This window comes from Mobilicoccus massiliensis (assembly GCF_000826525.2).
GTDB classification, from domain to species: Bacteria; Actinomycetota; Actinomycetes; order Actinomycetales; family Dermatophilaceae; genus Mobilicoccus; species Mobilicoccus massiliensis.
Genome location: NZ_LN651323.1, coordinates 1 through 57671 on the forward strand (window position 1 = coordinate 1; position 57671 = coordinate 57671).

At 69.6% G+C, this 57671-nt stretch carries 51 protein-coding genes, 1 tRNA gene and 1 pseudogene (1 of these 53 running past the window's edge); 35 read left to right on the forward strand and 18 right to left on the reverse strand.

Annotation, left to right across the window (positions count from 1 at the left end):
- Both BN1197_RS00530 and BN1197_RS00535 read left to right on the forward strand, forming a co-directional pair.
- The coding region (locus BN1197_RS00530) for a transposase (protein ID WP_040155189.1) at positions 1-625 on the forward strand (625 nt) is incomplete at its 5' end.
- Positions 626-831: 206 nt separating this feature from the next.
- A complete protein-coding gene (locus tag BN1197_RS00535; RefSeq protein WP_040155260.1) occupies positions 832-1734 on the forward strand; it encodes an SDR family oxidoreductase in 903 nt (300 codons plus the stop codon).
- Positions 1735-1817: 83 nt separating this feature from the next.
- On the opposite strand, the gene uriT is transcribed toward BN1197_RS00535, so the two are convergent.
- Positions 1818-3257, reverse strand: a complete 1440-nt coding sequence (uriT, locus tag BN1197_RS00540; protein ID WP_040155346.1) for a uridine transporter UriT — start codon at positions 3255-3257, stop codon at positions 1818-1820.
- 574 nt (positions 3258-3831) lie between these two features.
- Here uriT and BN1197_RS16935 point away from each other — a divergent pair.
- A complete protein-coding gene (locus tag BN1197_RS16935) occupies positions 3832-5052 on the forward strand; it encodes a glycosyltransferase (protein ID WP_052465806.1) in 1221 nt (406 codons plus the stop codon).
- A complete protein-coding gene (locus BN1197_RS00545; protein WP_040155261.1) occupies positions 5049-6473 on the forward strand; it encodes a glycosyltransferase family 39 protein in 1425 nt (474 codons plus the stop codon). Before BN1197_RS16935 ends, BN1197_RS00545 begins: the two co-directional genes overlap by 4 nt.
- 155 nt (positions 6474-6628) lie before the next feature.
- Here BN1197_RS00545 and BN1197_RS00550 read toward each other — a convergent pair whose 3' ends face one another.
- From BN1197_RS00550 to BN1197_RS00560, 4 genes are all read right to left on the reverse strand, one after another.
- The gene (locus BN1197_RS00550) at positions 6629-7300 is read right to left on the reverse strand and encodes a DUF998 domain-containing protein (protein ID WP_176489682.1); all 672 of its coding nucleotides are present in this window, start codon (positions 7298-7300) and stop codon (positions 6629-6631) included.
- Positions 7301-7359: 59 nt separating this feature from the next.
- Positions 7360-7863 carry a hypothetical protein gene (locus tag BN1197_RS16940; protein WP_141397153.1) on the reverse strand — a complete coding sequence of 168 codons (504 nt, stop codon included), beginning with the start codon at positions 7861-7863 and terminating at the stop codon, positions 7360-7362.
- Between the two features lie 547 nt (positions 7864-8410).
- Positions 8411-8791 carry a hypothetical protein gene (locus BN1197_RS16945; protein ID WP_141397154.1) on the reverse strand — a complete coding sequence of 127 codons (381 nt, stop codon included), beginning with the start codon at positions 8789-8791 and terminating at the stop codon, positions 8411-8413.
- Positions 8792-9129: 338 nt separating this feature from the next.
- Positions 9130-9216 (reverse strand) — tRNA-Leu (locus BN1197_RS00560).
- Between the two features lie 187 nt (positions 9217-9403).
- On the opposite strand from BN1197_RS00560, the gene BN1197_RS00565 reads away from it, so the two are divergent.
- The 9 genes and pseudogenes from BN1197_RS00565 (at position 9404) to pknB (ending at position 18839) form a co-directional block, all read left to right on the forward strand.
- On the forward strand, positions 9404-9874 hold the full coding sequence (locus tag BN1197_RS00565; RefSeq protein ID WP_040155264.1) for a hypothetical protein: 471 nt from the start codon (positions 9404-9406) through the stop codon (positions 9872-9874).
- Positions 9875-10028: 154 nt separating this feature from the next.
- A complete protein-coding gene (locus BN1197_RS00570) occupies positions 10029-10676 on the forward strand; it encodes a DUF3662 domain-containing protein (RefSeq protein WP_141397155.1) in 648 nt (215 codons plus the stop codon).
- Entirely contained in the window at positions 10652-10861 is a 210-nt protein-coding gene (locus tag BN1197_RS17595) for an FHA domain-containing protein (protein ID WP_245851773.1), read from the forward strand. The genes BN1197_RS00570 and BN1197_RS17595 overlap by 25 nt, the downstream gene beginning before the upstream one ends.
- Positions 10861-11340 (forward strand): FHA domain-containing protein FhaB/FipA, encoded by a 480-nt coding sequence (locus BN1197_RS00575; RefSeq protein ID WP_040155265.1) that lies wholly within the window; start codon positions 10861-10863, stop codon positions 11338-11340. The genes BN1197_RS17595 and BN1197_RS00575 overlap by 1 nt, the downstream gene beginning before the upstream one ends.
- Before the next feature lie 2 nt (positions 11341-11342).
- Positions 11343-12596: a PP2C family protein-serine/threonine phosphatase gene (locus tag BN1197_RS00580; protein WP_040155266.1), complete on the forward strand. Its 1254-nt coding sequence runs from the start codon at positions 11343-11345 to the stop codon at positions 12594-12596.
- The gene (locus BN1197_RS00585; protein WP_040155267.1) at positions 12596-13969 is read left to right on the forward strand and encodes an FtsW/RodA/SpoVE family cell cycle protein; all 1374 of its coding nucleotides are present in this window, start codon (positions 12596-12598) and stop codon (positions 13967-13969) included. Before BN1197_RS00580 ends, BN1197_RS00585 begins: the two co-directional genes overlap by 1 nt.
- On the forward strand, positions 13966-15420 hold the full coding sequence (locus BN1197_RS00590) for a peptidoglycan D,D-transpeptidase FtsI family protein (RefSeq protein WP_040155268.1): 1455 nt from the start codon (positions 13966-13968) through the stop codon (positions 15418-15420). Before BN1197_RS00585 ends, BN1197_RS00590 begins: the two co-directional genes overlap by 4 nt.
- Positions 15417-16757, forward strand: a pseudogene (locus tag BN1197_RS17600) (serine/threonine protein kinase); the annotation flags it as partial. The gene BN1197_RS00590 and the pseudogene BN1197_RS17600, both read left to right, overlap by 4 nt.
- A gap of 219 nt (positions 16758-16976) precedes the next feature.
- Entirely contained in the window at positions 16977-18839 is a 1863-nt protein-coding gene (gene pknB, locus BN1197_RS17605; protein WP_245851774.1) for a Stk1 family PASTA domain-containing Ser/Thr kinase, read from the forward strand.
- A gap of 80 nt (positions 18840-18919) precedes the next feature.
- On the opposite strand, the gene BN1197_RS00600 is transcribed toward pknB, so the two are convergent.
- Together BN1197_RS00600 and BN1197_RS00605 are read right to left on the reverse strand one after the other, a co-directional pair.
- Positions 18920-19564 carry an aminodeoxychorismate/anthranilate synthase component II gene (locus tag BN1197_RS00600; protein ID WP_040155269.1) on the reverse strand — a complete coding sequence of 215 codons (645 nt, stop codon included), beginning with the start codon at positions 19562-19564 and terminating at the stop codon, positions 18920-18922.
- A gap of 21 nt (positions 19565-19585) precedes the next feature.
- Positions 19586-20314 (reverse strand): DUF881 domain-containing protein, encoded by a 729-nt coding sequence (locus BN1197_RS00605; protein ID WP_040155270.1) that lies wholly within the window; start codon positions 20312-20314, stop codon positions 19586-19588.
- A 169-nt stretch (positions 20315-20483) separates the two neighbouring features.
- Between BN1197_RS00605 and BN1197_RS00610 the strand changes: the two genes are divergently transcribed.
- A complete protein-coding gene (locus tag BN1197_RS00610; protein ID WP_245851767.1) occupies positions 20484-20738 on the forward strand; it encodes a cell division protein CrgA in 255 nt (84 codons plus the stop codon).
- Between the two features lie 203 nt (positions 20739-20941).
- Here the strand turns inward: BN1197_RS00610 and BN1197_RS00615 are convergent, their stop codons facing one another.
- The gene (locus BN1197_RS00615; protein ID WP_082043492.1) at positions 20942-21871 is read right to left on the reverse strand and encodes a rhomboid family intramembrane serine protease; all 930 of its coding nucleotides are present in this window, start codon (positions 21869-21871) and stop codon (positions 20942-20944) included.
- 168 nt (positions 21872-22039) lie between these two features.
- Positions 22040-22558, reverse strand: a complete 519-nt coding sequence (locus BN1197_RS00620; protein ID WP_040155272.1) for a peptidylprolyl isomerase — start codon at positions 22556-22558, stop codon at positions 22040-22042.
- 183 nt (positions 22559-22741) lie between these two features.
- Here BN1197_RS00620 and BN1197_RS00625 point away from each other — a divergent pair, with 183 nt between their 5' ends.
- Positions 22742-23410 (forward strand): hypothetical protein, encoded by a 669-nt coding sequence (locus tag BN1197_RS00625; RefSeq protein WP_040155273.1) that lies wholly within the window; start codon positions 22742-22744, stop codon positions 23408-23410.
- A gap of 93 nt (positions 23411-23503) precedes the next feature.
- On the opposite strand, the gene BN1197_RS00630 is transcribed toward BN1197_RS00625, so the two are convergent.
- Complete coding sequence (locus BN1197_RS00630) at positions 23504-24244, reverse strand: GntR family transcriptional regulator (protein WP_040155275.1); 741 nt, start codon at positions 24242-24244, stop codon at positions 23504-23506.
- Between the two features lie 134 nt (positions 24245-24378).
- Between BN1197_RS00630 and iolC the strand changes: the two genes are divergently transcribed.
- From iolC to BN1197_RS00650, 4 genes are read left to right on the forward strand one after another with little or no spacing between them, the layout of a single operon-like run.
- Positions 24379-25326: a 5-dehydro-2-deoxygluconokinase gene (gene iolC / locus BN1197_RS00635; protein ID WP_040155276.1), complete on the forward strand. Its 948-nt coding sequence runs from the start codon at positions 24379-24381 to the stop codon at positions 25324-25326.
- Between the two features lie 14 nt (positions 25327-25340).
- Positions 25341-26261 (forward strand): Cgl0159 family (beta/alpha)8-fold protein, encoded by a 921-nt coding sequence (locus tag BN1197_RS00640; RefSeq protein ID WP_082043500.1) that lies wholly within the window; start codon positions 25341-25343, stop codon positions 26259-26261.
- Between the two features lie 8 nt (positions 26262-26269).
- Positions 26270-27166 carry a 5-deoxy-glucuronate isomerase gene (iolB, locus tag BN1197_RS00645; protein WP_040155278.1) on the forward strand — a complete coding sequence of 299 codons (897 nt, stop codon included), beginning with the start codon at positions 26270-26272 and terminating at the stop codon, positions 27164-27166.
- Between the two features lie 58 nt (positions 27167-27224).
- A complete protein-coding gene (locus BN1197_RS00650; RefSeq protein WP_040155279.1) occupies positions 27225-28727 on the forward strand; it encodes a CoA-acylating methylmalonate-semialdehyde dehydrogenase in 1503 nt (500 codons plus the stop codon).
- Between the two features lie 351 nt (positions 28728-29078).
- Here BN1197_RS00650 and BN1197_RS00655 read toward each other — a convergent pair whose 3' ends face one another.
- Complete coding sequence (locus BN1197_RS00655; protein WP_052465808.1) at positions 29079-30134, reverse strand: LacI family DNA-binding transcriptional regulator; 1056 nt, start codon at positions 30132-30134, stop codon at positions 29079-29081.
- Between the two features lie 149 nt (positions 30135-30283).
- Here BN1197_RS00655 and BN1197_RS00660 point away from each other — a divergent pair, with 149 nt between their 5' ends.
- From BN1197_RS00660 to BN1197_RS00720, 13 genes are all read left to right on the forward strand, one after another.
- Positions 30284-31465, forward strand: a complete 1182-nt coding sequence (locus BN1197_RS00660; RefSeq protein WP_040155281.1) for a Gfo/Idh/MocA family protein — start codon at positions 30284-30286, stop codon at positions 31463-31465.
- Between the two features lie 61 nt (positions 31466-31526).
- Positions 31527-32522 carry a sugar phosphate isomerase/epimerase family protein gene (locus BN1197_RS00665; RefSeq protein WP_040155282.1) on the forward strand — a complete coding sequence of 332 codons (996 nt, stop codon included), beginning with the start codon at positions 31527-31529 and terminating at the stop codon, positions 32520-32522.
- Between the two features lie 356 nt (positions 32523-32878).
- Positions 32879-34483 (forward strand): DNA glycosylase AlkZ-like family protein, encoded by a 1605-nt coding sequence (locus BN1197_RS00670; protein ID WP_245851775.1) that lies wholly within the window; start codon positions 32879-32881, stop codon positions 34481-34483.
- Between the two features lie 196 nt (positions 34484-34679).
- Positions 34680-35612 (forward strand): TIM barrel protein, encoded by a 933-nt coding sequence (locus BN1197_RS00675; RefSeq protein WP_040155285.1) that lies wholly within the window; start codon positions 34680-34682, stop codon positions 35610-35612.
- A gap of 38 nt (positions 35613-35650) precedes the next feature.
- A complete protein-coding gene (locus BN1197_RS00680; RefSeq protein ID WP_040155287.1) occupies positions 35651-36655 on the forward strand; it encodes a Gfo/Idh/MocA family protein in 1005 nt (334 codons plus the stop codon).
- Between the two features lie 13 nt (positions 36656-36668).
- Positions 36669-37856, forward strand: a complete 1188-nt coding sequence (locus BN1197_RS00685; protein ID WP_040155290.1) for a Gfo/Idh/MocA family protein — start codon at positions 36669-36671, stop codon at positions 37854-37856.
- A 46-nt stretch (positions 37857-37902) separates the two neighbouring features.
- Positions 37903-38772 carry a sugar phosphate isomerase/epimerase family protein gene (locus BN1197_RS00690; RefSeq protein ID WP_040155292.1) on the forward strand — a complete coding sequence of 290 codons (870 nt, stop codon included), beginning with the start codon at positions 37903-37905 and terminating at the stop codon, positions 38770-38772.
- Between the two features lie 415 nt (positions 38773-39187).
- Positions 39188-40183, forward strand: a complete 996-nt coding sequence (locus BN1197_RS00695; protein WP_040155294.1) for a substrate-binding domain-containing protein — start codon at positions 39188-39190, stop codon at positions 40181-40183.
- Between the two features lie 4 nt (positions 40184-40187).
- The gene (locus BN1197_RS00700; protein WP_082043494.1) at positions 40188-41360 is read left to right on the forward strand and encodes an ABC transporter permease; all 1173 of its coding nucleotides are present in this window, start codon (positions 40188-40190) and stop codon (positions 41358-41360) included.
- Positions 41357-42250, forward strand: a complete 894-nt coding sequence (locus tag BN1197_RS00705; protein WP_040155296.1) for an ATP-binding cassette domain-containing protein — start codon at positions 41357-41359, stop codon at positions 42248-42250. The genes BN1197_RS00700 and BN1197_RS00705 overlap by 4 nt, the downstream gene beginning before the upstream one ends.
- A gap of 156 nt (positions 42251-42406) precedes the next feature.
- A complete protein-coding gene (locus BN1197_RS00710) occupies positions 42407-43426 on the forward strand; it encodes a Gfo/Idh/MocA family protein (RefSeq protein ID WP_082043501.1) in 1020 nt (339 codons plus the stop codon).
- Complete coding sequence (locus tag BN1197_RS00715; protein ID WP_040155298.1) at positions 43423-44583, forward strand: Gfo/Idh/MocA family protein; 1161 nt, start codon at positions 43423-43425, stop codon at positions 44581-44583. The genes BN1197_RS00710 and BN1197_RS00715 overlap by 4 nt, the downstream gene beginning before the upstream one ends.
- A gap of 1 nt (position 44584) precedes the next feature.
- The gene (locus BN1197_RS00720; RefSeq protein ID WP_040155300.1) at positions 44585-45517 is read left to right on the forward strand and encodes a sugar phosphate isomerase/epimerase family protein; all 933 of its coding nucleotides are present in this window, start codon (positions 44585-44587) and stop codon (positions 45515-45517) included.
- Between the two features lie 151 nt (positions 45518-45668).
- Here the strand turns inward: BN1197_RS00720 and BN1197_RS00725 are convergent, their stop codons facing one another.
- Positions 45669-45890 (reverse strand): hypothetical protein, encoded by a 222-nt coding sequence (locus tag BN1197_RS00725; protein ID WP_040155301.1) that lies wholly within the window; start codon positions 45888-45890, stop codon positions 45669-45671.
- Positions 45891-46255: 365 nt separating this feature from the next.
- Between BN1197_RS00725 and BN1197_RS00730 the strand changes: the two genes are divergently transcribed.
- Complete coding sequence (locus BN1197_RS00730; protein ID WP_040155302.1) at positions 46256-47686, forward strand: sugar porter family MFS transporter; 1431 nt, start codon at positions 46256-46258, stop codon at positions 47684-47686.
- 79 nt (positions 47687-47765) lie between these two features.
- On the opposite strand, the gene BN1197_RS00735 is transcribed toward BN1197_RS00730, so the two are convergent.
- From BN1197_RS00735 to BN1197_RS00750, 4 genes are all read right to left on the reverse strand, one after another.
- Positions 47766-48635 (reverse strand): TIM barrel protein, encoded by an 870-nt coding sequence (locus BN1197_RS00735; protein WP_040155303.1) that lies wholly within the window; start codon positions 48633-48635, stop codon positions 47766-47768.
- Between the two features lie 33 nt (positions 48636-48668).
- On the reverse strand, positions 48669-49664 hold the full coding sequence (iolG, locus tag BN1197_RS00740; RefSeq protein WP_040155304.1) for an inositol 2-dehydrogenase: 996 nt from the start codon (positions 49662-49664) through the stop codon (positions 48669-48671).
- Between the two features lie 63 nt (positions 49665-49727).
- A complete protein-coding gene (locus tag BN1197_RS00745; protein ID WP_217991123.1) occupies positions 49728-50618 on the reverse strand; it encodes a sugar phosphate isomerase/epimerase family protein in 891 nt (296 codons plus the stop codon).
- Positions 50619-50859: 241 nt separating this feature from the next.
- Positions 50860-52083, reverse strand: a complete 1224-nt coding sequence (locus tag BN1197_RS00750; protein ID WP_082043495.1) for an NnrS family protein — start codon at positions 52081-52083, stop codon at positions 50860-50862.
- Positions 52084-53259: 1176 nt separating this feature from the next.
- On the opposite strand from BN1197_RS00750, the gene BN1197_RS00755 reads away from it, so the two are divergent.
- Positions 53260-54561 carry an ISL3 family transposase gene (locus BN1197_RS00755; protein WP_040155307.1) on the forward strand — a complete coding sequence of 434 codons (1302 nt, stop codon included), beginning with the start codon at positions 53260-53262 and terminating at the stop codon, positions 54559-54561.
- 206 nt (positions 54562-54767) lie between these two features.
- On the opposite strand, the gene BN1197_RS00760 is transcribed toward BN1197_RS00755, so the two are convergent.
- On the reverse strand, positions 54768-55952 hold the full coding sequence (locus tag BN1197_RS00760; protein WP_040155309.1) for a phytanoyl-CoA dioxygenase family protein: 1185 nt from the start codon (positions 55950-55952) through the stop codon (positions 54768-54770).
- A gap of 51 nt (positions 55953-56003) precedes the next feature.
- The gene (locus tag BN1197_RS00765) at positions 56004-56774 is read right to left on the reverse strand and encodes an SDR family oxidoreductase (protein ID WP_052465814.1); all 771 of its coding nucleotides are present in this window, start codon (positions 56772-56774) and stop codon (positions 56004-56006) included.
- A 142-nt stretch (positions 56775-56916) separates the two neighbouring features.
- On the opposite strand from BN1197_RS00765, the gene BN1197_RS00770 reads away from it, so the two are divergent.
- A protein-coding gene (locus BN1197_RS00770; protein WP_245851770.1) for a LacI family DNA-binding transcriptional regulator crosses the window boundary here: on the forward strand, positions 56917-57671 show its 5' portion. Its footprint extends 256 nt past the window's final position; the window shows 755 of its 1011 coding nt (coding positions 1-755); its start codon is at positions 56917-56919; its stop codon lies beyond the right edge, outside the window.

Consider the following 57671-nt stretch of genomic DNA (forward strand, 5'->3'; position numbering starts at 1 on the left):
CATCCGCGAACGAACCGCCCTTGTCAACAGGCTGCGCTGGCACCTGCACGAGCTCGACCCCGGCACCGAGATCACCGCCCGCGGGTTCCGCCAACTCAAGGCCTACACCCTGGTCGAGCGCCAGCTCGCCGACAAAACCGGAATCGTCGCCCGCCTGGCCCGCGACCTCAACGCCCGAGCCCGCGACCTCACCCACACGATCAGGGAGTTGGAGAAAGAACTCCAGCAACTCACCCTCGAGCACGCACCCGCCCTGCTGGCCATCCCCGGCTGCGCCGCGTTGACCGCGGCCAAGATCGTCGGTGAAACCGCAGGCATCGACCGCTTCACCACCAGCGACGCCTTCGCCAGCTACAACGGCACCGCCCCACTGCCCGTCTGGTCCTCCAACACCCCACGTCACCGACTCTCACGAACGGGCAACCGACAACTCAACGCCGCGATCCACCGAATCGCCCTCACCCAAGCCCGCCACCACCAACCCGCCAAAGACCTCATCAAACGCCGCGTCGAAAGCGGCAAATCCGGCCGAGAAGCCCTCCGCGTCCTCAAACGCCACATCTCCCGCACCGTCTACCAAGCCCTGCGCACCGACCAACAAACCCAGCTCACCCTCGCCGCTTGACAGAGGAGCTAGGGACAGGCGCTTCCGCGCACGCCACGCACCCGCCCGCACCATTCGCCGTAAACAGAAGTGCCTGTCTGAGCGGTCTGAGCCGGCCGGGCCACGTGACCCCGACCCCGCGGACCTCGGACGACCGCTCGTCGCCGACCCCTTGGGCCCCCGCGCGCGTCCGTTTTGTCCACGGCCGGCTTGGGTAATCGGTGGACATGTCGACGCACCCCGAAGTTGCCCAGAACGCCGAGAACCTCGTCACCGACAAGGGCGGTTTTCCTGCCCAGCAGCAGACCCCGCCCGGCCTGACGAGCGAGATGAACCCGCGGCCGGATCACGGTGAGGAGACCTACACCGGCTGCGGCAAGCTCGAAGGCCTCAAGGCCCTCATCACCGGTGCGGACTCCGGAATCGGTCGTGCCGTCGCCATCGCCTACGCCCGTGAGGGCGCCGATGTCGCCCTCTCCTACATGGCCGAGGAGAGCTCCGATGCCGAGGACACCGCCGAGTGGATCCGCAAGGCGGGTCGCAAGGCCGTTCTGCTGCCCGGCGACATCCGCGAGGAGTCGGTGTGCAAGAAGCTGGTGCAGGACGCCGTCGACGAGCTCGGCGGCCTCGACATCCTCGTCAACAACGCCGGCTTTCAGATGGGGCGGCGGGACTCGATGCTCGACATCACGAGCGAGGAGCTCGACCGCACGTTCAAGACCAACCTCTACGCGATGTTCTGGATCACGCAGGCCGCCGTGCCGCACCTGAAGAAGGGCGCGAGCATCATCAACAGCACGTCGGTGCAGGCCTACCAGCCCTCGCCGGGGTTGATGGACTACGCCGCGACCAAGGCCGCGATCACGAACTTCACGGTCAACCTCGCGAGCGAGCTGGGCGAGAAGGGCATTCGAGTCAACGCCGTCGCGCCCGGCCCCGTCTGGACGCCCCTGCAGCCGGCGACCCAGCCGGCGGAGAAGATCGAGAACTTCGGCGCCGACACGCCCCTCGGTCGCGCGGGCCAGCCGAGCGAGCTCGCGGGCGCCTACGTCTACCTCGCGTCTCCGCGGGACGCGAGCTATGTCTCCGGGGCCGTCATCGGCGTCACGGGCGGCAAGGCGGTCTTCTGATCGCGCTGGAGGCATTCTGACCAGCGCAGGCGACCGGCGCCGCGTCCCTTCTACGGGGACGCGGCGCCGGTCGTCTGTGAGCGTCAGGCCGCGGGCAGAGGCTCGTCCGCCGTGTCCTGACGAGACGCGGGAACGGGCGGGATGAGCGTCGAGGTGAGCAGCGCGAGCACGAGCAGGATCGCGCCACCGAGGATCGCGGACCGGTAGCCGGCGACGGCGCCGCCGGTCTCGCTGACGAACGTGTTGATGCCGAACAGAATCGCGAAGCTCAGGCCCGCGCCGAGGTTGAACGCGCCGGCGTTCATGCCGGGCAGGTAGCCCTGGTTGTCGGCGGGGCTGAGCACGATGCCGAGCCCGTTGAGCATGATGTTGCCGATGCCGGCGTACGTGATGCCCACCCAGATGCTCAGCACGAGCAGTTCGACGTGGGTCGACGACGTGACGATCCACGCCGCGTAGCCGAGGCCGGCGATGGTGAGCAGGAGCCCGGCCTGCAGCAGCCGCTTGAAGCCGAAGCGCGCGGCGAGCTGGCCGGCGATCGGGCCCATGACGAGGCCGGCGAGAGCGTAGGGCGTCAGCGTCCAGAACGAGACCTCGTCGGCTCGCAGGGCTGTGCCGACTGAGGAGTCCTGGGCGAGGTTGGGCACGAGGCCGTTCATCACGGCGAACACCCCGGTCATCGTCAGCAGCGTGGTCGAGAGCAGCGCCCAGGTGCGGCGCTGACGCAGGTAGGTCGTGGTGACGAGCGGGTGAGCGACCCGCTGCTCGGTCTTCCAGAACACGACGAACGCGACGGCGGCGACGACGAGCAGGCCGGCGACCAGCGCCCAGTTGGCCTCGCGCAGCTTGCCGGCCTGATCGAACGCGAAGTAGAGGCCGGCGAGGACGACGACGAGCAGGAACGTGCCCTTCCAGTCCATCGTCACCTGCTCGGGAGCCTTGGACTCGACGGTGCCGACGAGGATCGCGACGACCGCGAGCGCGCCCACCGCGGCCATCGTCCAGAACACGGCGCGGAAGCCGAAGTTCTGCGCGAGCCAGCCGCCGGCCAGGGCGTCCACGCCCGCGATGCCGCCGTTGAGCGAGGTGAGGACGGCCATGAGCTTGGCGTAGCGGCGGTTGTCGGGCACCTGGACGTGCAACATGATCAGGGTCATCGGCACGACCGGTCCGGCGACGCCCTGCACGATGCGGCCCAGCCCGAGCACTCCGACGCCCGGGGCGAGCGCCGAGATCACGCAGCCGATGGTCGTGACCGACAGCATGCCGACGAGCACCTTGCGGCGGCCGATGATGTCACCCCAGCGGGGCAGGAACAGTGAGAACAGCGCCGCCGCGGCGAAGAACGCCGTCTGGGTCACCCCGATCTGCGCCGCTGTCGCACCGAGCTCGCGCTCCATCGTCGCGAGCGCCGGCGAGAGCATCGAGGCGTTGAGCTGAAAGGCGAAGATCGCGGCGATGAGAGCGAGCATGAGCGCGACGACGCTCTTCTGACTCTCGGGGCGTGCAGTCGGTGATGCCATCGTGGTCCTCCTCGACCATCGGGTTGTCGCGGGCGTCAGGCGGACTCGGCTGCGCGAGCATCCCCGTAGACCACGCATGGTCGCACGGCTCGAACGGGCCCGGCGGCGCCGAGCACGGCGAGGACGCCCGCCCGATGGTCCTTCTCGACGCGCCGGATGTCGAATCGTCGCTGGTCGGGAGCACGGGGCGCGTGTCGAGCCTCACACCCCGCAGGCTTCGGGCGGGCGCCGGCGCGGTGGCGAATCGCCGCGCGCTCCACGCCCGGGCTCGCGCACCCGCGCATGGTCTGCAACCGTCACACCGAGGACCCGCGCGAAAGGACCGCCCATGCCCCCTGAGTCGACACGCACGAGGCGCGCCTCCGACCGCGTCCTCCCCGCCCGGGCGACGCGCCTCGACGCGATCGCGGCGAGTTGACCTCGGGATGCGCGTGGCCGCAGGTCGGGCTCGTTCGGGAGGTGGGTCTGGCGGCCGCGTAGGCGGCGGACGCACGACCAGCGGATGCCCGGAGGCTGGGCGGGCCGCTGGTGGCCGGGCTCGCGACGGGCAGGGCGGAAGCGGACGTGCGCGCCGATGAGGGTTCTCCTCGCGGCGGTCGGCAGCCGGGGTGACACGGTGCCCTTCGGGGCATTGGCCGCTCGAATGCAGGCGGAGGGTCACGACGTCCTGCTCCTCACCCACGCGAGCCTCGTCGACACCGTGCCGCCGCAGGTGCCGGTGGTCGCCGTCCCCAGTGACCCGGCGTCGTTGCTCGCCGGACCCGCGGGAGCGGCTGCGCGGCGGGGTGATCCGCGAGCGCTCAACCGGGCCCGTGGCCTGTTCGCCGACTTCCTCGGCTCGTTCGCCGAGCCCACCGCCGATGCGCTCGACGGGGTGGACGTGCTCGTCGCGTCGACGTTCGCGATGGCTGCGGCCGACGTCGCGATGTCGCGAGGTGTACCGGTGGTGCGTGCGCACCTGTGGCCGGAGAGTCCCGACCTCGCCGGCCCGATGCCGTTGCTGCCCTACGGCTGGGTGCTTCCCCGTCCGCTGCGGCGGGGGGCTCGACGCGGCCTGCGGGGGATGGAGGCGTATCTCGCCGGGTTCATCGGGTGGTGGGAGCGCGGCCGGCTGCGGCTGCGTCCGTACTACCCCGCCGGATTCTCGAGGGCGACTCTCGGCACCCTGTACGCGGTCAGCCCCACGCTCGTCCCGACCGGTGAGCTGCGGGGATGCGTGACGGGGTGGTGGTGGACGCCGGGTACCGACGGCCTGAGCCCGCAGGTCGAGGCGCGGCTCACGGACGGGGATCCGTGGGTGTACGTCGGCTTCGGGTCGATGCACCAGAGTCGTCCGCAGCGTCTGCTCGACGACGTCGCCTGGGCGGCGCGGCGGGTGGGGGTCAGGGCCGTCGTGCAGCTTCCCGGGGCGGAGGGTCTCGACGACGGTGTCGTCCACGGCATCGGTGCCGAGCCACATCCGGCGCTGTTCGCGCGGACGGCCCTCGCCGTGCATCACGGCGGATCGGGCACGACCGGAGCTGCGGTGCGCGCCGGGGTGCCGTCGGTGGTCGTGCCGCACTTCGCCGACCAGTTCTACTGGGGGCACCGTCTCCACCGTGCGGGCGTCGCAACGCGTTCACTGCCGCGTGCCCTGCTGAGGCGGGAGAGCCTCGCGCGACGCATCGAGGCCGGTCTCGAGCCTGCGATGCGTCGTCGGGCGGCCGACCTCGGTGCGCGGGTGAGTGCCGAGGACGGCACCGGCGTCGCGACCCGGTACGTCGAGGGTCTCCTGCGTGGCCGGGAGCACCGATGAGCAACTCTGCCCCGCGCCTGCCGGCGTGGCCCGCCGGCTGGGCGGCGGCCGCGTGCGTCGCGGTCGTTCTGCTCGTCACGGCCGATCGGTACGGGTTGCACGGGGACGAGCTGTACTTCCGCATGTTGCCTCTCGACTGGTGGTACGAGGATCAGCCCCCGCTCACCGTGTGGTTGTCGCGCCTCGCGCGTGCCGTCAGCGGCGAGGCGTGGGTGCAGCGGCTGCCGGCCGTCGTCGCCGCTGCGGCGGGAGCGCTGGTGGCGGCGCGTTTTCCGCGTCTGCTCGGGTACGGGCGGCGTGTGCAGAACGTTGCAGCCTGGGCGCACGCGACGACGGTCTATCCGCTCATCGTCGGGCACGTCTTTCTCACCTCGAGCCTCGACCTGCTGGCCTGGCAGCTCGTCGTGTTGCTCGTCGTGGCCGCCACGCTCGGGCGTCGGAACGCGCTGGTGTGGGCCGGGGTGGTGGCCGGGTTGGCCTGCTGGAACAAGCTGCTCGTGCTGCCGCTCGTCGGCGCGCTGGCCGTATCGCTGCTGCTCGTGCGGCGTGATCTCGTGTTGTCGCGACAGGCGGCGGGGGGCGTGGCGGCGTTGGCCGTCATCGGGGGTCCGCAGGTGCTTGCGCAGGCGTGGCACGGGTGGCCGATGTCGCAGGTGTCGGGTGATCTCATCGCGGTCAACGGCGACGTCAACCGCGTGCTCGTGCTGCCGTTGCTCGTCGCGTTCGTGGGCCCGCCGCTGTTCGGAGTGTGTGTGCGGGGGCTGCGCTGGCGACCCGGCGGGGAGGCGCGAGTCGGGTTACTCATGCCCGCCGCGGTGGTGCTCGTGGTGTGGAATCTCGTCGCGCCCGCCCAGCCCTATTACGCGATCGGGCTGTTCCTGTGCGCGCTCGGTCTGGGATGGGGACCGGCAGCCGATCTGGCCGGGCGGGGGTGGCGGCAGGCGCCGGCCGTGATCGCGGCGAACGCCGCCGTGGCGTGCGTCCTCGCACTGCCGCTGCTGCCTGTGCCGTCCAGGGCGTTCGACGTGGCGGCGACGATCAATCCGGTGGCCCGCGACCAGGTCGGATGGCCGGGGTACGTGCGTCAGGTCGACGAGGCGCGCGGGGGCCCGAGGGTCGCGGTCGTCACCGACGCCTATGCGCTCGCGGGCGCCGTCGACCACTACGGAGGCGGCATTCCGGTCGCGTCGGGACACAACGCACTGTGGCGCCTGGGCCCACCGACGACCGATGACGTGCTGCTCGTCGGGCAGCGCGCCGTCGCGTTGACCGGCCGGTTCGCGAACTGCCGGGATGCCGGACGGCTCACGCAGACCGAGAGCGACCCCTTCGGAGTGGCCGGCTCGCCGATGGCACGATGTCGCGGACCGATCGGCGGATGGACGGCGGTGTGGCCGGCGTTCCGTCATCTGGGTGCGTGAGGTGGTGGCTCGGGAGTTCCGGTCGTCGGATCCGCCGCTCGGACTTCCTTGGTGGGGGTCTCGATCCCTTGCTTCTCACCGGCTCCACAGATCGGTGGCGAGCGCTCCTCATAGTCCTCACCGACTCCGCGGATCGGAGGCGCCGTCCGCGGATGTCAGGAGCGTCCTCGCTCGGCGCCGGCCTCGCGTGTCGATCTCCTGCGCGGAGGTGAGGTGGCCGCGTCGTGCGGGAGGGCGGTCCATGCGGCCTCGGCGAGGAAGACGGCACACATCGCGAAGAGGGAGACGAGCTCTGCAATGCCCCGCAACGTGTCACCGGGAACGAGGTGCAGGGCACTGAGCACGAGGACGACGGTCGCGAGGACGATCCTCACCAACCTCCGGGCGCGGGGCGCAACTCGCTCTCGCGCACCGCTGATCAGGAGAAACGCCGCCGAGATCGGCAACCCCAGCACGGCCCCCACCATGTGCGGAGCGTGAGCGACATCGGCCGGGAACACTCCGAGTACGACGAGGCCGAGACCGACCGCGACCGCCGCCGCCCGCAACGCCCGATCCCAGGCGCCGCGCAGCACGACCGCCGCGACGAGCAGCAGGACACCGGCCATGATCTGCGCAGCGTTGAACACCGTGTGCCGTGGTGAACAGATCCACCGCACCCCGGCATCGGCGCAGGTCAACGCACCGAGGTCGCTGATCATGCTCCCCTGCCAGGCGTACGACATCCCCGGCGCCTCCAGCGCCCACACCGTCCCGACGACGAGCACGAACACCGCGCCCACGACCAGCACCACCCCCACACGACGCGCCCGTCGGGAGGCGGGCATCGAGTGAGGCTCACGTTGCCGGCCGGTCACCCACCCATCGTGCCGCCGACGAGGCGGGATCACCCGGGGAGGCATTCGTTCATGAGAATGCGCGCCCCTTCCTCACTGACCGCAATGGAGGTGATGCTGCTGGTCCTCGCCCATCGAGACATCACACAGTTCGTACCGTCCCCTTCGGCGGCCACAAGGTCGGTACCGGCCGGCGTGACCGGGCGGACCGTGAACCTCGTTCCCGCTGAGGGCTTCTCAGACGGCTGAAGTCCGTCGACCACCGAGTCTTCCGGCACGGTGACCAGTCGTCGCTCCCATGTGATTCCGTACCTGACGGGGCTGAAGATGTCGACCTCGGGATCGACGGTGTAGGCCATCAGCAGCACATCGCCATCACGCATCGTCGGTGCAAGTGGGGTCCAGCCAGGCAGTTGATCGAAACGCACTGACGGAGCCATCAGCGGGGCTCGAAGCGTCGTCGTCGCGCCGCCGGCGGAGAACGCGAGAATCAGGATCGCAGCGGCAATCACAGAGATCCGCCGCAGCCTTATGGATCTCACACGGGGAGGCACGCTGACAGCCTATGGATCCAACGCGTCATCGACCGACGAATAGTTCGGAACGGTGGTTCAGGACCCTGACCAGCACGAAGTCTTAGCTTCACGAGCGGGATTTCCAGGTTCGGCTGTCAAAGTCTTCGAGGCGCCGATCGTTCAGTTCCGTGAAGATCGGCGTCCCATCGCCGGTGAGAACGGCGGACCACCGCGACAGACCCCCACCAGCGATCACGATCTGACCACCCCGCCGGCGACGGCCGAGGACACCCCGTGGAAAAGCCGGTACAGGCCGGCAGACCCCCCACACCCCCCACGCCTCATCAACCACAGCCGACCAGAACACGACGATCAACAATCAGCACCGGTGGATCCAGGTTCAGACCCGACCTACACCGCATTCTGCGATGAGCCGTTTAAGTCAGCCCCACTCATCTTTCTCCGCTGACTCTTGCGCGCACCAGCAAAGCTACGCCACACAATGTAGCAAACCCCGAGAGGCTCGCCATCGCGACCAAGTCCACGTTTTGTATCTCTAGACCTCTGTGGGTAAGGCGGACAAGGCTCAGGAGGCACAGTCCCCCCATCGCGGCAAGAGTCGCAATGAGCAATAGTGTTCGTGCACGCTTATGCAAATTTCCTCCTTCACCTTCGACGTGCCATCGGCGTCCTTCGTCAACGTCGCATTCAAGCCCGAGGGGGCCGTCCACGAAGATCCCGAACCGGTGAACGCTGCCCGGAAACCCGAAGGCCCGCGGAAGCTGACCTTTGAAGACGTGATCTCCAGGCCGACGTCCTGACCACCGGCCATCGACCAGCGCGAACCGAACGTGCCCGTCCGCGCGGACAAACCGTTGTAGAACCCGTCACTGCGCGTGGCCACGCCGGGGGCGTTGATCTTCAGATCAGTGTCGCGCACCTCAAGGTTGCCGTTGGGCAGGTTCATCCCCAGCGACAAGCCATCACGAACAGTGGGGCTTGCGCACGCTGCACATCCTCTCCTGCGCCACCTTCCGGCACCACAGATCAGGTGTCACCTATCCGTGCAGCAGTCCCTCAGGCGGGCCCGCGGCCTGAAGAGGCGGGGCGCCCACCTCCACCACTTGCCACGTCGGCGCGCCGGAGACCCCTGGAGGCTCTCGCCAGCCCCACAGGGCCTCCTACTACCTCCGAGCGCACTACGATTGCCGAAGGCCCCAGATCTCAGGGATCCGGGGCCTTCGGCGATACCTCTCGCGGCAGTTTCGTCGATCTGATCGCTCAGTTTTGACGATCCACCATGGCTGGTGCGCGAGGGGGGAGTTGAACCCCCACGCCCTTTCGGGCACACGGACCTGAACCGTGCGCGTCTGCCTATTCCGCCACTCGCGCGCGCCGACCAATCCTCCCAGACGGCGGGCCGATCTACCAAACCCGGCGTCTCGGGCCGGGCCGACACGCGGGCGGGGTCGGCCACGGGGTCGAGACGCGCTTCACGTGGTGGTCGCTCAACTCAACCCGGCAAACCGCTGTTCACGCTGGTCGAAGCGTTGTCGGTGGGCCCGGCCACACTCTGGTCATGGCCCGATTCACGGTGACCCTCACCGCGCCGATCACCGCAGCCGAGATGTGGCGGCGCGTCTGGAACCTCGATGCCCATACGGACGTCATCCCGCTCACCCGCCTGCGCGGCGACGGGGTCGGCCCCGGCGCGTCCCTGCGCGCAGGGTCGTGCTTCGTCGCCCGCACCGGCGTCGGGCCGCTCGGCATCGATGACGTCATGGAGGTGCGGCGGTTCGATCCGCCCACCCGGTCCCGACCCGGGCAGGCGCACCTCGACAAGACCGGCCGCGTCATCGGCGGTGACATCGACGTCCGGGTCGAGGACGACACCTCCGGCAGTTCCGGCCCGCGCTCGACCCTCGCCTGGCAGCAGAACATTCGCCTTGTCGGAGTCCCGGCCCTCGCGGATCCGATCGTCGGGTTCGTCGCCCGACTGGCCTACCGTCACGTGCTCGGCCGACTCCTGGCTCGACACGACGCACCCTGACCGGCGGTGACGCCTGAATGACGGGCAGGTCACGGGCGGGTATCGAAACATCCCCCGGTCCTGCAGGTTTCCCCCGGGCCGCGCCGCCACGTGCAGGCTGCTCACGGGCCTGGCCTATACCCTGGAAGTGATTTGCGTGAGGAGGGGATTCATCATGGGTTTGTTCGACCGGGTCGAGCAGCGCCTCGAGCGCGTCGTCAACGGCGTGTTCGCTCGTGCCTTCAAGGCCGAGGTCCAGCCCGTCGAGATCGCCTCCGCCATGCGCCGCGCCATGGACGACCGCGCTGCCGTCGTCGGACAGGGCCGCACCGTCGTCCCCAACGCCTTCTGCATCGAGCTCGCCCCCTCCGACTACGAGCGCCTCCACGAATACGAGGGCGTGCTGCAGACCGAGCTCGTCGCCTCCGTCGAAGAACACGCCGAATCACAGGGCTACACCCCCGGCGGCCCGATGTACGTCGAGTTCACCGACCGCGACGACCTCGACACCGGCGTCTTCCGCGTCCTGCCCACCAGCGCACGCAACCCGGGCCCCTCCCGCCGCGGCACCTACCGGTCACGCAACGAACTCATCCTCCCCCAGGCCAGCGCCCCCGCCGAGGGCAACGTCGGCCTCGCCGGCAGCGCCGCCCAGGCCGCTGCCGCCGCCACCGCCGGCACCGCTGCCGCAGCCCGCCCCCGAAGCCCGTCGGCCGCCGCCCCTGGCTCGAACTCGGTCACGACTCCTACCCGCTGCTCTCGGCCATCACCGTCCTCGGCCGCGACCCCGCCGCCGACATCACGCTCGACGACACGGGCGTAAGCCGGCGCCACTGCGAGATCCGCGTCACCCACGACGGGCCCCACCTCGTCGTCAGCATCCGCGACCTCGGCTCCACCAACGGCACCTTCGTCAACGGCGAACGCATCACCACCGCCCGACTCGCCGAGGGCGACCGCCTCACCGTCGGCCGCTCCAGCCTCTCGGTGCGCTTCGGGGAGCGTTGATGAGCGAACTCACCCTCACCGTCGTGCGCCTCGGCCTGCTCGCCCTCATGTGGCTGTTCGTCTTCAGCATCGTCGGCGTCATCCGCAGCGACCTCTACGGCACCCGCATCGTCCAACGGGGCGAGGGCGGCCGCAGCCGAGTCCGCCCCACCGAGAACGCCCCCCGCTCCCGCCTCCGCGGTCGCCGACCCCTCTCGGTGCTCGCCGTCGTCGACGGCAGCCTGCGCGGAACCACCGTGCCGCTCAAGGAATCCGGCGTCCTGCTCGGCCGCAACCCCGAGTGCACCCTCGTCATCGACGACGACTACGCCTCCGGCCGCCACGCCCGCGTCTACTTCGACGATCGCTGCTGGTACGTCGAGGACCTCGACTCCACCAACGGCACGTTCGTCGACGGCCACCGCATCACCGAACCCACCCCGCTCAAGGAGGGCACCCAGCTGCGCATCGGAACGACGGTCCTCGAACTGGGCCGCTGACGATGACGCTCGCGATCAACTTCGCGGCCCGCACCGACGTCGGCCTCGTGCGCAGCCGCAACGAGGACTCCGGATACGCCGGGCCCCACCTGCTCGCCGTCGCCGACGGCATGGGCGGTCACGCCGGCGGCAACGTCGCCTCCTCACTCGTGCTCGCCCGACTCGCCCCCCTCGACGGCGACAGCCACGGCGCCGACGACGCCCTCGAACTGCTCGCCCGCACCCTCGCCACCGCCAACTCCTCCCTCGCCCGCGCGATGGAGAAGAACCCCGAGCTCAAAGGCATGGGCACGACCCTCACCGCCCTCATGCGATGCGGCTCCACCGGCCTGGCCCTCGTCCACATCGGCGACTCCCGCGCCTTCCTCCTGCGCGACGGGGAGGTCAACCAGATCACCCGAGACCACTCGTTCGTCCAGAGCCTCGTCGACTCCGGCCGCATCACCGAGGAGGACGCCGAGCACCACCCGCAACGCTCCCTCGTCACCCGCGTCCTCACCGGCGCCCCCGAGGACGAACCCGACCTCTCGATGCGCCAGGCGCGCCTGGGTGATCGCTACCTCATCTGCTCCGACGGCCTCAGCGACTACGTCGGCCGCGACACCATCGTCGACGTACTGAAGGCGGGCATGGGCCCCGGCGAGACCGCCGACAAGCTCGTCGACCTCACCCTGCGAGCCGGCGCCCCCGACAACGTCACGATCGTCATCGGCGACATCGTCGAGACCACGAGCAACCCCACGAGCCAGCCCGTCATCGTCGGCGCCGTCGCCGAGCCCCGCAACGCACTCACTCCTGCCGTCCCCGCCCTCTCGCCCGCGGCCAAGGCGGCCGCGCTCCGACGCGAGGCGCTCGGCACCGTCGACGAGGAACCCGACGACGACGAGACCCCCCGCCGGCCGTGGGCCCGCTGGCTCATCGTCACGGCACTGGTGCTGCTCGCCGTGGGCGCCGCGCTCTTCGCCGCCTACGACTGGACCCGCCACCAGTTCTACATCGGCGACGACGGGGCCCACGTCGCGATCTACCGCGGCCTGCCACAGGATCTCGGGCCCATCCGTCTCTCGACCCTCGACGAGGTGACGACCATCCCCCTGTCCGACCTGCCGCCGTTCGAACGCAGCGCCGTCGACGCGACCATCACGGTCTCCGACGAGAACGAGGCCCGCAGCCGGGTCGAAGCACTGCGTCAGACAGCGGAGGCCTGCCGCCTGCAACGCAGCTCGGGCATCCCTTGCGGATCGGGGGGCTCGTGATGACCACCGTGAGCCAGTTCGTGCCCCGCACCCGACGCAACGTCGAGCTCCTGCTCGTCGTCTTCGCCGTCGCCATCGTGCTGCTCGCCTACGTCGCCGTCGGGCTCGGGGTCAACCAGGCCCTCCCGCTCGACCTGCTCACCCACGGCGGCACCCTGCTCGCCATCGCGGTCGTGTTCCATCTCTTCCTGCGCTGGCGCGCCTCCTACGCCGACCCGCTCATGCTCCCGATCGCCGTGCTGCTCAACGGCCTCGGCCTCGTGATGATCCACCGTCTCGACCTGGCCAAGGGGCCCGACAGTGCGATGGCCGGGCGTCAGGTCCTCTGGAGCGCCCTCGCGGTCGCGGGCGCGATCGCCGTGCTCGTCGTCGTGCGCGACCACCGCCGTCTGCGCCGATACACGTACACGATGATGGCTGCCGGCCTGCTCTTCCTCCTGCTGCCGCTCGTGCCGTTCCTCGGCACGTCGGCCTACGGCGCCCGCATCTGGATCGGCATCGGGCCGTTCTCGTTCCAACCCGGCGAGATCGCCAAGATCCTCCTCACGATCTTCTTCGCCGGCTACCTCGTCCAGACCCGCGATGCGCTCTCGCTCGTCGGGCGCAAGATCCTCGGCTTCCCCCTGCCCCGCGCCCGCGACCTCGGGCCCATCCTCGTCGCCTGGGTCGCCAGCCTCCTCGTGCTCGTCTTCGAACGCGACCTCGGCTCCTCGCTGCTCTTCTTCGGCCTGTTCGTCGCGATGCTCTACGTCGCCACCGAACGCACGAGCTGGATCGCCATCGGCCTCGGCCTGTTCGCCGGCGGCGCCTACCTCGCCTACCTGCTGTTCGACCACGTGCAGCAGCGGGTGCTGTTCTGGCTCGACCCGTGGTCGCCGCAAGCCCTCGCCCAGAGCGACCAGCTCGTCCGCGGACTCATGGGGATGGCCGCGGGCGGCCTGCTGGGCACGGGCCTCGGCCAGGGACACCCCTATCTCACGTACTTCGCCGAGAGCGACTTCATCATCCCGAGCTTCGCCGAGGAACTCGGGCTCGTCGGCCTGTTCGCGATCCTCATGCTCTACGGCGTGCTCGTCGAACGCGGTCTGCGCACGGCCCTGGGGACCCGCGACGGGTTCGGCAAACTGCTCGCCGCCGGGCTCACCTTCTCGATCGCCCTGCAGATCTTCGTCGTCGTCGGCGGCGTCACGCGCGTCATCCCACTGACCGGGCTCACGACGCCGTTCCTCTCCCAGGGTGGCTCCTCCCTGCTCGCCAACTGGGCCATCGTCGCGATCCTCTTGCGCATCAGCGACCACGCGCGTCGGCCGGTGCCGACCATCGCTCCTGCGCCCCTCACCCCTCCGAGCGGTGAGGCGGTGACGGCACCGTGAACAACCCCATCCGCCGCCTCGCGCTCGTCATCGCCGTGATGTTCTGCTCCCTGCTCGTCGCCTCGACGTGGATCCAGTTCGTCCAGGCCGGCGAGCTGCGCGACAAGCCCGGCAACCGGCGCACTCTGCTCGCCACGTACAGCCGCGAGCGAGGCCAGATCCTCGTCGGCAACCAGGCCGTGGCCCGCAGCGAGAAGACCGACGACGAGTTCGCCTACCAGCGCAGCTACCCCCAGGGATCCACGTACAGCCACATCACCGGCTACCAGTCGTTCATCTACGGCACCGGCGGCGGACTCGAGCACTCCGCCGACCAGTTGCTCACCGGCGACGACCCGCGACTCTTCTTCCGCCGCCTCGGCGATCTGCTCACCGGGCGTCAGCCGAGCGGCATCAACCTCGAGCTCACCATCGACCCTCGCGCGCAGAAGGCCGCCGAGGAGGGCCTCGGCGACCAGCGGGGCGCCGTCGTGGCCCTCGACCCGCGCACCGGCGCCATCCTCGCGCTGGTCAGTCACCCCGAGTACGACCCCAACTCCCTCTCCGGCCACGACAGTGCCGCCGTGCAGAAGGCCTGGGCGCGTCTCAACGCCGACAAGAGCCGCCCCCTCGTCAACCGAGCGATCGGCGGCGACACCTACCCGCCCGGGTCGGTGTTCAAGGTGGTGACCGCGGCGGCGGCCCTGGAGTCCAAGCGCTTCGACGAGAACTCCCGGCTGCCCGGCCCCGCCAAGCTGCGCCTGCCCCAGACGACCATCGACCTGCCCAACGCCGGCGGCGGCGCGTGCGACGGCGGCACCGTCTCCTTCACCCGTGCCCTCGCCAAGTCGTGCAACACCGCGTTCGGGTGGCTCGGTATGCAGCTCGGCGCCCAGTCGATGCGTGACCAGGCCACGAAGTTCGGCTTCGGACAGCAGCTCTCGATCCCGATGCCCGTCACGCCCAGCCGAATGCCCGACCAGATCAACGCGCCGCAGGAGGCTCTCACCGCCATCGGCCAGTACGACGTGCGGGTCACTCCCTTGCAGGTCGCGATGATCGCCGCCGGCGTCGCCAACGACGGGGTGGTCATGCAGCCCTACCTCATCCGGCAGACCAAGGGTTCCGACCTGCAGGTGATGGACCAGACCACACCTCGCCAGCTGAGCCGCGCCGTCTCCGGTGACACCGCCAAGGCCCTCACCCGGATGATGGAGTCCGTCGTCACCGAGGGCACCGGCACCCGGGCCGCCATCGACGGCATCCCCGTGGCCGGCAAGTCCGGCACCGCCGAACACGGCGAGGGCACCGACCCGCACGCCTGGTTCATGTCGTTCGCGCCCGCGAACGACCCCAAGATCGCCGTTGCCGTCGTCGTCGAGGATGGTGGCAATGCCGGTAGTGAAGCGGCCGGAGGACGGATCTCCGCGCCGATCGCCCGCGATGTGATGAAAGCAGTGATCGCCCCATGAAGTTCCAGACCGGCGCTGTCTTCGGCAATCGCTACACCCTCGGCGAGCGCATCGCCGTCGGTGGCATGGGCGAGGTGTGGGAGGCCACCGACCAGGTCCTCGGCCGGATCGTCGCGATCAAACTGCTGAGCCCGGCACTGGCCGACCAGGCCGGCTTCGCGCAACGGTTCCGCGAGGAGGCGCGCAACACCGCCGCCCTCTCCCACCCCAACATCGCGGCCGTCTACGACTACGGCGAGGACGCCGGCGCCAACTGGCTCGTCATGGAACTCGTCAAGGGTCAACCGCTGTCGGCGATCATCGCCGAGCACGGCTCCCTCAGCCCCGAGCGCACGATCTCGGTCATCTCGCAGGCGGCGCACGCCCTGCAGGCGGCGCACGATCGCGGGGTGATCCACCGCGACGTCAAGCCCGCGAACATCATGGTCAAGCCCGACGGCGAGGTGAAGCTCACCGACTTCGGCATCGCTCGGGCCACGGACGCCGCGCCCATCACCCGTACCGGCGAAGTCATGGGCACGGCGCAGTACATCTCGCCCGAACAGGCCACCGGTCAGCCCGTCTCGCCCGCCAGCGACATCTACGCTCTCGGCTGCGTCGCCTACGAGATGCTCACCGGCCGACGCCCCTTCGACGAGGGCGCGCCCGTCGCGACCGCGATGGCGCACGTCACCTCACCGCCGCCGCCGCTGCCGGACTCCGTGCCTCCCGCACTCGCCCAGGTCGTCATGTCCTGCCTCGCGAAGGACCCCGCCGACCGCCCGCGAAGCGCGCGAGCCCTCGCCGACACCCTGCGCGGCAGCCCGACCGGTGGCTTTCCCGTCACCGCGCCGATGGCGGCCACCGAGCGGCTCAACCCCGCGACGAGGATCGCCGGCGCCACGGCTCAGGGCCCCGGGCGATCGACGCCACCGCCACGCAACGAGGAACCCCTCGTTCTCCCGCCCGAGCCGGAGCCCACGAAGACGAGCAAGCTGCTGTGGTGGCTCGTCCCGCTGCTCATCGCCCTGCTGGTCGGGGGCGCGCTCCTGCTCAACAACCTCTCGCGCGACGGTGAGCCCGTGCCCTCGGGCTCCCCGACCTCCTCGCCCACGTCCGTCCGGACCAGCGAGTCGCCCACGCAGGAGCCGTCGACCCAGACCAGCACGACCGACGCCGACACCGTGCAGATCACGGCCTCCGACTACGTCGGGCTGCCGTACGACCAGGCCGCCGCGCGTCTGTCGGGCCTCGGCGTCGACCCCCAGCGGCAGGACGTCGACGACTCCGCCCCCCGTGGGCAGGTCGTCGGACTCTCCCCGAGCGGCACCGTGAAGCGTGGTCAGACCGTCGTCGTCCGCGTCTCGAACGGCCCGAAGGAGCAGACGCCCGCGCCGCAGGAGCCGACGAACACGCCGCAGCAGCCCGCCCCCACCTCCGACCGCGCAGGGCAACCGCGGCCCGACCGACGTCCCCGCCCCCGCGGGCGCCGGCGCCGGAGTGCCCACTCCTGCTCCTCCCGCATCCCCCGACAGCGCCGGCCAGAGCGGCGCCGACGCACCCCCCGGCAAGGAGTGATCGTGAACGACGAACGACGCCTGCTCGCCGGGCGGTACGAGGTGGGCGAGCTCATCGGCCGTGGGGGCATGGCCGACGTGCATCTCGGCTACGACACCCGCCTCGGGCGGGAGGTGGCCGTCAAGATCCTGCGTTCCGAACTGGCGCGCGACCGGTCCTTTCTCATGCGGTTCCGTCGCGAGGCCCAATCGGCGGCCAGCCTGAACCATCCCAACATCGTCGCGGTCTTCGACTCGGGCGAGGACACGATTCGCGAGAACAGCGGCGCCACCGTCTCGGTGCCGTTCATCGTCATGGAGTACGTGCGCGGCCGCACCCTGCGCGACATCCTCACCGACGACGGGCCGATGGACCCGTTCGAGGCCGCGCGTGCCATGGCCCAGGTGCTGCGCGCACTCGACTACAGCCACGACAACGGCATCGTGCACCGCGACATCAAACCGGCGAACGTCATGATGGGCCCCAACGGCCAGCCCAAGGTCATGGACTTCGGCATCGCCCGCGCCATCGCCGACACGGCCGCGACGATGACGAACACGAGCGTCGTCGTCGGCACCGCCCAGTACCTCTCGCCCGAGCAGGCTCAGGGGCAGGAGGTCGACGCGCGTTCCGATCTGTACTCGGCCGGGTGTCTGCTCTACGAACTGCTCACCGGCCGACCGCCGTTCATCGGCGACAGCCCGGTCGCGATCGCCTACCAGCACGTCGGGGAGCCGCCGCAGCCGCCGTCGGTGTTCTCGACCGGCATCCCCAACGCCCTCGACGTCGTCGCCCTGCACTCCCTGGCCAAGGACCCGGCGCAGCGCTATCAGACGGGCGCCGCGTTCGCCGACGACCTCGACGCGGTCATCACCGGCGGACCGACCCTCGCCGCCCGTGAGGCCGTCGCCAACGGTCAGCTCGCCGCCCCGGAACGGTCGTGGGAGGGCGGTGCCACCGGCTCGACGGCCGCCGTCCCGGCCGGATCCGTGGCCGTCGTCGACGAGACCTACGAGACCGAGTCGAGGAAGCGGCCGATCTGGGCGTACGTCGCGGGCGCGCTCGCGCTGCTCGCGATCCTGCTCGGCGTGCTGTGGGGCCTCGGCGTCTTCAAGCGCGACCCCGAGCCGGTCGTCGTGCCCACCGTCGTGCAGAAGACACAGCAGGAGGCCACGACGATCCTCCAGCGGGCCGGCTTCCAGGTGCAGGCGCAGCAGGTGCGCAACCGCGCCAAGGCCGGCATCGTCGTCGATCAGGAGCCGAAGGCGCAGAGTACCCAGCCGTACGGCTCGGCCGTCACGCTCTCGGTCTCCAGCGGGCCGGGCATGGTGACCATCCCCGACCTCGCCAACTACGAACAGACCTCCGCCATCGACAAGCTCAAGAGCCTCGGCCTCACCGAGGGCACGATCGAGCCGGTCGACAGCATGACCGTCGATCAGGGCAAGGTCGTCAAGACCGAGCCCGCCGCCGGCAAACGCGTCGCCGAAGGATCCACGGTCAACCTCAAGATCAGCTCCGGCCGCAGCACCGTGCCCGACCTCATCGGCATGTCGTTGAGGCAGGCCACCGAGGCGCTCGGCAAGGTCGGGCTCAAGGCCGACCCCGTCGAGGTCGAGAGCGACCGGCGCGAGGGCACGGTCATCTCGCAGGCCTACGCCAAGGGCACCAAGGTCAACATGGGTGAGGCCGTTCAGATCTCGATCGCCAAGCCTCGGCCCGAACCGTCGGTCAGCGTCACCACCGTGACCCAGACCCCGACCCCCTCGCAGCCGAGCACGAATCCTTCGCCCAGCGATTCGCCACCGCGGACCCCCACGACGGCTCCGAACCCGGCCGACACCGCCCCCGCGGACGAGAACACCGGGAGTCCTCAGAACTGACGTGAGACACCCCCGCCTCGGCGCCGGAGAGAAGACCGGGCGCCGAGGCGGGCCCGTCAGTGCTCGGTTCAGTGCTCGGTTCAGTGCTCGGCGCGGGAGCCCACGAGGGGCGCGAGGCCCGCCGAACGCGACACCGCACCGGAGTCTCCGCACACCTCGAGCCAGTTGGCGAGCATGCGGTGGCCGCCCTGGGTGAGGACGCTCTCGGGGTGGAACTGCACCCCGTGCAGCGGCAGGTCGCGATGCCGGATGCCCTGGATGATGCGACCGGTCGGCGCCTCGACCCACGCGTTGCCGAGGAGTTCGTCGGGCAGCGTCCCGTCCTCGATGGCCAGGGAGTGATAGCGGGTCGCGACGAACGGGTGGGCGACACCGCGCAGCACGCCCGTGTCGTCGTGCTCGACCAGAGACGTCTTGCCGTGCAACAGCTCGGGAGCCCGGCCGACCGTGGCGCCGAACACCGCGGCGAGCGCCTGATGACCGAGACACACCCCGAGCATCGGGATCTCCCGCTCTGCGCACTCGGCGACGACCGCCATCGAGCGTCCGGCCTCCTCGGGCGTGCCAGGGCCGGGTGAGACGAGCACGCCGTCGTGGCCCGCGACCGACTCCACATCGACGGCGTCGTTGCGCACGACCTCACACGTCGCACCGAGCTGACGCAGGTAGCCGACGATCGTGAAGACGAAACTGTCGTAGTTGTCGACGACGAGAATGCTGGTCACTGGGTCCTCACGAAGATCGGGTCACGAACGCGCGGGCCGCGCGTGAACGGGATGGACGGTACCGGTGTACGGGCCGAACTCGGCGTCGAGGTGTTCGACGCGGTAGCCCAGGCCCAGACGGTCGGCGTACTCCCGGTAGACGAGCACGGCAGGGTCGGCGTCGAGGCCCGCCTGCAGCGTGGCCTGATCGCCGATCGCGGTGATGACGAACGGCGGCGAGTACACCCTGCCGTCGAGGATGAGCGTGTTGCCGACGCAGCGCACCGCACTCGTGGCGACGATGCGCTGATCCTGGATGGTCATCGCCTCCGCACCGGCCGCCCACAGCGCGTTGACCACCGCCTGCACGTCCTGTTGGTGGACGACGACATCGTCGACGCTCACCCCTTCGGGCAGGGAGTCGGCGCTGCGATGTGCGTCGTCGAGGCTCACCCGCACCGCCGGCCCGCGCACGGCCTGCAGGCCGGCCTGCGCCTCGAGGCCCGCTTCTCGCTCACGCAACTGCTGGAGCCGCGGTGCGCCGGGCAGACCCGCCTCCTGCTCGACGATCTGCTGCCGCAGCCGGGCGTTGTCCTGCGCGCGGCGCTCGACCTGCACGGCCTGGGAACGGATGAGGTCGGGCAGATCGGAGCGACCACCTCGCAGATCGGTGCCTCGGGCCGTGGCGGCGCTCGTGGCGAACAGGAGACCGGCGAGCAGCGAGATCACCGGCACGACGAAGGTCCACACGCTGCGTGGTCGTCGTGTCACGCGTGATCCTCCACCTCATGCGCCGGCCCCGCGGCGCGAATCCTGCCGAGTTGCACCTGCACCGGCCCGTGGCGATGCGGGTGTGCCCAGTATGAGGCCCTACCCTGGAAGGCGGATCAGGCGAGGGGCCCGCAGCGTTCCGTCGCACGTCGAGATGCCAGGAGACCACGTGTCAGCCAGCAAACGGCCGAAGAAGTCGGCGAAGACCGTCGACACCCAGGGAGCCACCGCGAGCGGCCCCAAACCCAACCCCTCGTGGTACGTGCCGCTCATGCTCGGCCTCATGATCATCGGCCTCGTGTGGATCGTCGTCTTCTACCTCACCGCTGGCTCGTTCCCCGTCGAGGCCTGGGGAAACTGGAACCTCGCGGCCGGCTTCGGCCTCATCATCGCCGGGTTCCTCATGACGACGAACTGGCGCTGACCTCGACAAACGCGGCACTCCGAACGCTCGGACAGGCGGTTTCACCTCGCGCAACCTGGTGAAACCGCCTGTTCGAGCGTTCTGTGTGTCGGCGGGGTGTGACGACGGTCGCGGTCCCGCGGGATCGGGCGATTCGGGCAGTTATCCACAGACTTATCCCCACCTGGGGATGAATCACACGGGTGTAATCACCCTGATGTCGTTCAGGCCATGCCGATGGGCAGGGCCAGGATGTAGTCGAGTTCGCGCGCGTTCGCGCCGTACTTGATCGCGGCGGCCGCCACGAGAACCGCTGCCTCCACGGCGAGTACGGGCCACGTCCACCGGCGACGGCCGGGAGCGGCGGTCGCGAAGAGCAGCGCGGCGGTGACGAGACCGACGACCGCGCCGCCGAGGTGGGCCTGCCAGGCGATGTTCGGATAGAAGAACGGCAGGGCGAGGTTGATCGCGAGCAGCACGACCATGCCGCCGACCGACGATCCGACCCTCCGGAGCACGAGGAAGACGGCGGTGAACAGCCCGAACACGGCTCCGGAGGCGCCCACCATGCCTCCGAACCACGCCATTCTCGAGGCCTGGTCGCTGTAGTCGAGCGCCGGCAGCAGCAGCAGGTATCCGACCGATCCGCCCAAGGCACTCAGCAGGTACAACGCGACGAACCGGGCGCGGCCGAGGAACGGCTCGAGGAACTGCCCCATCGCGTACAGCGACATCATGTTGAAGAGCAGGTGGGAGATCGTGTCGGGGCTGTGGAGGAACGCCGCGGTGAGAAAGCGCCACGGCTGGACGTAACCGGCGACGGCCGAGAAGTCTCCGAGGTTCGTCACGGTGGGGTCGAACCGCTGGAGCGCGTAGACCAGGGTGCACAGACCCGCGATGACGAACGTGACGATCGGACGCGGCGCCGCCCCCTTCTCCGTCACCCCGTCCCCGCCCGAGACGACCGAGGCGTGGGATCCACCGTGGTCGCCGGAGCCCACGCAGTCGGGGCATTCGAACCCGTTCGCCCTGGGGTGCTGGCAATCAGGGCAGGCCGGCCGGCCGCAACCGACGCACCGCAGGTAGCTCACGCGCTCGGGATGCCGCGGGCACACCGGTCGCGGCGGCGGGTTCACGGGCTTGTCGAGGTCCACCCCACCAGTGTCGGTCACCGCGCGCGAACCGCTCGGCCGCGGTCGTCCTTCGTGTCCCGGCAGGCGGCGCCCACGGCAACGGCCCGCCGGTGGGTACCCGGCGGGCCGTCTTTTCACGTGTCCGTTCCCGGCCTGCGCAGGTCGGAGCCCGCAGCGGCCGGAGTCACCTCACTGCTGGACGGTGACCTTCTCGATGACGACGTCCTCGAGCGGGCGGTCCATGCGGTCGGTGGGGACGTTGGCGATGGCGTCGACGACCTCGCGGCTCGGGCCGTCGGCCACCTCACCGAAGATCGTGTGCTTGCCCTGCAGGTGCGGGGTCGGCGCCACGGTGATGAAGAACTGCGATCCGTTGGTGCCGCGGCCGCCGCGCTTGCCGGCGTTGGCCATGGCGAGCAGGTAGGGCTTGGAGTAGTCGAGATCGGGTGAGATCTCGTCGTCGAACTGGTACCCCGGCCCGCCGATGCCCTGGCCTAGGGGGCAGCCGCCCTGGACCATGAAGCCCGAGATGACCCGGTGGAAGATGAGCCCGTCGTAGAACGGGGTGGGGTTGGTGCGACCCGCGTCGTCCTTGTACTCCTTCTCGCCCGTGGCCAGACCGACGAAGCTGTCGACGGTCTTGGGTGCCTGGTCGGGGAAGAGCTTGACGTTGATGTCGCCCTTGTTCGTGTGCAGCGTCACGTTCATGGCGCCCATCCTCGCAGACGGCGCGATCTTCACCCGGGAGCGGTTCGGGCCGCGGGCCTCCTCTCGCCAGGCCGGGCGGAGTGAGCCCGGTTCTCGACCCGGATCGGGCGTCCCGTTGGGCACGACGGGTCGTGACGAGGCAGGATGGGTACCGGACCGGAATTCACGCCAAGGAGGATCCACGTGTTCCAGCGCAAGAAGAAGAAGATCGAGGTGCCGACCATCGAGACGCGCACCGTGACCGTGCCGACGGCGCAGGGCCTCAAGGACATGATCGCCCCGGCCGTGGCCTCCGCTGCCGCCACCGCCAAGGGATACACCCAGGAGGCCGCTCACCAGGCCGAGGGGTACCTCGAGCAGGTCAAGCCGTACCTCGAGCAGGCCGAGAAGAAGGCCGGCAAGGTCGCGTCGCAGGCCAAGGACAAGGCGAGCGACAACCCGAAGCTGGCCGAGTTCCTCGCCTCGGGTGCGGCCGCCCGCGAGGTCGCCTCGCAGCGCAGTCGTGACGCCGCCCTCGTGCTCAAGGGTGAGGCCAAGGCCAAGCCGATCAAGAAGCACGGCTTCGCCAAGTTCATCCTCAACCTCGGCGTGCTCGCGGCCCTCGGTGCCGTGGCGGCCGTCGTGGTGCAGCGGCTGCAGCAGCCCAAGGACGACCCGTGGGCGCGCCCGCTGACCGACCCGTACGTCGCGCCGCCCGCCGGGCGTGACGCCACGGTCGCCGCCGGTGAGGGTGCCGCGGTCTCCGAGGTCGACGGCGACCGTCAGGTCTCCGAGGCCGGCGACCAGGCCGCCGACGCCGAGATCATCCCGGTTGAGGGCCAGGTGCCCACGCAGGGCGAGAACCGCGCCTGATCGACGGTCCTCTCGTACGTGGACGACCCCGCCGCCCGTTTCGGGCGGCGGGGTCGTCTCATCGATGCGCCGGTTCGGCGGGGAGGTTCGCGCCTACCGCTCGTACACCGTGATGTCGAAGGCGTACTGGTCGGCGCGGTAGCAGTGGTCGCCGAACTCGACGGCCACCCCGGCGGCGTCGTACGCCTTGCGGGTCATCGTGAGCAACGGGTCGGACTTGCCGAGCTCGAGGAGCCGGCGTTCGCGCGCGTCGGTGCCTCGTGCGCCGATGGTCTGGTGGGCGACGACGGGCTGGCGTCCGCGGGCCCGCAGCAGGGCGTACAGACCGTCGCGAGTGAGATCCTCGGCCGTGATGTCGGCGTATTCGGGGGCGAGCCAGTTGCGCAGGATGGCAAGGGGCCCGTTGTCGGCCGAACGCAACCGTTCGATGTAGACCAGCGGCGCGTCGTGCGGCTGGCCGAGGGCCTCGGCGGCCTGCTCGTCGATCGCGTCGGTGCGCAGTTCGAGCACCTCGGTGGAGGGGGTGCGGCCGCTGCGGACGAGGTCCTCGTACAGGCTTGTGAGCTCGTCACGGCGGTGGACGACCTGGTTGGCGACCGTCGTGCCCACGCCGCGGCGTCGGATCAACAGGCCGCGGGAGACGAGTTCGGAGATCGCTCGGCGTACCGTCGGCCGGCTGAGCTGCAGGCGTTCGGCGAGCGCCAGCTCGTTCTCGAACGGATCGCCCGGTTTGAGCGTTCCGTCCTCCACCATCGCGGTCAGCTGCTCGGCCAGCTGGTGGTAGAGCGGGACGGGGCTGGACCGGTCGATGACGACGGGAAGCTCGACAACCATGTCAAGAGGTTAGCCCAGCTTGCCATTGTTCTTGGGATTCCCGAGTCAGGTCCATTTGTAAAGACAAACTCTTGACAGGTGTGGGCGGGTGTACCAGGGTGGGGCCACAGCCCATCGAAGCGCGAAGGAGCGTCATGGCCCTCGATCTCGTCGCCATCGGGCGGATCGGTGTCGACATCTACCCCCTGCAGACCGGCGTCGGCCTCGAGGACGTCGAGTCGTTCGGCAAGTTCCTCGGCGGCAGCGCGACCAACGTCACCGTTGCGGGCGCGCGCTACGGCCGCTCGACGGCGATCATCTCTCGTACCGGCGACGACCCTTTCGGCCGCTTCGTCCACCGCGCCCTGCAGGAGTTCGGCGTCGACGACTCCCACGTGCGGCCCGTGCCCGGCCTGCCCACGCCGGTGACCTTCTGCGAGATCTTTCCCCCCGACGACTTTCCTCTGTACTTCTACCGCTACCCCACGGCACCCGACCTCATGATCGAGCCGGACGAGATCCCCGCCGACGTCGTGCGCGACGCCCGCATCTTCTGGTCGACCGTGACCGGCCTCTCGGAGGAGCCCAGCCGATCGGCCCACCGGCGTGCGTGGGAGATCCGCGGTCGGCGGCAGCACACGATCATCGACCTCGACTACCGGCCCATGTTCTGGGGTTCGGAGGCCGAGACCACCGCGGTCGTACAGGAGTCGTTGCAGCACTGCACGATCGCCGTCGGCAACGCCGAGGAGTGCCGTGTCGCGGTCGGCGAGTCCGACCCGCACCGCGCTGCGAGCGCGTTGCTCGACCACGGCATCGAGATCGCCGTGGTCAAGCAGGGGCCGAAGGGCGTCCTCGTCGCGACCCCCGACGAGCGGGCGGAGATTCCGCCCATCACCGTCGACGTCGTCAACGGTCTCGGAGCGGGTGACGCGTTCGGCGGGGCCCTCTGCCACGGGCTGCTCTCCGGCTGGGACATCGAGCGCACCGTGCGGTTCGCCAACGCCGCCGGCGCCCTCGTGTGCGCGCGGCTCGAATGCTCCTCGGCCATGCCGACGCAGGACGAGGTCGAGGACCTCCTCCGCAGTGTGGAGGGTGCGTGATGACCGCGCCGGAGATGACGACCACCGCCCCCCGCCTCGGCGCCCACGACGCCGGCATCGACACGGGTGCCCTCACCCGAACGCGTCTGGCCCACCCTGAGCAGATCGCCGAGGCGTGGGCGAAGCGCCGCCGGCGTCACCTCGGGCCGGGCGTCGACCGGCTGCTGCTCGTGGCCGCCGACCACCCCGCGCGGGGTGCGCTCGGGGTGCGCGACGAGCCGATGGCGATGGCCTCGCGCCACGACCTGCTGCATCGGCTCGCGACCGCGCTGTCGCGGCCGGGTGTCGACGGCGTCCTCGGCACGCCCGACATCCTCGAGGACCTGCTGCTGCTCGGGCTGCTCGAGGACAAGATCGTCGTCGGGTCGATGAACCGCGGCGGCCTCGCGGGTGCCGTCTTCGAGCTCGACGACCGCTTCACCGGGTACGACGCCCCCGCGCTCGCCCAGGCGGGCATCGACGGTGGCAAGATGCTCTGCCGCATCGCGCTCGACGACCCCGGCACGGCGTCGACGATGGTCGCCTGCGCGCAGGCCGTCTCCGACCTCGCGCGACACCGGCTCATGGCGATGGTCGAGCCGTTCTGGTCGCGCCGCGACGCCGCGGGACGAGTGGGCAACCTGCTCGACCCCGACTCGGTGATCCGGTCGATTCAGGTGGCCTCGGGCCTCGGCACGACGAGCGCCTACACGTGGCTCAAGCTGCCGGTCGTCGAGGACATGCCGCGGGTGCTCGACGCGACGACGCTGCCGACGTTGCTGCTCGGTGGAGACCCCCGCGAGGATCCCGATGTCGTGTTCGGTCGCTGGAACGACGCGCTCATGCACCCGGTCGCCCGGGGTCTCGTCGTGGGCCGCACCCTGCTCTACCCGCCCGACGGTCGCGTCGCCGACGCGGTCGACGTGGCCGCCTCCCTCGTTCACCCCGGAAAGTGAGGAACCCGATGTCCGACTGGTTCAAGCCTCGCGGCACCACCGCCGCCGAGGGGTTCGACGTCACCGTGATCCGGCCCGGCGACCCGGGCTGGGCGCACACCGGCCTGCTCGTCGCCGATCTCGCCGACGGTGAGTCGCGCACGGTGAGCACCGGCGAGTGCGAGTACATCGTGCTGCCGCTCTCCGGCGCCGCCCGCGTCTCGGTCACGGCCGAGGGGTACACGCAGGAGTTCGAGCTCGCCGGTCGCAAGGACGTCTTCAGCGGACCGACGGACCTCGTCTACGTGCCGCGTGACGCCGAGGTGACCGTCACCTCCGTCGGCGGTGGTCGGTACGCGTGGCCGTCGGCAACCGCCCGCTCGGCCTTTCCCGTGGCCAAGATCGAGGCGAAGGACGTGCCGGTCGAGCTGCGCGGTGCGGGCCAGGCCAGCCGACAGGTGCAGAACTTCGGCACCCCTGGCACTCTCGAGGCCGACTCGATCATCGCGTGCGAGGTCATCACGCCCGCCGGCAACTGGAGCTCCTACCCGCCGCACAAGCACGACGAGGAGCGCCCGGGCGAGGAGTCGAGCCTCGAGGAGATCTACTACTTCGAGATGCGCGCGGAGGACGGCGCGCCGGAGGGCGCCGACCCCATGGGCTACCAGCGGGTGTACGGCACCGACGACCGGCCGATCGACGTGCTCGCCGAGGTGCGCAGCGGCGACACGGTCCTCGTGCCGCACGGCTGGCACGGTCCGGCGATGGCCCCCACCGGCTACGACATGTACTACCTCAACGTCATGGCCGGCCCCGGCGAGGAGCGCGTCTGGCTCATCTGCGACGACCCCGCCCACGGCTGGGTGCGTGACGCCTGGCCGGGTCAGGACGTCGACCCGCGCCTGCCCCTGCACGAGAAGTCCTGACCCCGTACGACTCTCATCTCCCTGCCCACGTTCGCGAACCGACACGAAGGATTCATCCATGAGCCCGTCCCGTATCACTCACCTCATCGGCCACTCCTCCTGGGAGGGCACGGCCGAGCGCACCTCCGAGGTGTTCAACCCCGCCACCGGTGAGGTCACCGGCACCCTCGACCTGGCGAGCCGCGCGCTCGTCGACGAGGTCGTCGCCAAGGCCGACGAGGCCGCGAAGGTGTGGGGTCGTACCTCGATCGCCAAGCGCACGCGTGTGCTGTTCGCGTTCCGCCAGCTGCTCGACGAGCGCAAGGGCGAGATCGCCAAGACGATCGTCGCCGAGCACGGCAAGACGTACCCGGACGCGGTCGGTGAGATCAACCGCGGCCTGGAGGTCGTCGAGTTCGCCTGCGGCATCGGCCAGATCCTCAAGGGTGGGTACAACGAGAACGTGTCGACCAACGTCGACGCCTACTCGATCCTGCAGCCGTTGGGCGTCGTGGGTGTCATCTCGCCGTTCAACTTCCCGGCGATGGTGCCGCTGTGGTTCGTGCCGGTGGCGATCGCTGCGGGCAACGCCGTGGTCATCAAGCCCAGCGAGAAGGACCCGAGCGCCGTCAACCTCATCGCCGACCTGTGGCGTGAGGCCGGCCTGCCCGACGGCGTGATGAACGTCGTGCACGGCGACAAGGAGGCCGTCGACGCGCTGCTGGAGAACCCGACGGTGAAGTCGATCTCGTTCGTCGGCTCGACCCCGATCGCGCAGTACGTGTACGAGACGGGCACGAAGAACGGCAAGCGCGTCCAGGCTCTCGGCGGCGCGAAGAACCACATGCTCGTGCTGCCCGACGCCGACCTGGACCTCGCCGCCGACGCCGCGGTCAACGCCGGGTACGGCGCCGCCGGCGAGCGGTGCATGGCGATCTCGGTGCTGCTCGCGGTCGACACGATCGCCGACGAGCTCGTCGCGAAGATCAAGGAGCGCACCGCGACCCTCACCACCGGCGAGGGCAACGGCGAGGGCGTCGACATGGGCCCGCTCGTCACCGGCGCGCACCGTGACAAGGTCAAGGGCTACATCGACGCCGGCGAATCCGAGGGCGCGACGCTGGTCATCGACGGCCGCGAGGGCGAGTGGCAGGGCGGCAGCAAGGACGGGTTCTTCCTGCTGCCCACGCTGTTCGACGACGTCAAGCCCGAGATGTCGATCTACACCGACGAGATCTTCGGACCCGTTCTGTCGGTGGTGCGCGTGCACAGCTTCGACGAGGGGCTGCAGCTCATCAACGACAACCCGTTCGGCAACGGCGTCACGATCTTCACCAACGACGGTGGCGCCGCCCGGCGCTTCCAGACCGAGGTGCAGGTCGGCATGGTCGGCATCAACGTGCCGATCCCGACCCCGATGTCGTACCACTCCTTCGGCGGCTGGAAGAACTCCCTGTTCGGCGACACCCACGCCCACGGCATGGAAGGCGTGCACTTCTTCACGAAGACCAAGGCCGTGACCCAGCGCTGGCTCGACCCGAGCCACGGGGGCCTCAACCTCGGCTTCCCACAGAACGACTGACGAAGGGCTGAGGACACGAGGGAGCGCTAGCGACCGAGGCCCGGAGGCCCGAGGAGGTCGTTCTATCCAGCACAGAACGACTGACGAAGGGCTGAGGACACGAGGGAGCGCTAGCGACCGAGGCCCGGAGGCCCGAGGAGGTCGTTCCATCCAGCACAGAACGACTGACGAGAGGCCGAGGACACGAGGGAGCGCTAGCGACCGAGGCCCGGAGGCCCGAGGAAGTCGTTCCATCCGGCACAGAACGACTGACGAAGGGCTGAGGACACGCGTCCCACGTGGGCGGAACCCCGCCGGATCGTGACCGATCCGGCGGGGTTCACGTCTTGGCGGGGCGTGTCGGGGCTCTGGTCAGCGCACGGTCGTGGAACGGATGGCGAGGCGGGGATGGGTCGTGACGGCGGTCTGCTCTGTGGGCTTCTGCCCACCGGGGTCCTCGGCGGTGTCGCTCGCGTTTCGACCCGGCGACGTGTTCGGTGAATCGGACGCGGCGTGGGTGGCGTTCTCCAGCGCTGCCAGGGTGGCGGCCGCCAGTGCGCGCGGATCCTGGGAGACGCTCGTGAGGCCGATGGTCGAGAGTCTCGCCGTTCGGGTGTCGTCGTAGCCCACGACCGCGATGTCGCCGGGCACGGCGACGCCGGCGGCGCGCAGGGTGAGCAGGAGTCCGATCGCGGCCATGTCGTTGTACGCGACGACCGCGGTGGGCCGGGCTGCCGAGTCGTGCTCGAGCAGGCGTTCGGCGGCGGCGATACCTGCCTCTTCCGTGACGCCACCGTGGGCGACCCGGGGCGTCAGCCCGTGGCGGTGCATCGCGTCGCGATAGGCCTCAGCGCGGGTCACGGCCATGACACCGTCGGCGCCGTCGACGTGGAGGATGTCGCGGTGGCCGAGCGCCACGAGGTGATCGACGGCGAGAGCCATACCGGCGGCCTCGTCGGTCGAGACGACCCCCACTCCCGCCGCCCGCAGCGGTGATCCGAGCACGACGACGGGCACCTGCGCCGCCCACCCCGTGAGCGCGGCCTCGTCCACCTCGGGGCTGATGAGCACGAGCGCGGAGCACCGGTCGCGCAGCAGGGCCTCGACTGCGGCGTCGGGCCCGCGCGTCGCGGTGATCGCCGACAACACGAGATCGACGCCCCGCTCGGACGCCGCTTCGTACAGCGCCTCGACGACGTCGGCGTGGAACGCCTGCGCCGGCCGGAACGTCACCCCGACCGCACGGGAACGGGATTCGCGCAGCAGGCGCGCCCGGTGGTCGACGCGGTACCCGAGTTCGGCCGCGGTGGCGACCACACGCTCACGCGTCGCCTCCGACACTCCCGCCTCGCCGCGAAGGGCCACCGACGCCGTCGACGTCGACACCCCCGCCGCCTTCGCCACGTCGACGATCGTCACCCGCGCCATATCCGCCTCCCTCGTCGAGCCTCCTCGCCCACGAGGGACGCCGGACAGATTGTCTTGACAAACCCTTGCGGGGCGTCGCCGGAACGTTCTAGTCTCACCGTACCGGAACGTTCCGGTTCCCCTCGGCACCATGACGAAGGAGTCATCCCATGGCCGACCAGATCAGCGTGGCCGTCATCGGCGCCGGCATGGCCGGACGCTCGCACGCCGCCGCGTACCGCAACGCCGGAACCCTGTGGGGCAGCGAGCTGCCGCCGATCCGGCTCGCCGCGATCGTCGACAGCAACGCCGAACTCGGTGAGGACGCCGCTCGTCGCTACGGGTACGAGAGGTACTACTCCAGCGTCGAGGAGCTCGCGGCCGACGACAGCATCGATGCCGTCAGCGTCGTCGTCGGCAACGATCTGCACCTGCCGTTCTCCACGCTCATGCTCGAATCCGGCAAGCACGTGCTGTGCGAGAAGCCCCTGGCCGGCAACCTCGCCGACGCGCGTCGGATGGCCGAGCTCGAGAAGAACACCGACCTCATCACCGCGACCGGGTACACCTACCGCCGGGTCGCCGCGGTCGGCGCGATTCGCAACCGCATCGCGAACGGCGACCTCGGCGATCTCTCGGTCATCGACGGCCGGTACTGGTGCGACTACTCCTGCGACCCAGACGGCCCGCTGACCTGGCGTTACCTCGGCGAGCCCGGGTCCGGTGCCCTCGCCGACATCGGCACCCACCTCATCGACATGCTCGAACACGTGACGAACGGCCGCATCGTCTCGGTCAGCGGCGGCAGCCTCGTCACCGCCATCCCGACCCGACCCATCCCGCTCGGCATGGTCGTCGGTCACGGCAGGGCCGAGGTGAGCGACGAACGCGGCGCCGTGACGAACGAGGACACCGCCTCCTTCGTCGCCCGCTTCGACAACGGGCTCTCGGCCACGATCTCCTGCTCGCGCACCGCTTTCGGCATGCCCAACGGCATGTCGTTCGCCATCCACGGCACCCGGGGCATGGCCGCCTTCGACTGGCACCGCCCCGCCGAGTACACCCTCGGTGGCGCCGCCGGGGACTTCCCCTCCGGCCCGCGTCAGGTTCTCGTCGGCCCGACGGATCCGTACTTCGGCGGCGGTTACCCGATGCAGGCCCCGGCCAACGGCTCCGGCAACGCCGAGTCGTTCGCGTACCAGGCCCGGGCCTTCCTCGATCAGATCGTCGGCCTCGACGAGGTTCCCACGTGCGCGACCTGGGCCGACGGACTGCACACCCTCGAGGTCGTCGACGCCGTCGTGCGCTCCGACGCCACCGGCGGCGGGGTCGTCGACGTGCCCGCCGCCTGACACCCGCACCACACGCGACGACACCCTCGACCCTTTCCAACACCGCTCACCAGGAGTCACGATGAAATTCGGCGCCTACACCGCGTGCCTGTCCGACAAGTCGCTGCCCGAAGCCCTCGAGATCCTCACAGGCATGGGCCTCACCTCCGCGGAGGTGAACTCCGGCGGGTTCATTCCTGCGCCGCACTGCCCGGTGGACGCGATCCTCGCCTCGGAGTCCGCACGCCGTGACTACCTGAAGATCTTCGAGGACGCAGGGGTCGAACTCACGGCGCTCAACTGCAACGGCAACCCGCTCTCGCCGCTGCCGAACGAGGGACTCAAGCACGCCGACGACCTGCGCCGTTCCATCGAGGCCGCCGGCAGGCTCGGCGTGAAGCACGTCATCACGATGTCCGGCCTGCCCGGCACCGACCCGACCGCGAAGTACCCGACGTGGGTCATCAACGCCTGGAACGGCATCGACATGGAGATCCTCGACTACCAGTGGAGCGTCGCCGTGCCGTTCTGGAAGGAGATCGACGAGCTCGCGCGCAGGTGGGACGTGCGGGTCGCCATCGAACTGCACCCGCGCAACCTCGTCTTCAACGCGACGACCTTCCAGCGCCTCATCGCCGAGACCGGCGCGACCAACGTCGGCGTCGAGATGGACACCAGTCACCTCATGTGGCAGCAGATGGACGTTCCGACAGTCATCCGCACCCTGGGCGACCGCATCTTCTTCGCCGCCGCGAAGGACATCAAGCTCTTCGACGGGGTGAAGACGAAGGGCGTCCTCGACGTCGACTTCGGCAAGGTCCCCGCCGACGCCGAGAACAAGACCCCCGTCGCGTACGGGTACTGGTGCAACTCCTGGCCGTCGGACCCGGCCTGGCGATTCGTCGCCGTCGGCGTCGGCCACGAGGAGGACTACTGGGTGGAGGTGCTCACCGCGCTCAAGGAGGTCGACCCCGAGATGGTCGTCAACATCGAGCACGAGGACGCCGAGATGAGCACCCTCGACGGTCTCGGCTTCGCGGCCAAGACCCTGCTCGCGGCAGCCGAGAAGGTCGGCTGACCACCGACGTCACACCGTGAGGGCAGTTCCCTGAACCGCCCGTCCCGGGCCCCCGAGACTCCCGGCCGGAGACCATCCGGCCGGGAGTCTCGTCATCGTGAAGGTGGTGACGGCCGAGGGCGCTCTCGCGACCCGCGATGCTGTGTCATGAGGCGGGGATCTCGTTGTCAGAGACGGTGATGGTGCTGCCAACCCGAGCGCCTCGCCTGGGACGTCGGGGCAGCCCAGCCCGCTGGAGGCAGTCCTTCATTGATTTCAAAACATATGACTCCATGAGCATCATGGTGCTTATCAGTCATATCTATGCGAAACTATGACGCAAGGATACGCGCGACCTGATCCGTGGCGGCGAGACACTGACGACCGAGTTCAAGTCTCACCTCAACGATCGTGAACTGACCAAGGCCGTCGCCTGTCTGGCGAACGCCCAGGGAGGAACGCTCCTTCTCGGCGTGGACGACGACGGCCAGGTTGTGGGGGCGCGGGATCGGCCCGGCGGCCACAGGGATCCGGTGCGCGTGGCGGCGTACGTCCAGAACAGCACGGATCCCCCTCTTGGTGTCGAGGCTCGACTGGAGGACATCGAGGGGCGGGCCGTGTTCCGAATCGATGTGCCTCGGGCGACGCCCGGTCCAGTCGCCACCAAGGACGGGTATTACACGAAGCGTGTCCTCGACACCCTCGGCCAACCCCAGTGCGTGCCCATGTCCCCGCAGGAGATCGTGAGCTTGGGAATGTTGACCCGCGGACAGGACTACGCAGCTGCCGCCGCCACGGGTGCCACCCACGCGGACCTCGACCCTGCCGAGTTCGATCGCTATCGCCGCCTCTGCAGCCTCACCGGCGACAGCACGGCGTCACTGCAAGACGAGGACATCCTCAGGGCGCTCGGCTTGGTTCCCATCGGTTCGCCACTCAGTCTCGGGGCCATCCTGCTGTTCGGCAGACCCGCCGCCATATCGCGATGGGTGCCCAACGCCGAGTTCGTCTTCCAGGATCTGCGAAAGGGTGAGAGCGCAGCCAATGACCGCATCGTCGGCCCACTCCTTCGCGTCAGCGAGACGCTGCAAGCACTCATCGATGCGCGGAACAGCGTGACCGAGCTGATGGCGGGGATCCACCGCGTCGAGGTTTCACTCATTCCGTCCGTCACCCGACGCGAAGCAGTCGCGAACGCCATCGTGCACCGTGACTACTCGGCGCTGGGGCCCACGAGGGTGCAGATCGACGACGCAGAGTTCGTCGTCAGCAGCCCAGAAGGTCTACCTCCGGGGGTCACTATTCAGAACATCCTCAACGAGTCGCGTCCTCGGAGCCCGATCCTGGCCGATGCCTTCAAACGGGCGGGGCTGGTCGAGCGCAAGGGCAAGGGCGTCAACGAGATGTTCGAACAGCAGCTGCGCGCCGGTCGCGACGCCCCGAGCTACGCACGATCCACGACGAACTCGGTCATGGTCTCCGTTCCCCTCGGTACGGCCGACCTCGATTTGGTCCGCTTCCTGCTCACGTTCGAGAACGAGCAACAGCGCCCCCTCGGACTGGACCAGTTGCGGGTGATGCACGAGATCAAGGAAATGGGGTCAGCCACGCCCGGTGAGCTTGCCGTATCGCTGTCCATGCTCCCCGCCGTCGCGCGCAACACCTCCACCCAACTCGTCGAAATGGGAATTCTGGAGGCACGAGGTGTGGGCCGTAGCCGACGGCTTCATCTGACCCCGCGCTTCTACGACCTCGCGCAGGACCGGAGCGCGTACGTCAGAGTCAAGGGGGCAGACCCGATCCAGCAACAACGGATGATCCGTGACTACGTGGATGCGTATGGGTCGATCACCCGGTCGCAGGCAGCCGGGCTGTGTCAGTTGTCGCCGACGCAGGCAAGGGCAGTGCTCAAGCGCATGGTCGACCGGGACGAGTTGCGACTGGTCGGGGAGCGCCGCGGCGCCAAGTACACACGCCCGTGAGCGGAGAGGTGTCCCTCGAGATTGCCCGGGAACGAGCCGAGCGGTGGGCTGGCAGGAGGACTCTCAGCCGCAGGTACAGACCGTGGCTCCGCACCCATCCTGTACCTAATGACCTATTGACCGAACATTTTTCTGCGATAGGTTGATCTCGACACGTCACCGCGGACGATCGGGACACCCCGAGGAGGGCTTTCCAATGGCGGAATCCAAGGCTCGCAACACCGACCCTCGCTACTCCAGGCTCGCGATCGGGGTGTGTCCCGATCAGTGGGGCGTGTGGTTCCCGCAGGATCCCAAGCAGATTCCCTGGCAGACGGCGTTGGCCGAGATGCAGCAGGCCGGGTTCTCGATCATGGAGACCGGGCCCTTCGGCTACTTCCCCACCGACCCGGCGGAGCTGAAGCGGGTCATGGACGACCACGGCTTCCAGGTCGTCGCCGGCACCGGCTGGGGCATCCTCCACAAGGAGGAGGCCTGGGCCGAGACCGAGAAGACCTTCCGCGCGATCGGCGAGACCCACGCCGCGGTCGGCGCCGAGTACGTCGTGCACCTGCCCCCGCTGTTCCGCGACGACAAGACGTGGGAGTTCACCGACGACCGCGTGCTCTCCCCGGAGGCGTGGGACCTCTACATCGCCAACGCCGACCGCCTCGGCCGCATGATGAAGGACGACTACGGCCTCAAGATGGTGCTGCACCCGCACGGCGACAGCCACATCGAGACCCGCGAGGACATCGACCGCATCTTCGGCGCCACCGATCCCGACTACGTCGGCTTCTGCCTCGACACCGGTCACATCGTCTACGGCCAGTCCGACCCGATCGACATCATCAAGGACTACCCCGAGCGCATCGACTACGTGCACATCAAGGCGATGGACGCCGACCTCGTCAAGCAGGCCCACGACGACGACTGGCCGTTCGGTCAGGCCGTGGCCAAGGGCTGCTCGGTCGCCCCGCCCGCCGGTGAGCCGAAGATGCCCGGGCTCATCGAGGCGCTCGCCGACCTCGACAAGGACCTCTACGTCATCTGCGAGCAGGACATGTACCCCTGCGACCCGAGCTACCCCCTGCCCAACGCCATCAAGACGCGCGAGTACCTGGCCGAGTGCGGCCTCGGCCTCAAGTGACGACCACGAGCTCACGCGACGAGAGAAGAGGACCAGCCATGGCAGTACGTATCGGCATGATCGGCCCCGGAGGCATGGGTCAGGCCCACCTCGACCGCATCCGCACGGTCATCGCGGGCGGCGAGCTCGTCGGCGTCTCCGACATCGCGGCCGACAACGTCAAGACCGTCTCGGAGAAGTACGGCGTCCGCGGGTTCGACAGCTCCGCCGAACTCATCGGCTCACCCGACGTCGACGCCGTGATGATCTGCAGCTACGGCCCGGCCCACGCCGAGGACGTCATCGCCTGCATCGAGGCTGGCAAGCCGGTGTTCTGCGAGAAGCCGCTCACCCCCGACGCCGAGAGCGCGCTGCGCATCATGGAGGCCGAGCAGAAGGCCGGGCGTCGTCTCGTCACGGTCGGGTTCATGCGCCGGTTCGACCGCTCCTACCAGGAGATGAAGGCGGTCCTCGACTCCGGCGAGGTCGGCGAGACCCTCATCATCCACAACCGCCACCGCAACCCCACCGTGCCCGAGCGGTACACGTGGGACATGGCGATCAACGACACCGGCATCCACGAGATCGACACGATGCGGTGGCTCACCGGCGAGGAGATCGTCTCGGTACGCGTCGACAAGCCGAAGAAGACCTCCTACCGCTTCGAGCACCTGCAGGATCCTCTGATCCTCATCATGGAGACGTCCTCGGGCATCTGGATCGACGACGAGATCTTCGTCAACGACCAGCACTCCTACGACATCCAGTGCGAGGCCGTCGCCGAACTCGGCACGATCCGGCTCTCCGACCAGCAGGTCATCGAACGCACCGGCAAGATCGGCCGCCACCACGTGCTGACGATGGACCACAACGAGCGCTTCGGCGCCGCGTTCGTCACCGAGGTCCAGCAGTGGATCTCCGCGGTCGCGGCCGGTGAGCACGCCGGGTCGACGTCGTGGGACGGCTACGCCGCCGCCTGCGTGTGCGACGCCGGAGTGCGGGCCCTGCAGTCCGACGGTTGGGTGCCGGTCGAGATGATCGACAAGCCCGACTTCTACGCCTGAGCACGAGGACGACATGACACGACAGATCGGTATCGGCGTCATCAGCCTGGGCTGGATGGGCCGCCTCCACACCCGCGCCTACAAGCAGATCCGCGAGCGCTACCCCGAACTCGGCATCGAGCCGCGACTCGTCGCGACGGCCGACCGCGTCGAGGCGTTCCGCGACGAGGCCACCGAGAACCTCGGTTTCGAGCGCGCCTACGCCGACTATCACGACCTTCTCGCCGACCCCGACGTCGAACTCGTCTCGATCTGCGGCCCCAACTTCCTCCACCACGAGATGGCGCTCGCGGCGATCGAGGCGGGCAAGCCGTTCTGGATCGAGAAGCCGATGGGCGTCAACGCGCGGCAGAGCAGAGAGATCGCGCTCGCCGCCCAGAAGGCCGGGCTGCGCACGGCCGTCGGGTTCAACTACCGCCACACCCCCGCGATCATGCACGCACGCGCCCTCGTCGCCGACGGCCGGCTCGGCCGCGTGACCAACGTGCGCTCCTGGTGGATCGCCGACTACGCCTCCGCCGAGGACGGCCCCCTCACCTGGCGTTACTCCCGCGAGCAGGGTGGCTCCGGAGTCTTCGGCGACCTTCTCAGCCACGGCTTCGACCTCGTGCAGTTCGTCGTCGGAGACCGCATCAGCTCGATCAGCGCGACCTCGGGCACGTTCGTCACCGAGCGTCCCAAGGGGTTGGCCGCCACGATCGGCCACGGCAAGGTGCCGGTCACGAAGGAGAAGTACCCCGTCGAGAACGAGGACTACGGCGCCGCCCTCGCCCGCTTCGACTCCGGCATCATCGGCACGTTCGAGGCCAACCGCGTCGCCCACGGCCCCCGCGCCGAGTACGTCGTCGAGGTGTACGGCACCAAGGGCAGCCTGCGGTGGAACTACGAGAACCACATGCACCTCGAGGTCCTCATCGACGACGACAACCCCCGCCACCACGGGTACACGCGCATCATGTCGGATGCCTCCCACGGCGACTTCGGCCGGTTCCAGCCCGGGCCGGGCCAGCTCATGGGGTTCGACGACATGAAGACCGTCGAGGCCGCGCAGTTCTGCGAATCGGTGCTCGAGGACGAGCAGCTCGCCCCCTCGGCCGCCGACGCCTGGGCGGCCGCCGAGTGCGACGAGGCCTGCGTGGCCTCCGCCGCCGACGGCACCTGGCACGACGTCCCCCGCGTCGAGGGCCCGACGACGATCTGATCCCCCGCCGCCCAGACCGACCCCCGGAGACACCAGGAGAGCCGCCATGGCCGTGAAGATCCTGCTCGACCCCTCGATGTATCACCCGCACCTGTCGGTGGCCGACGAACTGCGCAAGGCCAGCGACCTCGGCTACTCCTACCTGGAGCTCTCCCCACGAGCCGACTTCCACGAATGGCACCACTACCCGAAGGTCGACCGGGCCCTCCTCACCGAGACGAAGAAGGCGATGGCGGAGACGGGGGTGAAGATCTGGACCTTCAACCCCGTCTACAACTGGTCGGCGCCCGACGAGCAGGACCGTGAGCACGCCGTGCGGTGCTTCCGGCGTCTGTTGCAGATCGCGAGCGAACTCGAGGTGCCGATGATCGCCACCGAGTTCTCCGGCGACCCCAACCAGCCGCTGCGGAGCGAGGCGTCGTTCTACAAGTCGATCGAGGAACTGATCCCCGACTTCGAACGGCACGGCATCGAGTGCACCGTCGAGGCGCACCCCTACGACTTCGTCGAGGACAACGCCCGCGCGGTGCAGATCGTCCGTGGCGTCGACAAGGACTGGTTCAACTACGAGTTCTGCTGCCCGCACATGTTCCACCTCGGCCAGGGCAACCCCGATGCGCGGGCCATGCTCGAATACGCCGGCCCGCGCCTGCGGCACGTGCACATCGCCGACGTGTTCGATCACCTCGCCAACGTGGGCAACCGCTACATCGTCAACCCCCCGGGCGTCGACGCCCGCATCCACCAGCACAACGAGATCGGCAACGGCGAGGTGCCGTGGGACACGGTCTTCGGCTACCTGCGCGAGACCGACTACGACGGACCCGTCTCGGTGTGCGTCTTCGGCTGGGAAGAGGACGCCGACGCGATCCACGTGCGCATGCGCGAACGCATCGAGGCCGAGCTGAACGCCTGAGACGAGGTGCAGCAACACTTCGAGGACACGCTGGAGAACGCCATCCTCGTCTCCCTCGCCATCCGAACGTTCAACGACCCCCCGTTGGCCCACGCACCCGGGGGGTCGTGTCGTGTGCAGGTCGCCCACGTCAGGACGAAAAAATGTTCGGACAAAACCTTGACCCCCGGGCGGGAATCGGGCACTGTGATGCCACCCCCTCATGGGAGTGACCCGGACCACAGACCCGGCGCTCCGTTCGTGCGCCGGGCCCTCCCGGCGACATCCTGCCCAGGTCGAGGACGCAACCACCTCGCACCTGAGAAGCTCGACTCCAGTCGGTGCGGGCGAACCTCGTTCGACGCCGCCCTTCGTGATCGCCACCTCGGTGGCCCCGTCCTCGCCGGTCACGCGGCACCCTTGAAAGGCAGAACCCATGAATCGTCGCTTCACACTCGCAGGCACGGCCGTCCTCGCCGCTTCGGCGCTCACGCTCACCGCGTGCTCGTCCTCCGGCGGCAAGCAGCAGGAGCAGAGCTCGAGCGGCGACGCGGGCCAGGCCGACACCCCGTCGATGACCGTCGCGATGATCACGCACCAGGCCCCCGGAGACACGTTCTGGGACATCATCCGCAAGGGCGCGGAGGCGGCCGCGAAGAAGGACAACGTCCAGCTCGAGTACACGAACGACCCCGACGCGACGAAGCAGGCCCAGCTCGTCCAGGCCGCCATCGACAAGAAGGTCGACGGCATCGCGGTCACGAGCCCGAACACCGGCGCCCTCGGGCCCGTCATCAAGAAGGCGGTCGCAGCGGGCATCCCGGTGACGATGTTCAACACCGGCGGCCCCGAGGCCATGGGTCTCGGCGCCATCGGATACTTCGGCCAGACCGAGGCCGATGCCGGCCAGGCCGTGGGCAAGCGCGTCGCCGACGCCGGCGGCAAGAACGTCATCTGCGTCATCCAGGAGCAGGGGCAGAGTCAGCTCGAGGCCCGCTGCGACGGCGTCGCGAAGGGCGCCGCCGGTGCCAAGGTCGAGCGGGTCTACGTCAACGGCCGCGACGACTCCAACGTCACGACGACGATCCAGGCCAAGCTCACCCAGGACAAGAGCATCGACTGGGTCGTCACCCTCGGCGCGCCGTTCGCGCTCGACGCGGTCAAGTCGATCGCCGGTGCCGGCAGCTCGGCCAAGCTCGGCACGTTCGACACGAACAAGGAGCTCGTCGACGCGGTCAAGCAGGGCAAGGTGCAGTGGGCGGTCGACCAGCAGCCCTACCTGCAGGGATACCTCGCCGTCGACGCGCTGTGGCTCTTCAAGACCAATGGCAACACGATCGGCGGTGGTCAGAACGTCGCCACCGGTCCGGCGTTCATCGACTCCGCGAACATCGACAAGGTCGCGCAGTTCGCGGCGAACGGCACCCGGTGATCGCATGAGCACGACCGCCACACCCCCGACCGGGCCCCGGGAGCCCGCACGTGCAGGCGGCTCCACCGCCGCGCATGCGAGACAGGTGCGTCCGGAAGCCACCGTCGAGCCGCCCGCCGCGGGCTCGCAGACGTCCGAGACGACCCTGAACGAGACCGCCCCCACCGACGACCGCGTCCAGAACCGGTCCCTGGTGCAGCTCATGCTCGCCATGCCGGCCGTCGGTGCCCTCATCGGCGCCGTCGTCCTCGCCACGCTGTTCTTCGCGGTGGCGCCGGCGTTCCGCAACGTCGAGAACATCGGCACGATCCTCTACGCCGCTGCCACGATCGGCATCGTCGCGATCTTCGTGGCCCTGCTCATGGTGGGCGGCGAGTTCGACCTGTCCACCGGCGTCGTCGTCACGTTCGCCGGGCTGTCGGCGGCACACCTTTCGTGGAACTTCGGCCTCAACGTGTGGGTGGGCGTGCTGCTCTCGCTCGTGCTCTGCCTCGCCGTCGGCGCCTTCAACGGCTGGCTGCTGCAGGTGACGGGCCTGCCCAGCTTTCTCGTCACGCTCGGCACGTTCTTCGTGCTCCAGGGCGTCAACCTCGCCGTCACCCGCATCGTCACCGGCGGCGTCTCCTCGAACACGATCAGCGACATGGACGGCTGGAACAGCGCCCAGGCGGTGTTCGCCTCGAGCTTCACCATCGGCAGGGTGCAGATCCAGATCGTCGTCGTCTACTGGATCCTGCTCACCCTCCTGCTCTCCTACCTGCTGTTCCACACCCGGGTCGGCAACTGGATCCTCGCGACCGGCGGCGACGCCGCAGCGGCCCGCGCCGTCGGCGTTCCCGTCACGGCCACGAAGATCGGACTGTTCATGGGCACCGGGTTCGGAGCCTGGCTCGTGGGCATGCACCTGCTCTTCAACTTCAACAACATCCAGTCCGGACAGGGCGTCGGCAACGAGTTCATCTACATCATCGCGGCCGTCATCGGCGGATGCCTCCTCACCGGTGGTTACGGCTCCGTCGTCGGTGCCTCGATCGGCGCGCTCATCTACGGCATGACCAACCTCGGCATCAGCTACGCCGGCTGGGACGTCGACTGGCTCAAGACCTTCCTCGGCGTCATGCTCCTCGGCGCCACGCTCGTCAACATGTACGTGAAGAAGAAGGCGGACGCGCGATGACCCCCGTGAAGACGGACACCGTTCCCACCCACGTCGGCGGCCCCACCACGAGCATCCTGCAGATGCGGGACTGCGGAAAGAGCTACGGCAACGTCTCGGCGCTGCGCGGCGTCTCCCTCGACGTGCGCCAGGGTGAGGTCACGTGCGTGCTCGGCGACAACGGTGCGGGCAAGTCCACCCTCATCAAGATCATGGCCGGGCTGCACGACTACAACGCCGGCGAGATGCACGTGAACGGCGAACTGCGGCACTTCTCCTCGCCGCGAGAGTCGCTCGCGAGCGGCATCGCGACCGTCTACCAGGACCTCGCGCTCGCCCCGCTCATGAGCGTGTGGCGCAACTTCTTCCTCGGCAACGAGATGACGCGCGGACTCGGGGCCCTCGACACCAAGCGGATGAAGGCGATCTGCGGCGAGGAGCTCACGAAGATGGGGATCGTCATCCCCGACCTCGACCGGCCCATCGGCGCGCTCTCCGGCGGCCAGAAGCAGTGCATCGCGATCGCCCGGGCCATCTACTTCGGCGCGAAGGTCATCATCCTCGACGAGCCGACCGCCGCACTCGGCGTCAAGCAGTCGGGTGTCGTGCTCAAGTACATCGTCAAGGCCCGCGACGCCGGGCTCGGGGTCGTGTTCATCACCCACAACCCCCACCACGCCTACCTCGTGGGCAATCACTTCGTCATCCTCAAGCTCGGCCGGGTGGTTCTCGACGCCCACCGCGACGAGATCTCCCTCGACGACCTCACGGCCGAGATGGCGGGCGGCAAGGAGCTCGCCGACCTCAGCCACGAACTGCGTGGCGTCGACGCGAGCAAGGTCGTCGAACCCAGCACCGTCGCGCGTGGCGGCGTGGAGCCGCCGACCGGACCCCTCCCGCGCGTGACCTGACACGGCGCGAGCCGCAACGGACGGGGTCGTACCCGCATCGGGGCGACCCCGTCCGCATGCCGGAGAACCGGGGGATCGTCGCCGGAAGGGCACGAATCCCTACTGCGAGAAGAGAGGTCTTCCATGCAGGAGAACGCACGGCCGGTGAGGTGGGGCATGCTCTCCACCGCCGGCATCGGACGCGTGGTCGCGGCGGCGATCGCCGGATCCACGACCGCACGACTCGTCGCCGTCGGAGGTCGCGACGGGCAGCGAGCGGCCGCTTACGCCGCCGAGCTGGGCATCGAACGCAGTCACGGCAGCTACGACGCGCTGCTCGACGATCCCGAGGTCGAGGCCGTCTACGTCCCCCTGCCCATCTCGATGCACCGTGACTGGACGGTGCGAGCGCTCGAGGCCGGCAAACACGTCCTGTGCGAGAAGCCGCTCGTCACGAACCCCGGCGACGCGGCGGCGTGTTTCGACGCGGCCGAGCGCACCGGCGCCGTCCTCCTCGAGGGACTCATGTGGCGTCGGCACCCGCAGACCGCGCTCGCACGGCGTCTCCTCGCCGACGGCGTGATCGGCGAGCTCGCCCACATCCGTGCCGCACTCACCGTCGATGTGCCACCGGGGGACATCCGTCGGACCGGGACGCTCGGCGGTGGCGCGTCGCTCGACCTCGGCTGCTACTGCGTGAGCGCAGTACGCCTGTTCGGCGGCCGGCCTCGGCACGTCGCCGCCACCCGCGTCGTCGACACCGCCGACGGTGCCGACGGCGGTGACCTGCGCACGAGCGCCCTGTTGGAGCTGCCGGGCGGTGCGAGCGCCCAGTTCGACGTCGCCCTCGACCACCCCCGGCGCGACGAGCTCGAGCTCATCGGCACCGGGGGCACGATCCTCGTCCCCGACCCGTGGCTCTGCCGCGCGGGCCGGATCGTCGTCGTCGAGAAAGGGAACGAGGCGAACCCACAGGCGTTCGAGGCCGACCCCGACGGCGTCTTCGACCTCTCTCCCGACGCCGAGAACGACGACGCCTACCGCCTCGAGATGGAGCACGCCTCCCGCGTGATCCGCGGCGAGGACACCGATCCCTTCGGACGCGCCGACGCGATCGAGCAGGCCGCCGTGTTGGAGGCCGTGCGCACCGCATCGGCGACCGGTGAATGGGTCACGATGGAGGAGGTCGCGTCATGAGCCGCATCCGCGTCGCCGTCGTCGGCTGCGGCAACGTCGCCGTCAACTTCCACGTCCCCGCCTACCGGGCGCTGCCGGAGACCTACGAGATCGTCGGACTCGCCGATCCCACCCCCGAACGTCTGGAGATCGGCCGCGAGGCCGCCGGGCTGCGCCCCGAGCAGGTGCACACCGACGTCGCCGACCTGCTCGCGCGCGACGACGTCGATGTGATCGACGTGTGCACACCGCAACACCTGCACCGCGACCTGGTGCTCGCGGCGGCCGTCACCGGCAAGCACGTCCTCGTCGAGAAGCCCATCGCCGCGGTCCCCGCCGACGCGGCCGAGATGGTGCGAGCCGCCCGCCGCGCCGGTGTCGTGCTCGCGGTCATGCACAACTACCTCTTCTTTCCCGAGGTCGTGGCGCTTCGCGCGCTCATCGACTCCGGCGAGATCGGTGAGGTGCGCACGGTCACCGTCGACATGCAGGGCGTCGTCGACTCCCCGGGTGCCGCCGGTTACCGGCCCGAGTGGCGCAAGGATCCGGCCGCTTCGGGCGGCGGGGTGCTCATGGACATGCTCCACGGGGTCTACCTCGCCGAACACCTCCTCGGTGCGCCGATCGACGCCGTCGACGCGTGGGTCGACGCCGCCGAGGGCGACGCGGTGGAGAGCCTCGCCCTGTGCCGGGTCCACGCCGGTCGCCGGGTCGGCATGGTCAACGTGGGCTGGGGCCTCGGCCAGGGTGGCGTCGCCGTCAACGCCTCCCAGGGGCGGGCGGTCGCGCACTACCGCGAGGACGGCACGATGCCGTGGGCGCCGTTCGAACGCCTCACCGTGACCACCGAGACCGGCACCCGCACCGTCGACCTGCCTGCCGGGCAGGAGCTCGGGCCGCTCATCGCCGACGCGATGCGCGACACGGTCGCCGACGTGGCGGCCGCGATCTCGGGCGACGGGTCACCGGTCGCGGACGGAGCGGCGGCCGACCGCATTCTTCAGGCCACCGTCGCCGCCTACGCTTCGGCCGCCACCGGCCGGGTCGTCACGCTGCCGCTGCCGGTCGACGGCGCCCTGCACCGCCGGGGAGTCGTGGGGCTCGCCGACAGCGACGTCCCGACCGACTCGGCCCTGCGCACCCTCGGCCTCTACGGACTGACCCGGAAGGACGCCTGACATGCAGATCGGACTGCTCACCGACAGCCTGTCGGAGTACTCCCGCACCGACGCCCTCGACCTCGCCGCCGACCTGGGGGTCGAGACCGTCGAGATCGGCATCGGCGGCGACGCGGGCGGCTGGTCCGGCGCGCCGCACACCGACCTGGCCGCGCTGCTCGACGACGCCTCGGCCCGCGACGCGTTGCGCCGCGATGTGGCCGGCCGCGGGCTCCGGCTGGAGGCGTTCAACGCCTCCGGCAACCCGCTGCACCCCGTCGAGGGCGAGCGCGACGACCACGTCCTGCGCTCGGGAATCCGCCTCGCGCAGGAGTTCGAGGTCGGCACGGTCGTCGCGATGTCGGGTCTGCCCGCGGCCCCGGGCGACTCGTTCCCGGCGTGGATCACCACGGTGTGGCCGCCGGAGAACGGCCGACTGCTCGCCCATCAATGGGAACGGGCCGTGGAGTACTGGGGATCGGTGGCCGACGAAGCGGCCGCGCGTGGCGTGCGCATCGCGATCGAGATGCACGCCAACCAGCTCGTCTACAACGTGCCCTCGCTCCTGCGGCTGCGCGAGGCCGTCGGTGACGTCGTGGGGGCCAACCTCGACCCGAGCCACTTGTGGTGGATGGGTGCCGACCCCTGCGCCGCGGCACGGGCGCTCACGGGCGCGATCCACCACGTCCACGCCAAGGACACGAGGATCGAGGAGCGGGCGGCGGTCACGTCGCGCCTGGAGACGACCCCGAACGAGCAGTTCACCGAGCGGGCCTGGAACTACGTGGCCGTCGGTGCCGCTCACGGGGTGAGCGACTGGGCGGAGCTGCTCACGGCACTGAGGGAGGCGGGCTACGACGGACCGTTGTCGATCGAGAACGAGGACTACTCACTCGGGCAACGAGAGTCCGTCGCGCTCGCGGTCGAGACGCTGCGCGGCGCACTGAACAGGTAGAGCTGCTGACCGGCCTGGCCACCGCCTCGTTACTGCCCCACGTCGACGCGTCCGATCCCGAAGACGCGAGAAGGCCCCTGCCGGGCTTCAGCAGGGGCCTTCGAGATCGGCGTCGCGGCTCTCCATTGAGCTGCCTCCTCGGGGGGTCGGCTCAGACGAGAGCCTCGGGCTCCGGTCGGTAGAGGGAGGCAGCGATGGCCGCCACGATGACGGCACCCGCGCCCGCCAGCGGAGCGGCACTGTGGACGGTCATCGCCATCACGACGCACAGGAGCGTGAAGAGGGCGACGACGATCGCCAGGGTCGCGGTGGCGCGGCTCAGCACGGGGCGACGGGTGTCGACGGTGGGCGGAAGAGTGGTCAGCAGGCTCATGGTTCTCCTCTCGTGGCGCGCGGAGGGCGAACCGGACGACCGCTCCCCGCACGGCCGTCGTGCACATGAAAGGGCTGCTGCTGTGGCAATCCCTTTGTTCTGACAAACTGATTCTAGCACAGGTGACGCGTCAACCACAACGCCGGTGACCGATCGGACCCGCATGCGTCCGTCCGTCTTCGATCGGTGGAGTGACCTGGGTGTTTCTGCGTCGTCGTGCCCGCCGCCGTCGGGGCGTCGGCATAGGACCGGTCGACATCACACCTCGCGCACGACATTTGTTCTGACAATCTGTTGACTGTCCCTGGGGGGAGAGGTTGACTGTGCTCGTATTCCCTTTCTTCTCCCGTGCAAAGGAGCACACCGTGTCCAACGGCGGACAGACCTCAGCGCAGGCGCCGATCGCGCTGCCTCCCGACACTCCCGGCCCCCACCAGCGCCGGCTCGACCTCATCGCCGTCGTCGCGACCTTCGGCGGTCTGCTGTTCGGTTACGACACGGGTGTCATCAACGGCGCGCTCGAGCCGCTCATCCACGACTTCGGCCTGACGACGGTGACCGAGGGGCTCGTCACAGCGACGCTCCTCGTGGGCGCCGCGCTCGGCGCCGTGATCGGCGGCCGCATGAACGACGCTCTCGGCCGCAAGAAGGCGCTCACCTATATCGCGGTGCTCTTCTTCGTCGGCACCCTCGGCTGCGTCTTCGCGCCGGAGCTGATCGTCCTGCTCGTGTCTCGCGTGGTCCTCGGCTTCGCCGTCGGTGCCGCCTCGGTCACCGTGCCGGTCTACCTCGCCGAGCTCGCTCCCACCGAGCGTCGCGGCACTCTGAGCGGTCGCAACGAGCTCGCGATCGTCGTCGGGCAGATGCTCGCCTTCATCATCAACGCCATCATCGCCAACGTGTGGGGTCACCACGAGGGCGTGTGGCGCTACATGCTCGCCGTCGCCGCGCTGCCGGCGATCGCCCTGTTCGTCGGCATGCTGCGGATGCCGGAGTCACCGCGTTGGCTGCTCTCCCACGGCCGCCGCGACGACGCACTCGGGGTGCTGCGCACGGTCCGCTCCGAGCAGCGCGCCGTCGCCGAGATGAGCGAGGTCGAGGTGCTCGCCAAGGAGGAGGCCGTCGCGCAGTCCGGCGGTTGGGCCGACATGGCCATCCCGTGGATCCGACGGATCGTGATCATCGGCAGCGGTCTCGCCATCGCTCAGCAGGTCACCGGCATCAACTCGATCATGTACTACGGCACGCAGATGCTCACCCAGGCCGGCTTCAGCTCGGAGTCGGCGATCGTCGCCAACGTCGCCAACGGCGTGCTCGCCGTCGTCGGCACCGCGATCTGCCTCTTCTGGGTCATCGACCGCGTCCCCCGCCGCACACTGATCATCTTCGGCTTCTGCGCGACGACGACCTGCCACGGCCTCATCATGCTCGTCGCGACACTGATGCCGGCCACGCAGACCCGCGCGATCGTCATCCTCGTGCTGTCGGTGACGTTCGTGTTCTTCATGCAGATGGCGCTCAACGCACCGGTGTGGGTGGCCCTGTCGGAGATGTTCCCGCTCAAGGTCCGCGGGTTCGGCATGGGCGTCTCGATCTTCTGCATGTGGATCGCCAACGCCATCCTCACGTTCCTCTTCCCGGTGATCTCCGGCGCGGCCGGCCTGCAGGCGGTCTTCGGACTGTTCTTCGTGCTCGGCATCGTCGTCATCGCCTTCCTCGTGAAGTTCCTGCCGAACACGAGCGGACGCTCCCTCGAGGAGCTCGAGGAGTCCTTCTCCCGCGGTGACTGGCGCTGACGCCACTCGCTCACTCTGATCGAGAAAGGGCCTCCTCCGCGAATCGCGGAGGAGGCCCTTTCGGTGTCGGGTCGACGCCTCAGAACCCCAGCTCGCGCACGTAGCGCAGGTTGATCGCGGCGGCCTCGGCCGGTGCCTTGTGCGTCGTGTCCTGCTCGAGCACGTACCAGCCGTCGTAACCGCGCTTCTCGAGGTCGGCGACGATCTCGGGGATCGGCACCATGCCGTCGCCGAGCTCGGGGAAGATGATGCCTCGCAGCGCGTCTCCGAAGCTCCACTGTTCGGCCTTCGCCCGGGCGAGCACGTCGGGGTCGACGTCCTTGAGGTGGACGTGGGCGACGCGGTCGCCGAACTCCGGCAGGAAGTCCAGGGCGTCACCGCCGCCGTACTTGAGGTGGCCCACGTCGAGGCACCAGCCGACCTTCGCGGGGTCGGTCTCCTCGAGGAACCGGCGGGTCTCGGCGGCCGTCTCGACGTAGGTGCCCACGTGGTTGTGGAGCACGACCTTCATCCCCATCGGTTCGAGCAGGTCGGCGAGGTGGGCGAGGCCCTCGGCGAGGTTGCGCCACTGCTCGTCGGTGAGACCTCGGGACTCGTCCACGTGCCCCGCCTCGGCATCGCGACGGTCGTCGCCGAGCTCGGCGGCGACGAGGATCGAGCCACCGGCGGCCTTGACCCGCTCGGCCACCGCGAGCGCCGCGGCGTCGGCCTCGTCCCACGCGTCCCGGTCGCGGTAGCCCAGCCGCACGAACGCTCCCACCATCGACAGGCCCCGAGCAGCCGTCTCCTCGCGCACGACCGCGGGGTCGTCCGGCATGCCCGGCCCCCACTCGGTGGCGGTGTAGCCGGCCTCGACCATCTCGTCCATCATGCGGGCGTGGTCGGTGTAGGGGCGGAAGTCGGGGATGTCGCCGTTGTTCCAGTTGCAGGGTGCGGTGGCGATCTTCATCGGTGTGCTGCTCTCTTTCGGGGTGGGTGGAGGTCAGGCCGGCACGTCGACGACGGCGCCGGTGCGCAGGCTCTGCTGTGCGGCCTCGGCGAGGACGAGGGCTGCGCGACCGTCCTCGAAACTCGGGGAGAACGGGCGGCCCTCCTCGATCGCCGTGACGAAGGCGTCGATCTCGGCGGCATACGCCGGCATGTACCGGTCGAGGAAGAAGTTGAGGTACGGCGCGGCCACCTCGGTGGCGTCGGCGCCGGAGAACCGCGTACTCGTCGGCAGCTGGTTCTCGGCGGTGAACATGCCGAGCTCGCCGAACGCCTCGAGCCGCTGGTCGTAGCCGAACGCGCACCGGCGGGAGTTCGTGATCGTGCACACCGCGCCTGTCGAGCCGCGCAGCACGACGACGGCGCCGTCGATGTCGCCGGCCTCGGCGATCTCCGGAGAGACGAGGTTGGTGCCGGTCGCGCTCACCGCGGTGACGTCGCCGAGGAAGAACCGGGCCATGTCGAAGTCGTGGATCGTCATGTCCTTGAACAGACCGCCGGAGGCCGCGACGTAGGCGGCCGGCGGTGGCGCGGGGTCGCGGCTGATGATGACGAGCTGCTCCAGCGTTCCCAACCGACCTGCCGCGACCCGGGCGTGGATGTCGGCGAACGTCGGGTCGAAGCGGCGGTTGAAGCCGATCATCACCTTGTCGGTGAGGTCGCCGATGCGCTCGCGGCAGGCGTCGACGCGGGCGACGTCGAGGTCGATGGGCTTCTCGCACAGCACCCACTTGCCGGCCTCGACGGCCCGGGTGAGCAGGTCGACGTGCGTCGGCGTGGGTGAGGCGATGACGACGGCGTCGATCTCGGGATCCTCCACGAGCGACTCGACGTCCGTCGTGTACCGGGTGCCGAAGCGCTCCCCGACCGCTGCGGCCGACTCCTCGATCGGGTCGGAGACGGCGGCCAGAACGGCCCGCGGATGTGCGGTGATCGACGCGGCGTGCACCTGGCTGATGCGCCCGCAGCCGAGCAGACCGATGTTCAACATGGTGGATTCCTCTCTGGATGAGTCCGCTGCGAGGCCGTTCGGCGTCGTCGGCGAGGTGGGAGATCAGGAAGGACGAGCCAAAGCGGCCCGAGCGGTGCGCCCGGCGCGGTCGAGCGCTGCGGCGGGTGGCATCGTCACGTAGTCGTCGGAGAGGATCTCCACGCCCCACGGACCACGCCAGCCCGCTTGGCGGAGTGCGGCGATCATGCCCGGCAGATCGAAGGACCCCTCGCCGCAGAAGCGGCGCCGGTGCACGGTGTCCTCGAAGAGCGTGCCCACGACCTCCTCGTCGGCGTCGCTGAGCTCGACACCGACGATCCGGTCGAGTGGCGTGGCCGCGAGTTCCGCCGGCGACGTCCCGGCGCGGGCGATGTGCCAGACATCGACGACCACGCCGCCGGCGGGATGGTCGGCCTCCTCGACGAGCCGCAACCCGTCGGCGAGGGTGGCGACGTTGGCCCAGGGAAAGAACTCGATCCCGAGCCGGGCGCCGACCCCGTCGGCCTGAGCGGCGAGTTCGGCGAAACGGCGGGCCCAGACGTCGCGGTCCCACGGTTCGTCGTCCCCGTCCGGCGTGACCTTGACGTGCCGGGCGCCGAGCGTCTCGGCGGCGGTGAGCACCTCGTGCCGCACGCGATCGGACCCGGCCCGCGCGGAGCCTTCGTCCCACCAGCGCGGGATGTCCTCCAGCTCGAGGTCGACGATGCCGTTGTCGGCGAGCATCGTCCGGATGCCCGACAGCCCGTACTCGGCCACGGCGCCGGGCAGATCGACCGAGAGCAGGCCGAAGCCGGTGAATCCCGCGGCCGCGGCGGCCTCGATGCGCTTGCGCAGTGGCACCGGGCTGCGCCGGTCGGCGCGGTCGGAGGCCGCATCGCCGGCACTGCTCCAGCACGTCGCCAGCAGGCGATCATGCGCGGGTGGTGGGGGCGCGGCGGGCGTGGTCGTCGACACGAGGTCTCCTTCGTTGGGACTCGCCGCGGTCGGTTCTGCGGACGGCACCAGGCTATGTGTTTTTGTCCAGACATGTCAGTACCTCGCGGCACTTCTTTCGCCCCGGACCGCCGGCCGCGGGTGAAACCGCCTGTCCCAGCGGATGCCGGCGCGCGGGTACGGGTGAAACCGCATGTCTGGGCGAGTGAGGGCGCGCGGGTACGGGTGAAAGCGCCTGCCCCAGCGGATGGGGGGCTCGCGGTCAGGGGGTGCGGGGTAAGCGGCGAGCGCTGAAGATCGGTCGAGGCATCGGGTCGGTGAAGGCCGGCAGGTGCGCGACGAACACGAGGGCCCAGCCGAGGCACCACCAGCCGGCGGAGACCGCGTCGAGATCGGCGAGGCGGAACCCCGCCGAGACCATGATCGCGACGAACCCCGCGAGCGCCGGTACGCGGACGTGGAGACGGCCGGCGCCTCGCCGAGCCGGAGCCCGCGACATCACCGCGACGACGAGCCCGGAGAGGGCGCCGATGGTCAGGGTGTGCGACAACGTCGTCGCCGTGGTTCCCAGCGCTCCGAGACGGCCGAGCCCCCACCACGCGAGGCCGACCGGCAGCCAGGCGAACGCGACCAGCGTCATCGTCGCGAGCGCGTCGTAGCGCACCGCACGCAGCGGCCAGCGCGCCATGTGGACGAGGAGGAGCACCGCCGCGACGAGCCCGGCGACGGCCGAGACCGTGCGCCACGGCGTCGTGAGTCCGGCCACGACGATCGCGGCGAGGACGACCCGCCGCATCCGGGCATCGACGGGGATCGGCTCGATGTCGTGGCGTTCGGCGGCGGTGTTGAGGAACGCGGGCACCATCCGCCCGCCGACACCGGTCAGCAGCAGGGTGAAGAGCAGCACGACGAGGTCGGAGAGCGCCGCGAGCGGTGCACCGGTGCGGACGGCGACCGCGAGCCGGGCGGAGGCGACCCCGGCGACGACGCAAAAGACGACGAGCGAGACCGGGTAGGCGCCGATCTGCGAGAGCGGCCGGCCGCAGCGCGCGATCTCGCGCCCGACGAGCACGGCGATCCACCAGAACACCGCGCCCACTGCCGGCGCGATCAACCACGGCGACACGTCCGGGGCAAGCATCACCGCCCGCGCGAGCACCCAGAGGGCGGCGAGCACGACGACGGGCCGTCCGGAGACCGGCGGACGTCCCGTCCAGCTCGTGCAGGCGGTGGGCAGGTAGCCGGCGAGGGCACCGCCTCCGATACCGAAGACCATCTCGTGGATGTGCCACCCGAGCGGCGAGGGGTCCAGGGATCCGAACGCGTACCAGAGCGGGACGACGAGCGCCGCCCACGCCGCGAGGAGGGCGAACAGCACCCGGTAGGACGCCGCCCACGGGCCGCGGGCCGGCCACGTGCTGGGAGTGCCCTGCCCGGCCGGGGTTCCCGGTGTCGTCGGGGGCCCCGCCGGCGGCGGTGTCGTCACGAGATCCCTCCTACCGTCGGATGCATCCGCGCAGGCCTCTGACCTGCAGCGACGATCCTACCGGCAGCAGGTCGCCCGTACGATGGGAGTCCGCGATACCCCTTTAGCCGGCCGATGACGGCAGGCGCGGAACACGACCGGCGGGAGTGGCCAACGCGCGAGGCACTCGCGCCCCGTCAGTACGCCTCTATCCGCTACACCGGGCGCTGCGCCACGCGGGCCTGGAGCCCTCGGTCAGATCCGCCAGTGAGACCGAGACCCCTCCCGTCCCTCGGAGGGCCGCCTGAGGAGTGGACGGTAGAGTCCAGTGGTGGTCCTGCGACGCTGCTCGATGCTCTTGCTAGTCATGCCCTTCCTGACGGCGTGCGGCACAAAGGAAGATCCGTTGACGCCCCACGTTGAACGGGTACCTGCTGCTTCAGTCACTGACGCAACCACCGAGAGGGCGTATGACATCGGGTCGCCTGTGAACCTCAAACGCGAGTGGTTCGGGCCATTGGAAGACCAAGATGCGAGCTCGATCTCCTACTCGATCGAGCTCCCATTCGTCGTGCACAACTACAACAACCTTTCGGTTTACATCACTGCTGAGATTCTGTACCCAGACGGAACCGTCGTCACCTGCAACGTCGACGACCCGCGCCGAGCACCGAGCCTGTCTCAAGGACGGACCCAGCCCGAAGAACTCTGGTGTCCCTCCACTCTCAAACTGATTGATGGGGCCGCTGTCACTGTCCGGAATGAATAGACGACCGCGGTACGCATGGTGACGGGGTGTCAGGTGGGGATCACCTTGAGTCACTGGTGACACCGTGGTCCGTGCCGGGCTGGCGGACGCCACCGGCTAAATCCCGGTCGTGGCCACCGGAGCGCAGATATGTGATGTCCGAGGTCCGTACCCTGTTGGTCTCGCCGTGTCGAAACTCCGATCGACCAGGTCCGGTATCGCGCGCGGCGAGGGGGCACTGATCGTGGTCACGAGCATCCACTGCCGCGGACTGGCCCGCGAATCCCTTCCTCACGCATTGTCTCGGCCACCGTTTCGGGCTCTTCCCAGACGAGGGTGTAGGTGCCGTGTTCACCTGAGCGGGCCGGGGTGGGCGCGTCGCTGCCGGGATAGGCGTCGAGGTCTTCCGAGGATGGAAGTTCTCACACAGCCATCCGAAAGACCTCGACGTGTTCGACGCTACCTTCAGCGACCCCGACCTGACCACCTTCACCGGCCTGGATGACCTGGGCCTACAAGCAGTCGGTCAGTGCTTGTTTCCGCACAAGGCAGTGCTGGCCTGCCGCGTCGTCGCCGATGACCGCTGGTGCCGACGGTGCGGTTGCGAAGGGCGCGTGCGCGACTGCGCGGTGCGGGAACTGGCCCATGCTCCGCTGGGATGGCGCCCGACGATTCTGCAGGTCCGGCTGCGTCGCTACCGCTGCACTGGCTGCGGGCACGTGTGGCGCCAAGACATCAACGCCGCGGCAGCGCCACGGTGCAAGCTCACCAAGACAGCTCTGGCCTGGGCGCTCGAAGGACTCGTGGTGGCACACCTGTCGATGAGTCGCATAGCGCAAGCGCTCGGGGTGGCGTGGGACACCGCCAACACCGCCGTCCTGGACGAAGGACGCAGGCGCCTGATCAGCGATAACACCCGTTTCGATGGCGTCAAGGTGCTCGGCGTGGACGAACACGTCTGGCGTCACACTCGCCGCGGGGACAAGTACGTGACCGTCATCATCGACCTCACCGGTGTGCGGGATGGGACCGGTTCTGCGCGGCTGTTGGACATGATTGAAGGGCGTTCCAAGGCCGCCTTCAAGACGTGGCTCGCCAGCCGCGACGAGGCGTGGCGGGAACAGGTCGAGGTCGTCGCGATGGATGGGTTCACCGGGTTCAAGACGGCCGTGGTCGAGGAGATCCCGCACGTCACGGCCGTGATGGATCCCTTCCACGTGATCCACCTGGCCGCCGACGCCTTGGACGAATGCCGACAACGCGCTCAGCAGGACATCTTCGGCCGACGGGGCCGCGCCGGTGACCCGCTGTACAGGGCCCGACGCACTCTGCACACCGGCGCCGACCTGCTCACCGACCGCCAGAAGGTCCGGCTGGCTGACTTGTTCGCCGATGAGCGTCATGTCGCGGTCGAGGTCACCTGGAGCGTCTACCAGCGCATGATCGCCGCCTACCGCGACCCCGACCGCACTGCCGGGAAGGCCACCATGAGCGCGCTGATCGCCTCCGTGGCCCGTGGTGTTCCGGCCGGTCTTGCCGAGGTCGCTCGACTGGGCCGGACACTGAACAAGCGCGCCGCGGACGTGCTGGCCTACTTCGACCGTCCCGGCACGTCCAACGGCCCAACCGAGGCCATCAACGGACGACTCGAGCACCTACGCGGCATCGCGTTGGGCTTTCGCAACCTCACCCACTACATCGCCCGCAGCCTCCTCGAGACCGGCGGCTTCAAGCAGCAACTACACCGTTGATTGGGAAGAGCCCCGTTTCGTCGAGTCCTTGGCGATCGTGACAGTGAGATTGCCTCCTCCCTCGAGGCTTCCTGCTCCGACCCGTCGTAGTGCATTCGACGAATGCCGGTAGTCGCGTCCGACCTGTGACGGCTCGGCTACCGCCTGCGAGTTTCCCGCCTCCGGATTCCGTGGCACCCCGTCCCCAGCGCGTGCCGGCCCGGAGGTCAGTGGGTGCGGTGTCGCTCGTCGAGCTCGGCCAGCGTCCTCGCGAGGTCGTCGACCGCGACCCTGCGGTCGAGCGCGTCGAGCACGAGGTCGGCCTGCGTCGACGGCGACATCCCGTCGATGGGCTGGTCGCGGTCGAGGTTGGTGGGAAAGGCGTAGCCCTCGGCGCTCGCGGCGACCACATTGACCAGCTTGTCCCGTGGCGTGCCGGACTCGGCACGGTCGAGCAGGGCCGGGTACACCGCCTCGACGACACGTCGACGGTCCACCGATTCCATCGCGCGCCCGAACGCCGAGCTCACCTGCAACAGGTTGGCCGTGCGGCGCACGTCGCTCGAGACGTTCGTGCCGGCGGCGTGCATGAGCGCCGGGTTGAAGAACACGGCGTCGCCCTTGGCCAGCGGCAACTGCACGTGGTTGGCCTGGAAGTACTCCTGGAACTCCGGCAGCCAGTAGGCGAGGTAGCCGAGCTCGTACTTCTGCGAATGCGGGAGGTAGAGCGTCGGTCCGGACTCCAGCGGCATGTCGACGTGCGCGACGGCGCCCTGGAGGGTGAGCTGTCCGGAGAACAGATGCACGTGGCGGGGGAAGCGCTCGCTGACGTCGGGGCTCTGGAACCCGAGGTGGTAGTCACGGTGCACGGTCTGGCCCGCACCGCCGGGGTTGACGATGTTGACCTGCGAGGTCACCTGGTAGCCGGGGCCCAGCCACGCGCCGGCGGCGAGGGCGAGGGCGTCGAAGGCGTAGTAGTCGGCGAAGGCCTCGGGGTCGGTGACCGCGAGTTTCTCGAGGGCGTTCCACATCCGGTCGTTCGCGCCGGGCCGGGCGAAGTGGTCACCCGCCGCGGTGCCGGAGGCCTTCTCCTCGGCGATGATCCGTTCGAAGGCGGCGCTGACGGGGTCGATGACCGCCGGGTCGACGGCGCCGGTGAAGACGACGATCCCGGCGCCGTCGGCGAGCACCGAGGCGATCTCGGCGGCGTACTCGGCACGGGCCCTCTCGTCCGCCTCGCTGCCGCTCGCCGCCGGGATCGCGGCGGCGTCGTAGACCGGCACGCCCTGCTCGACGCGATCGGCGTGCGGCACGTCGGCGGGGTCGGTCGTGGCCCGGAGCATCTCGACGAGGTCGTCGAGGCGGCAGTCCCGCCTCGAGAGGCGATGCGGGTGGCGGGTCGTGAGGGTCATGTCGGCTCCTTTCGAGAGCGGAGGTCGAAGGTGCGGGCAGTGATGCCGTGGTCAGTCGTGGGCGCCGGGGACGCTCTGGTCCCAGTCGATGACGCTGCCGGTGACGACACCGCTGCGGTCGGAGAGGAGGAACACGACGAACTCGGCGATCTCGTCGACCTGGCCGAGCTTGCCCATCGGCACCGAGGCGTCCGCCTTCTCGACCCAGTCGTCGCCGGCGCCGTGGGCATCGCGTTGGACGGCGGCCTCGCCGTCGGTCTCGGTCCACCCGATGTCCAGGCCGTTGATGCGAATCCGGTCCCAGCGGTGGGCGAACGCGGCGTTGCGCGTGAGACCCGCGAGGCCGGCCTTGGACGCGACGTACGGTGCGAGATAGGGCTGTCCGCCGTGCTCGGCGATGCTGATGATGTTGACGATCGTGCCGGGCTCGCCACGGTCCCGCATGTCCTCCACCGCGGCCTGCATCGTGAAGAACGGGCCGCGCAGGTTGGTCGCCACGTGCGCGTCGAAGAGCTCGGGCGTCGTGTCGAGCAGTGTGCCGCGGGTCGTGAGGCCGGCGGCGTTGACGAGGCAGTCGATCCGGCCGAACTCGGCGATCGTGTCGGTGACCAGGCGCCGGGCCTCCTCGGCGTCGGAGACGTCCCCTTGCACGAACACGCCGGGTCCGGTGAGCTGCGCGACGACGGCCTTGCCCTTGTCGCGCGTCCGGCCCGCGACCGCGACATGCGCGCCCGCCGCCGATGCGGCGCGAGCCACGCCGGCTCCGACGCCGGAAGTCGCACCGACGACGAGGACGACCTTGTTCTCCAGCAGGTTCGGCAACACGGGCACGGCAGCTCCTTCGTGGTGGGGTCCTTCAAGAATCCCGGCGCCGCTGCGCGGTCACCAGGGGGTGAATCCCTCAAAATCACCTCATGACATCCGCCGACCTCTCCCGGAGCCGGTGATGCCGCACCGTCACCGCGTGCGCGACATCGCCGTGCAGGCGCAGCTCTCCGAGGCGACGGTCGACCGAGTGCTGCACGACCGGCGGGGGGTCAGTGCGCCGGCGCGGCGAGCCGTCGAACGGGCGATCGCCGAACTCGACCGGCAGGCCGAGCAGGTGCGTCTCACCGGCCGTCATCTCGTGCTGGACCTCGTCATGCAGGCGCCCGTGAGATTCACCGCGCTCGTCCACGACGCTCTGGAGGCGGAGGCCGGCAACGCTCGGCCTGCGGTGATCCGGTTGCGCTCCCACCTGGAGGAGACCGTCGACCCGGCGCGCGCGGCCGCGGTGCTCGATCGGTTGCGGCACCGGGGGAGCGACGGTGTGCTCGTCAAGGCACCCGACCATCCCGAGGTGCGGGCCGCGGTCGACGCGCTCGTCGAGGCCGGGATCCCGGTCGTCACGCTCGCGACCGATCTGCGAGGCACCCGGCGTCACGTGGCCGTCGGGCTCGACCACGACTCGGCGGGTCGGACGGCCGCGTACCTGCTGTCGACGATCGTGTCCGACACCGATGGGGTCGTCCTCGTGCCGGTGAGCCGCGCGATGTTCACCGGCGAGGAGACCCGGGCCACGGCTTTCGTCGAGGCGATCTCGACCCAGCGGCCGCGCTGGCAGGCCGTGACGATCGACGGCTCGGACGGCCTCGACGCGACGATCGTCGACCTCGTGCGGGCAGCCGTCGCCGACGTCGATGCACCCGTGCTCGCGGTGTATTCGCCCGGCGGCGCGAA

Bases quoted from the DNA above. Each gene is read 5' to 3' on its own strand.
- BN1197_RS00535 (WP_040155260.1), top strand. From the start codon at position 832: ATGTCGACGCACCCCGAAGTTGCCCAGAACGCCGAGAACCTCGTCACC.
- uriT (WP_040155346.1), bottom strand. From the start codon at position 3,257: ATGGCATCACCGACTGCACGCCCCGAGAGTCAGAAGAGCGTCGTCGCG.
- BN1197_RS16935 (WP_052465806.1), top strand. From the start codon at position 3,832: ATGAGGGTTCTCCTCGCGGCGGTCGGCAGCCGGGGTGACACGGTGCCC.
- BN1197_RS00545 (WP_040155261.1), top strand. From the start codon at position 5,049: ATGAGCAACTCTGCCCCGCGCCTGCCGGCGTGGCCCGCCGGCTGGGCG.
- BN1197_RS00550 (WP_176489682.1), bottom strand. From the start codon at position 7,300: ATGCCCGCCTCCCGACGGGCGCGTCGTGTGGGGGTGGTGCTGGTCGTG.
- BN1197_RS16945 (WP_141397154.1), bottom strand. From the start codon at position 8,791: ATGAACCTGCCCAACGGCAACCTTGAGGTGCGCGACACTGATCTGAAG.
- BN1197_RS00565 (WP_040155264.1), top strand. From the start codon at position 9,404: ATGGCCCGATTCACGGTGACCCTCACCGCGCCGATCACCGCAGCCGAG.
- BN1197_RS00570 (WP_141397155.1), top strand. From the start codon at position 10,029: ATGGGTTTGTTCGACCGGGTCGAGCAGCGCCTCGAGCGCGTCGTCAAC.
- BN1197_RS00575 (WP_040155265.1), top strand. From the start codon at position 10,861: ATGAGCGAACTCACCCTCACCGTCGTGCGCCTCGGCCTGCTCGCCCTC.
- BN1197_RS00580 (WP_040155266.1), top strand. From the start codon at position 11,343: ATGACGCTCGCGATCAACTTCGCGGCCCGCACCGACGTCGGCCTCGTG.
- BN1197_RS00585 (WP_040155267.1), top strand. From the start codon at position 12,596: ATGACCACCGTGAGCCAGTTCGTGCCCCGCACCCGACGCAACGTCGAG.
- BN1197_RS00620 (WP_040155272.1), bottom strand. From the start codon at position 22,558: ATGAACGTGACGCTGCACACGAACAAGGGCGACATCAACGTCAAGCTC.
- BN1197_RS00630 (WP_040155275.1), bottom strand. From the start codon at position 24,244: ATGGTTGTCGAGCTTCCCGTCGTCATCGACCGGTCCAGCCCCGTCCCG.
- iolC (WP_040155276.1), top strand. From the start codon at position 24,379: ATGGCCCTCGATCTCGTCGCCATCGGGCGGATCGGTGTCGACATCTAC.
- BN1197_RS00640 (WP_082043500.1), top strand. From the start codon at position 25,341: ATGACGACCACCGCCCCCCGCCTCGGCGCCCACGACGCCGGCATCGAC.
- iolB (WP_040155278.1), top strand. From the start codon at position 26,270: ATGTCCGACTGGTTCAAGCCTCGCGGCACCACCGCCGCCGAGGGGTTC.
- BN1197_RS00650 (WP_040155279.1), top strand. From the start codon at position 27,225: ATGAGCCCGTCCCGTATCACTCACCTCATCGGCCACTCCTCCTGGGAG.
- BN1197_RS00655 (WP_052465808.1), bottom strand. From the start codon at position 30,134: ATGGCGCGGGTGACGATCGTCGACGTGGCGAAGGCGGCGGGGGTGTCG.
- BN1197_RS00660 (WP_040155281.1), top strand. From the start codon at position 30,284: ATGGCCGACCAGATCAGCGTGGCCGTCATCGGCGCCGGCATGGCCGGA.
- BN1197_RS00665 (WP_040155282.1), top strand. From the start codon at position 31,527: ATGAAATTCGGCGCCTACACCGCGTGCCTGTCCGACAAGTCGCTGCCC.
- BN1197_RS00675 (WP_040155285.1), top strand. From the start codon at position 34,680: ATGGCGGAATCCAAGGCTCGCAACACCGACCCTCGCTACTCCAGGCTC.
- BN1197_RS00680 (WP_040155287.1), top strand. From the start codon at position 35,651: ATGGCAGTACGTATCGGCATGATCGGCCCCGGAGGCATGGGTCAGGCC.
- BN1197_RS00685 (WP_040155290.1), top strand. From the start codon at position 36,669: ATGACACGACAGATCGGTATCGGCGTCATCAGCCTGGGCTGGATGGGC.
- BN1197_RS00690 (WP_040155292.1), top strand. From the start codon at position 37,903: ATGGCCGTGAAGATCCTGCTCGACCCCTCGATGTATCACCCGCACCTG.
- BN1197_RS00695 (WP_040155294.1), top strand. From the start codon at position 39,188: ATGAATCGTCGCTTCACACTCGCAGGCACGGCCGTCCTCGCCGCTTCG.
- BN1197_RS00700 (WP_082043494.1), top strand. From the start codon at position 40,188: ATGAGCACGACCGCCACACCCCCGACCGGGCCCCGGGAGCCCGCACGT.
- BN1197_RS00705 (WP_040155296.1), top strand. From the start codon at position 41,357: ATGACCCCCGTGAAGACGGACACCGTTCCCACCCACGTCGGCGGCCCC.
- BN1197_RS00710 (WP_082043501.1), top strand. From the start codon at position 42,407: ATGCTCTCCACCGCCGGCATCGGACGCGTGGTCGCGGCGGCGATCGCC.
- BN1197_RS00715 (WP_040155298.1), top strand. From the start codon at position 43,423: ATGAGCCGCATCCGCGTCGCCGTCGTCGGCTGCGGCAACGTCGCCGTC.
- BN1197_RS00720 (WP_040155300.1), top strand. From the start codon at position 44,585: ATGCAGATCGGACTGCTCACCGACAGCCTGTCGGAGTACTCCCGCACC.
- BN1197_RS00725 (WP_040155301.1), bottom strand. From the start codon at position 45,890: ATGAGCCTGCTGACCACTCTTCCGCCCACCGTCGACACCCGTCGCCCC.
- BN1197_RS00735 (WP_040155303.1), bottom strand. From the start codon at position 48,635: ATGAAGATCGCCACCGCACCCTGCAACTGGAACAACGGCGACATCCCC.
- iolG (WP_040155304.1), bottom strand. From the start codon at position 49,664: ATGTTGAACATCGGTCTGCTCGGCTGCGGGCGCATCAGCCAGGTGCAC.
- BN1197_RS00760 (WP_040155309.1), bottom strand. From the start codon at position 55,952: ATGACCCTCACGACCCGCCACCCGCATCGCCTCTCGAGGCGGGACTGC.